The 54,374-nt window shown below is 60.7% G+C and carries 60 protein-coding genes, 1 tRNA gene and 3 pseudogenes (2 of these 64 cut by a window edge); 28 read left to right on the plus strand and 36 right to left on the minus strand.

Translation table 11 applies throughout. The features are described 5' to 3' along the window. Nucleotides 1-1,129 carry the 5' portion of an FAD-dependent oxidoreductase gene (locus NBT81_RS10980; RefSeq protein ID WP_338738458.1) on the minus strand. It extends 95 nt beyond the left edge of the window, so the window shows 1,129 of its 1,224 coding nt (coding positions 1-1,129); it begins with the start codon at nucleotides 1,127-1,129; its stop codon lies off the left edge, out of view. Between the two features lie 130 nt (nucleotides 1,130-1,259). Here NBT81_RS10980 and NBT81_RS10985 point away from each other — a divergent pair, with 130 nt between their 5' ends. Further along, nucleotides 1,260-1,925, plus strand: a complete 666-nt coding sequence (locus NBT81_RS10985) for a phosphoglycolate phosphatase (RefSeq protein ID WP_338738459.1) — start codon at nucleotides 1,260-1,262, stop codon at nucleotides 1,923-1,925. 15 nt (nucleotides 1,926-1,940) lie between these two features. On the opposite strand, the gene cutA is transcribed toward NBT81_RS10985, so the two are convergent. Then, on the minus strand, nucleotides 1,941-2,285 hold the full coding sequence (cutA, locus tag NBT81_RS10990; protein ID WP_338738461.1) for a divalent-cation tolerance protein CutA: 345 nt from the start codon (nucleotides 2,283-2,285) through the stop codon (nucleotides 1,941-1,943). Nucleotides 2,286-2,417: 132 nt separating this feature from the next. Between cutA and NBT81_RS10995 the strand changes: the two genes are divergently transcribed. Both NBT81_RS10995 and NBT81_RS11000 read left to right on the plus strand, forming a co-directional pair. Then, on the plus strand, nucleotides 2,418-2,714 hold the full coding sequence (locus NBT81_RS10995; RefSeq protein WP_338738463.1) for an AbrB/MazE/SpoVT family DNA-binding domain-containing protein: 297 nt from the start codon (nucleotides 2,418-2,420) through the stop codon (nucleotides 2,712-2,714). Continuing rightward, complete coding sequence (locus NBT81_RS11000) at nucleotides 2,711-3,148, plus strand: PIN domain-containing protein (RefSeq protein ID WP_338738465.1); 438 nt, start codon at nucleotides 2,711-2,713, stop codon at nucleotides 3,146-3,148. Before NBT81_RS10995 ends, NBT81_RS11000 begins: the two co-directional genes overlap by 4 nt. 36 nt (nucleotides 3,149-3,184) lie before the next feature. On the opposite strand, the gene NBT81_RS11005 is transcribed toward NBT81_RS11000, so the two are convergent. After that, the gene (locus tag NBT81_RS11005; protein WP_338738467.1) at nucleotides 3,185-3,388 is read right to left on the minus strand and encodes an HEWD family protein; all 204 of its coding nucleotides are present in this window, start codon (nucleotides 3,386-3,388) and stop codon (nucleotides 3,185-3,187) included. An 81-nt stretch (nucleotides 3,389-3,469) separates the two neighbouring features. Here NBT81_RS11005 and NBT81_RS11010 point away from each other — a divergent pair, with 81 nt between their 5' ends. Continuing rightward, nucleotides 3,470-4,030 (plus strand): class I SAM-dependent methyltransferase, encoded by a 561-nt coding sequence (locus NBT81_RS11010; RefSeq protein ID WP_338738469.1) that lies wholly within the window; start codon nucleotides 3,470-3,472, stop codon nucleotides 4,028-4,030. Here NBT81_RS11010 and NBT81_RS11015 read toward each other — a convergent pair. After that, nucleotides 4,027-4,983 (minus strand): DUF368 domain-containing protein, encoded by a 957-nt coding sequence (locus tag NBT81_RS11015; RefSeq protein WP_338738472.1) that lies wholly within the window; start codon nucleotides 4,981-4,983, stop codon nucleotides 4,027-4,029. The genes NBT81_RS11010 and NBT81_RS11015 overlap by 4 nt on opposite strands. 6 nt (nucleotides 4,984-4,989) lie before the next feature. Beyond that, a complete protein-coding gene (locus NBT81_RS11020; protein WP_338738474.1) occupies nucleotides 4,990-8,205 on the minus strand; it encodes an oligosaccharyl transferase, archaeosortase A system-associated in 3,216 nt (1,071 codons plus the stop codon). Nucleotides 8,206-8,346: 141 nt separating this feature from the next. On the opposite strand from NBT81_RS11020, the gene aglG reads away from it, so the two are divergent. Beyond that, entirely contained in the window at nucleotides 8,347-9,285 is a 939-nt protein-coding gene (gene aglG, locus NBT81_RS11025; protein ID WP_338738476.1) for a glucosyl-dolichyl phosphate glucuronosyltransferase, read from the plus strand. Here aglG and aglF read toward each other — a convergent pair. From aglF to NBT81_RS11040, 3 genes are all read right to left on the minus strand, one after another. Beyond that, a complete protein-coding gene (gene aglF, locus NBT81_RS11030; protein ID WP_338738478.1) occupies nucleotides 9,282-10,028 on the minus strand; it encodes a UTP--glucose-1-phosphate uridylyltransferase AglF in 747 nt (248 codons plus the stop codon). The two genes, aglG and aglF, sit on opposite strands and share 4 nt — an antisense overlap. A 69-nt stretch (nucleotides 10,029-10,097) precedes the next feature. Beyond that, nucleotides 10,098-10,745 (minus strand): hypothetical protein, encoded by a 648-nt coding sequence (locus NBT81_RS11035; protein WP_338738480.1) that lies wholly within the window; start codon nucleotides 10,743-10,745, stop codon nucleotides 10,098-10,100. Between the two features lie 82 nt (nucleotides 10,746-10,827). Continuing rightward, nucleotides 10,828-11,880: a glycosyltransferase gene (locus tag NBT81_RS11040; RefSeq protein WP_338738482.1), complete on the minus strand. Its 1,053-nt coding sequence runs from the start codon at nucleotides 11,878-11,880 to the stop codon at nucleotides 10,828-10,830. Nucleotides 11,881-11,970: 90 nt separating this feature from the next. On the opposite strand from NBT81_RS11040, the gene NBT81_RS11045 reads away from it, so the two are divergent. Next, nucleotides 11,971-12,819, plus strand: coding sequence for a glycosyltransferase domain-containing protein (locus tag NBT81_RS11045; protein WP_338738484.1), 849 nt, complete (start codon nucleotides 11,971-11,973; stop codon nucleotides 12,817-12,819). Here the strand turns inward: NBT81_RS11045 and NBT81_RS11050 are convergent. Then, nucleotides 12,785-13,783, minus strand: a complete 999-nt coding sequence (locus tag NBT81_RS11050; RefSeq protein WP_338738486.1) for a glycosyltransferase — start codon at nucleotides 13,781-13,783, stop codon at nucleotides 12,785-12,787. The two genes, NBT81_RS11045 and NBT81_RS11050, sit on opposite strands and share 35 nt — an antisense overlap. 179 nt (nucleotides 13,784-13,962) lie before the next feature. Here NBT81_RS11050 and NBT81_RS11055 point away from each other — a divergent pair, with 179 nt between their 5' ends. The 4 genes from NBT81_RS11055 to NBT81_RS11070 all read left to right on the plus strand — a co-directional run bounded on the left by NBT81_RS11055 (nucleotide 13,963) and on the right by NBT81_RS11070 (nucleotide 16,816). After that, a complete protein-coding gene (locus NBT81_RS11055) occupies nucleotides 13,963-14,946 on the plus strand; it encodes a GDP-mannose 4,6-dehydratase (protein ID WP_338738488.1) in 984 nt (327 codons plus the stop codon). A 140-nt stretch (nucleotides 14,947-15,086) separates the two neighbouring features. Beyond that, entirely contained in the window at nucleotides 15,087-15,557 is a 471-nt protein-coding gene (locus NBT81_RS11060) for a dTDP-4-dehydrorhamnose 3,5-epimerase family protein (RefSeq protein WP_338738490.1), read from the plus strand. A gap of 3 nt (nucleotides 15,558-15,560) precedes the next feature. After that, the gene (locus tag NBT81_RS11065; RefSeq protein ID WP_338738492.1) at nucleotides 15,561-16,634 is read left to right on the plus strand and encodes a glucose-1-phosphate thymidylyltransferase; all 1,074 of its coding nucleotides are present in this window, start codon (nucleotides 15,561-15,563) and stop codon (nucleotides 16,632-16,634) included. A gap of 2 nt (nucleotides 16,635-16,636) precedes the next feature. After that, nucleotides 16,637-16,816, plus strand: a complete 180-nt coding sequence (locus NBT81_RS11070; protein WP_338738494.1) for a hypothetical protein — start codon at nucleotides 16,637-16,639, stop codon at nucleotides 16,814-16,816. On the opposite strand, the gene rfbD is transcribed toward NBT81_RS11070, so the two are convergent. Then, entirely contained in the window at nucleotides 16,813-17,703 is an 891-nt protein-coding gene (gene rfbD / locus NBT81_RS11075) for a dTDP-4-dehydrorhamnose reductase (RefSeq protein ID WP_338738496.1), read from the minus strand. The two genes, NBT81_RS11070 and rfbD, sit on opposite strands and share 4 nt — an antisense overlap. Before the next feature lie 52 nt (nucleotides 17,704-17,755). On the opposite strand from rfbD, the gene rfbB reads away from it, so the two are divergent. Continuing rightward, complete coding sequence (rfbB, locus tag NBT81_RS11080; protein ID WP_338738498.1) at nucleotides 17,756-18,682, plus strand: dTDP-glucose 4,6-dehydratase; 927 nt, start codon at nucleotides 17,756-17,758, stop codon at nucleotides 18,680-18,682. A gap of 35 nt (nucleotides 18,683-18,717) precedes the next feature. Here rfbB and NBT81_RS11085 read toward each other — a convergent pair whose 3' ends face one another. After that, nucleotides 18,718-20,100 carry a polysaccharide biosynthesis C-terminal domain-containing protein gene (locus tag NBT81_RS11085; protein WP_425498787.1) on the minus strand — a complete coding sequence of 461 codons (1,383 nt, stop codon included), beginning with the start codon at nucleotides 20,098-20,100 and terminating at the stop codon, nucleotides 18,718-18,720. Nucleotides 20,101-20,217: 117 nt separating this feature from the next. Between NBT81_RS11085 and NBT81_RS11090 the strand changes: the two are divergent. Next, nucleotides 20,218-20,749, plus strand: a pseudogene (locus tag NBT81_RS11090) (sugar phosphate nucleotidyltransferase); the annotation flags it as partial. An 881-nt stretch (nucleotides 20,750-21,630) separates the two neighbouring features. Next, nucleotides 21,631-22,827 carry a Cdc6/Cdc18 family protein gene (locus NBT81_RS11095; protein ID WP_338738502.1) on the plus strand — a complete coding sequence of 399 codons (1,197 nt, stop codon included), beginning with the start codon at nucleotides 21,631-21,633 and terminating at the stop codon, nucleotides 22,825-22,827. A 424-nt stretch (nucleotides 22,828-23,251) separates the two neighbouring features. Here NBT81_RS11095 and NBT81_RS11100 read toward each other — a convergent pair. Continuing rightward, nucleotides 23,252-23,395 (minus strand): annotated as a pseudogene (locus tag NBT81_RS11100) (archaellin/type IV pilin N-terminal domain-containing protein); the annotation flags it as partial. A 122-nt stretch (nucleotides 23,396-23,517) separates the two neighbouring features. Next, a complete protein-coding gene (locus NBT81_RS11105; protein ID WP_338738506.1) occupies nucleotides 23,518-23,835 on the minus strand; it encodes a hypothetical protein in 318 nt (105 codons plus the stop codon). A gap of 95 nt (nucleotides 23,836-23,930) precedes the next feature. Between NBT81_RS11105 and NBT81_RS11110 the strand changes: the two genes are divergently transcribed. After that, complete coding sequence (locus NBT81_RS11110) at nucleotides 23,931-24,290, plus strand: helix-turn-helix domain-containing protein (protein ID WP_338738508.1); 360 nt, start codon at nucleotides 23,931-23,933, stop codon at nucleotides 24,288-24,290. Nucleotides 24,291-24,371: 81 nt separating this feature from the next. Here NBT81_RS11110 and NBT81_RS11115 read toward each other — a convergent pair. Further along, nucleotides 24,372-24,617, minus strand: a pseudogene (locus NBT81_RS11115) (zinc ribbon domain-containing protein); the annotation flags it as partial. A 20-nt stretch (nucleotides 24,618-24,637) separates the two neighbouring features. Here NBT81_RS11115 and NBT81_RS11120 point away from each other — a divergent pair. After that, nucleotides 24,638-25,252 carry a PGF-CTERM sorting domain-containing protein gene (locus NBT81_RS11120; RefSeq protein ID WP_338738510.1) on the plus strand — a complete coding sequence of 205 codons (615 nt, stop codon included), beginning with the start codon at nucleotides 24,638-24,640 and terminating at the stop codon, nucleotides 25,250-25,252. Between the two features lie 223 nt (nucleotides 25,253-25,475). Beyond that, nucleotides 25,476-26,384 (plus strand): S-layer glycoprotein N-glycosyltransferase AglJ, encoded by a 909-nt coding sequence (aglJ, locus tag NBT81_RS11125; RefSeq protein WP_338738512.1) that lies wholly within the window; start codon nucleotides 25,476-25,478, stop codon nucleotides 26,382-26,384. A 7-nt stretch (nucleotides 26,385-26,391) separates the two neighbouring features. Here aglJ and NBT81_RS11130 read toward each other — a convergent pair whose 3' ends face one another. Together NBT81_RS11130 and NBT81_RS11135 are read right to left on the minus strand one after the other, a co-directional pair. Further along, on the minus strand, nucleotides 26,392-26,904 hold the full coding sequence (locus NBT81_RS11130; RefSeq protein ID WP_338738514.1) for a hypothetical protein: 513 nt from the start codon (nucleotides 26,902-26,904) through the stop codon (nucleotides 26,392-26,394). Next, complete coding sequence (locus NBT81_RS11135; protein WP_338738516.1) at nucleotides 26,905-27,207, minus strand: hypothetical protein; 303 nt, start codon at nucleotides 27,205-27,207, stop codon at nucleotides 26,905-26,907. A gap of 193 nt (nucleotides 27,208-27,400) precedes the next feature. Between NBT81_RS11135 and NBT81_RS11140 the strand changes: the two genes are divergently transcribed. From NBT81_RS11140 to NBT81_RS11155, 4 genes are all read left to right on the plus strand, one after another. Beyond that, a complete protein-coding gene (locus NBT81_RS11140; RefSeq protein WP_338738518.1) occupies nucleotides 27,401-28,027 on the plus strand; it encodes an AsnC family transcriptional regulator in 627 nt (208 codons plus the stop codon). A 51-nt stretch (nucleotides 28,028-28,078) separates the two neighbouring features. Further along, a complete protein-coding gene (purD, locus tag NBT81_RS11145) occupies nucleotides 28,079-29,386 on the plus strand; it encodes a phosphoribosylamine--glycine ligase (protein ID WP_338738520.1) in 1,308 nt (435 codons plus the stop codon). Between the two features lie 76 nt (nucleotides 29,387-29,462). Further along, nucleotides 29,463-30,272 (plus strand): diadenylate cyclase DacZ, encoded by an 810-nt coding sequence (dacZ, locus tag NBT81_RS11150; RefSeq protein ID WP_338738522.1) that lies wholly within the window; start codon nucleotides 29,463-29,465, stop codon nucleotides 30,270-30,272. 1 nt (nucleotide 30,273) lies between these two features. Continuing rightward, nucleotides 30,274-31,056 (plus strand): mechanosensitive ion channel domain-containing protein, encoded by a 783-nt coding sequence (locus NBT81_RS11155; RefSeq protein ID WP_338738524.1) that lies wholly within the window; start codon nucleotides 30,274-30,276, stop codon nucleotides 31,054-31,056. Here NBT81_RS11155 and NBT81_RS11160 read toward each other — a convergent pair. From NBT81_RS11160 to fabG, 5 genes are all read right to left on the minus strand, one after another. Then, entirely contained in the window at nucleotides 31,047-31,589 is a 543-nt protein-coding gene (locus tag NBT81_RS11160) for an acyltransferase (protein WP_338738526.1), read from the minus strand. The genes NBT81_RS11155 and NBT81_RS11160 overlap by 10 nt on opposite strands. A gap of 31 nt (nucleotides 31,590-31,620) precedes the next feature. Beyond that, complete coding sequence (locus NBT81_RS11165; protein ID WP_338738528.1) at nucleotides 31,621-33,321, minus strand: tRNA uridine(34) 5-carboxymethylaminomethyl modification radical SAM/GNAT enzyme Elp3; 1,701 nt, start codon at nucleotides 33,319-33,321, stop codon at nucleotides 31,621-31,623. Nucleotides 33,322-33,396: 75 nt separating this feature from the next. Further along, entirely contained in the window at nucleotides 33,397-35,466 is a 2,070-nt protein-coding gene (locus NBT81_RS11170; protein ID WP_338738530.1) for a DHH family phosphoesterase, read from the minus strand. A gap of 64 nt (nucleotides 35,467-35,530) precedes the next feature. Continuing rightward, the gene (locus tag NBT81_RS11175; RefSeq protein WP_338738532.1) at nucleotides 35,531-36,124 is read right to left on the minus strand and encodes a YIP1 family protein; all 594 of its coding nucleotides are present in this window, start codon (nucleotides 36,122-36,124) and stop codon (nucleotides 35,531-35,533) included. A 168-nt stretch (nucleotides 36,125-36,292) separates the two neighbouring features. Beyond that, entirely contained in the window at nucleotides 36,293-37,075 is a 783-nt protein-coding gene (gene fabG, locus NBT81_RS11180; protein WP_338738534.1) for a 3-oxoacyl-[acyl-carrier-protein] reductase, read from the minus strand. A 166-nt stretch (nucleotides 37,076-37,241) separates the two neighbouring features. On the opposite strand from fabG, the gene NBT81_RS11185 reads away from it, so the two are divergent. Beyond that, nucleotides 37,242-37,688: a TIGR00725 family protein gene (locus NBT81_RS11185; RefSeq protein WP_338738536.1), complete on the plus strand. Its 447-nt coding sequence runs from the start codon at nucleotides 37,242-37,244 to the stop codon at nucleotides 37,686-37,688. Here NBT81_RS11185 and NBT81_RS11190 read toward each other — a convergent pair. From NBT81_RS11190 to dph2, 3 genes are all read right to left on the minus strand, one after another. Next, complete coding sequence (locus tag NBT81_RS11190) at nucleotides 37,661-38,059, minus strand: TrmO family methyltransferase domain-containing protein (RefSeq protein ID WP_338738538.1); 399 nt, start codon at nucleotides 38,057-38,059, stop codon at nucleotides 37,661-37,663. The two genes, NBT81_RS11185 and NBT81_RS11190, sit on opposite strands and share 28 nt — an antisense overlap. Nucleotides 38,060-38,107: 48 nt before the next feature. Next, the gene (locus NBT81_RS11195; RefSeq protein WP_338738540.1) at nucleotides 38,108-38,383 is read right to left on the minus strand and encodes a DUF7322 domain-containing protein; all 276 of its coding nucleotides are present in this window, start codon (nucleotides 38,381-38,383) and stop codon (nucleotides 38,108-38,110) included. 97 nt (nucleotides 38,384-38,480) lie between these two features. Beyond that, complete coding sequence (gene dph2 / locus NBT81_RS11200) at nucleotides 38,481-39,515, minus strand: diphthamide biosynthesis enzyme Dph2 (protein WP_338738541.1); 1,035 nt, start codon at nucleotides 39,513-39,515, stop codon at nucleotides 38,481-38,483. Between the two features lie 141 nt (nucleotides 39,516-39,656). On the opposite strand from dph2, the gene NBT81_RS11205 reads away from it, so the two are divergent. Further along, nucleotides 39,657-40,691 carry a DUF7504 family protein gene (locus NBT81_RS11205; RefSeq protein WP_338738543.1) on the plus strand — a complete coding sequence of 345 codons (1,035 nt, stop codon included), beginning with the start codon at nucleotides 39,657-39,659 and terminating at the stop codon, nucleotides 40,689-40,691. 17 nt (nucleotides 40,692-40,708) lie between these two features. Here NBT81_RS11205 and NBT81_RS11210 read toward each other — a convergent pair whose 3' ends face one another. The 6 genes from NBT81_RS11210 to NBT81_RS11235 form a co-directional block, all read right to left on the minus strand. Then, a complete protein-coding gene (locus NBT81_RS11210; protein ID WP_338738545.1) occupies nucleotides 40,709-41,374 on the minus strand; it encodes a helix-turn-helix domain-containing protein in 666 nt (221 codons plus the stop codon). 252 nt (nucleotides 41,375-41,626) lie between these two features. Next, on the minus strand, nucleotides 41,627-41,764 hold the full coding sequence (locus tag NBT81_RS11215; protein ID WP_338738546.1) for a hypothetical protein: 138 nt from the start codon (nucleotides 41,762-41,764) through the stop codon (nucleotides 41,627-41,629). 316 nt (nucleotides 41,765-42,080) lie between these two features. Continuing rightward, a tRNA-Leu gene (locus tag NBT81_RS11220) sits at nucleotides 42,081-42,164 on the minus strand. A gap of 319 nt (nucleotides 42,165-42,483) precedes the next feature. Continuing rightward, entirely contained in the window at nucleotides 42,484-42,978 is a 495-nt protein-coding gene (locus NBT81_RS11225) for a hypothetical protein (protein WP_338738548.1), read from the minus strand. Nucleotides 42,979-43,198: 220 nt separating this feature from the next. Beyond that, entirely contained in the window at nucleotides 43,199-43,537 is a 339-nt protein-coding gene (locus NBT81_RS11230) for a hypothetical protein (protein ID WP_338738550.1), read from the minus strand. Nucleotides 43,538-43,542: 5 nt separating this feature from the next. Further along, nucleotides 43,543-44,097, minus strand: coding sequence for a hypothetical protein (locus tag NBT81_RS11235; protein ID WP_338738552.1), 555 nt, complete (start codon nucleotides 44,095-44,097; stop codon nucleotides 43,543-43,545). Between the two features lie 108 nt (nucleotides 44,098-44,205). On the opposite strand from NBT81_RS11235, the gene NBT81_RS11240 reads away from it, so the two are divergent. Continuing rightward, the gene (locus NBT81_RS11240; RefSeq protein ID WP_338738554.1) at nucleotides 44,206-44,631 is read left to right on the plus strand and encodes a DUF6884 domain-containing protein; all 426 of its coding nucleotides are present in this window, start codon (nucleotides 44,206-44,208) and stop codon (nucleotides 44,629-44,631) included. On the opposite strand, the gene NBT81_RS11245 is transcribed toward NBT81_RS11240, so the two are convergent. Together NBT81_RS11245 and NBT81_RS11250 are read right to left on the minus strand one after the other, a co-directional pair. Continuing rightward, nucleotides 44,628-45,341: a hypothetical protein gene (locus NBT81_RS11245; protein WP_338738557.1), complete on the minus strand. Its 714-nt coding sequence runs from the start codon at nucleotides 45,339-45,341 to the stop codon at nucleotides 44,628-44,630. The two genes, NBT81_RS11240 and NBT81_RS11245, sit on opposite strands and share 4 nt — an antisense overlap. Before the next feature lie 345 nt (nucleotides 45,342-45,686). After that, nucleotides 45,687-46,340, minus strand: coding sequence for a hypothetical protein (locus NBT81_RS11250; RefSeq protein ID WP_338738559.1), 654 nt, complete (start codon nucleotides 46,338-46,340; stop codon nucleotides 45,687-45,689). A gap of 9 nt (nucleotides 46,341-46,349) precedes the next feature. Between NBT81_RS11250 and NBT81_RS11255 the strand changes: the two genes are divergently transcribed. Together NBT81_RS11255 and NBT81_RS11260 are read left to right on the plus strand one after the other, a co-directional pair. Next, the gene (locus NBT81_RS11255) at nucleotides 46,350-46,664 is read left to right on the plus strand and encodes a hypothetical protein (RefSeq protein WP_338738560.1); all 315 of its coding nucleotides are present in this window, start codon (nucleotides 46,350-46,352) and stop codon (nucleotides 46,662-46,664) included. A 371-nt stretch (nucleotides 46,665-47,035) separates the two neighbouring features. After that, nucleotides 47,036-47,605, plus strand: a complete 570-nt coding sequence (locus NBT81_RS11260) for a hypothetical protein (protein ID WP_338738561.1) — start codon at nucleotides 47,036-47,038, stop codon at nucleotides 47,603-47,605. Nucleotides 47,606-47,740: 135 nt separating this feature from the next. Here NBT81_RS11260 and NBT81_RS11265 read toward each other — a convergent pair whose 3' ends face one another. The 4 genes from NBT81_RS11265 to NBT81_RS11280 all read right to left on the minus strand — a co-directional run bounded on the left by NBT81_RS11265 (nucleotide 47,741) and on the right by NBT81_RS11280 (nucleotide 51,720). Then, on the minus strand, nucleotides 47,741-47,941 hold the full coding sequence (locus tag NBT81_RS11265; RefSeq protein ID WP_338738562.1) for a hypothetical protein: 201 nt from the start codon (nucleotides 47,939-47,941) through the stop codon (nucleotides 47,741-47,743). A gap of 558 nt (nucleotides 47,942-48,499) precedes the next feature. Continuing rightward, complete coding sequence (locus NBT81_RS11270) at nucleotides 48,500-49,345, minus strand: hypothetical protein (RefSeq protein WP_338738564.1); 846 nt, start codon at nucleotides 49,343-49,345, stop codon at nucleotides 48,500-48,502. A 93-nt stretch (nucleotides 49,346-49,438) separates the two neighbouring features. After that, nucleotides 49,439-50,590: a site-specific integrase gene (locus tag NBT81_RS11275; protein ID WP_338738566.1), complete on the minus strand. Its 1,152-nt coding sequence runs from the start codon at nucleotides 50,588-50,590 to the stop codon at nucleotides 49,439-49,441. Nucleotides 50,591-50,796: 206 nt separating this feature from the next. After that, nucleotides 50,797-51,720: a hypothetical protein gene (locus tag NBT81_RS11280; protein WP_338738568.1), complete on the minus strand. Its 924-nt coding sequence runs from the start codon at nucleotides 51,718-51,720 to the stop codon at nucleotides 50,797-50,799. A gap of 221 nt (nucleotides 51,721-51,941) precedes the next feature. Here NBT81_RS11280 and NBT81_RS11285 point away from each other — a divergent pair, with 221 nt between their 5' ends. The 3 genes from NBT81_RS11285 to NBT81_RS11295 all read left to right on the plus strand — a co-directional run. Next, nucleotides 51,942-53,666: a peroxidase family protein gene (locus NBT81_RS11285; protein WP_338738570.1), complete on the plus strand. Its 1,725-nt coding sequence runs from the start codon at nucleotides 51,942-51,944 to the stop codon at nucleotides 53,664-53,666. A 71-nt stretch (nucleotides 53,667-53,737) separates the two neighbouring features. Then, complete coding sequence (locus NBT81_RS11290) at nucleotides 53,738-53,944, plus strand: hypothetical protein (protein ID WP_338738571.1); 207 nt, start codon at nucleotides 53,738-53,740, stop codon at nucleotides 53,942-53,944. 43 nt (nucleotides 53,945-53,987) lie between these two features. Then, on the plus strand, nucleotides 53,988-54,374 hold the 5' portion of the coding sequence (locus tag NBT81_RS11295) for an IS630 family transposase (protein ID WP_338738573.1). Its footprint extends 123 nt past the window's final position; the window shows 387 of its 510 coding nt (coding positions 1-387); it begins with the start codon at nucleotides 53,988-53,990; its stop codon lies off the right edge, out of view.

Raw genomic sequence — 54,374 nt, forward strand, 5'->3', positions numbered from 1 at the left:
CGGGGAGCGGCCGCTCCGCCGTTCGGCACGGGGCAGAGACGCCGAGGCGGTCACAGACCAGATCCGCCGTCGCCTCGGCCATCTTCCGGTAGGTGGTGAGTTTGCCGCCGACGGCGGTGACGAACCCCTCGACGCCGTCCGCAGCGTGGTCGAGGACGGCGAAGCCACGCGAGATGCTCCGCCCGTCGCCCCGCTTTTCGGGCGCGTACAGGGGTCGGACGCCCCAGTAGGTCCGCCACACCGCCGCCTCGGCGCCCCCCGGCCACATCGCCGCACACTCGGCGACGACCCGGTCGACCTCCGCGGCCGACGCCTCGACGTCGTCGGGGTCGTCGACGGCGACGCTCGTGGTGCCGAGCACCGCCTCACCGGCCCGCGGGACGACGATGTCGCCGTCCGCGGGCGGCCGACACCGGTTCAGTACGGCGTCCGGGCCGTCCCCGCCGTCGACGGCGACCATCACCCCACTGGTGGGCGCCATCGGCACGTCGACGCCGGCGAGGGCGGCACACGCCCCCGCCCACGCTCCCGTCGCGTTCACCACTAGGTCGGCCTCGACGGTGGCGTCGAGGCGGCCGCCGACGGCGACGCGGCCGACTCCGCCGTCCTCGACCGCTATCGACTCGACCGGCGCGTGGGTGTGGACCGTCGCCCCGGCCGCACGGGCGGCGGCGGCGTTCGCCACGACCAAGCGCGCCGGCGACACCACCCCGTCGGGGACCGCGAGGGCGCGCTCGACGGCCGGGTTCGCCTCGGGAACCCGGTCCCGGAGTTCGTCGCCGTCGAGCGTCTCGACCGCCATGCCGAGGTCTTCACACGCCGCCCGCTTTCGATCGAAGTACGCGGGGTCGTCGCCGTCGAGGCCGAGGAAGTAGCCGCCCGTCTCCTCGATACACCCGGACGCTATCTCGCGTAGAATCCGGTTCTCGGCCAGACACTCGGCGGCGTCGTCGGGGTCGGACTCGGCGTACCGCGCGCCGCTGTGGAGGACGCCGTGTGAGCGCCCGGTCGTCCCGGCGGCGAGCGCCCCCCGCTCGACGAGCGTGGTGTCGACGCCCCGGAGCGCCAGGTCGCGGGCGACGCCGACGCCGGTCGCACCACCGCCGACGACGAGGACCGTCGTATCCATGCCTCCGCGTGTGTGACCCCGCCACTTCACGGCGTCGGTGCCCCCGTCGTTCGCGGGCGACGCTCGCGCCTCGCCCCACCCCGGCGTGCCGTGGCGCGTCGTTTATCACCGCCCCGATGCTGAATCGGGTATGGTTCCACCGCTCGTCCTCGACATCGACGGGACGCTCACGACGCCGACCGGCGGGATCGACCCGCGCGCCTTCGAGGCCGTGCCGGCGTGGGACGCGCCGGTCGTCTTAGCGACGGGCAAGGCCTTCCCCTACCCGGTCGCGCTCTGTCACTTCCTCGCGATTCCGGAACGCGTGGTCGCGGAGAACGGCGGCGTCGTCTACGCCGACGACGAGGTGACGGTGACGGCGGACGGCGACCGGGTCCGCGAGGCCGCGCGGGCCTTCGTCGACCGCGGCGGCGACTTGGGGTGGGGCGCGGCCGATACGGTCAACCGCTGGCGCGAGACGGAGGTGGCGATCAGCCTCGACGCCGACGAAGCGCTCCTCCGTGACGTCGCAGCCGACTTCGACCTCGAGGTGGTCGATACGGGCTACGCCTACCACCTCAAGACCCCCGCCGTCGAGAAGGGAGCGGGCCTCCGGTCGGTCGCCGAGACGCTCGGCCTCGACCCCGAGGCGTTCGTCGCCGTCGGCGACAGCGAGAACGACGTGTCGACGTTCGAGGCCGCGGGGCGTTCCTTCGCCGTCGCGAACGCCGACGACCGGGCGCGCGCCGCCGCCGACCACGTCACCCAGGGAACACACATGGACGGGACGCTGGAGGCCCTCGCGGCGTGTCGGTAGGTCGCCACACGAGCGTCACGTGCTCCCGGTTTCGGCGTCGCCACCCGCCTCGACCGCCGACACGCACCACGCCGCGAACGGGTCGTGAGCGTCCGCCGCGTCGAACCGCTCGATACAGGGCACGTCGTGTGGGTGCCACTCGACGACCGCCGCCCGCAGGTCGTCGTACCGCTTCTCTACCGTCTTGGCCAGCAGGATCGACTCCTCGTCCTCGTGGACCGCGTCGTCCCAGCGGTAGACGGACTCGCAGGGCACGACGTTGACGCAGGCCGCCAGTCGCTCGTCGACCAGTCGCCGGGCGAGGGTCGCAGCGTCCTCCTGTGGTGCGGTGACGTAGGCGGTTACCGGGTCGGTGGCCATGGTCGCCGTCGGCGGCGCGTTCTGATAACGGTTGTCGGTGTGTCTCTCGCGCCCGTCGACCTCCGGTACCGACTCGGATTCGTCGTTACCCGACAGATTAAGTAATATCGTATTTTATAATTTTTACAAGGAATGGTTAGTAGCACCTACGATCCCAAAGTAGTACGCGTTTCCCGGAAGGGTCAGGCCACGATCCCGAAGCGGTTACGGGAGAAGTTCGGTATCGAGACGCCGGGCGAGGTGTTCGTCTACGAGGAGCGGGGGCGAATCCTCATCGAACCGGTGCCGTCCCCCGACGAACTGCACGGAATCCACGCCGCCGAACACGAACGCGGCGACGTGTTGGAGCGGGTTCGCGATCTGAAAGAGGCCGAAAAACGACGGGAAGCGGAGCGTGTCGACCGGTTCCGTCCGTCCGAGGACGAATGAGCGGGGGGTACGTCTTCGACACGGAGGCGATCATCGCATTTCTCTACAACGAACCGGGGCATGAAACCGTGGCCTCCCTCCTCGATGACGTCTTCGTCGGTGCGTGTGAGGGGGTTCTCACCGAAACGAATGCGAGCGAGGTGTTCTATCTCGTCGCCCGGTTCGAGGGAGTAGACGATACGCCGACGGACACTTCGTTTCGGGAAGCCGACCGAGATATCCGGGCACTCGAACGGCAGGGGTTGCGTATCGAATCGGCCGATTGGCGACTAGCGGCCGAGGTCAAGAGCGACGGCAGCATCTCTCTCGCCGATGCGTACGCTGTGGCGCTCGCTCACGAGCGTGAGGCGACCCTCGTCGCCGGCGCGGACGACGACTTCGACGAACTACCGCTCGATGTCGACCTGCGGCGGTTTCGGGCGGACGGCGCGTGACCGCGCCCGAAACTGCCGCGTCATCACGCACGGCCGTCACGCGTCGGCGTCGACGCCGTCGGACTCGATGGGGACGAACGTGCCGTTGATATCCCACTCGTGGATGCAGTACACGTTCCCGACGCGCCGGTCGTCGTTTGCGACGGCGACGCGCCACGTCCCAGTCGCGTCGTTCCACACCTCCCGTCGGCCACACGCCTCGCACTCCCGCTCGGTCGGTTTCCGGATGGTGATGTCCATATCCGTGCTACCGCACGACGGGGATTTAATCCTAACTCACCCGGCGCGCGGTCTTTACATCGCCCGCCCGATAGCTCCTGCATGGGCTTTCACACGTTCGAAACCGACCGGGCCGACGAACTCGAGGACGCGGCCGAGCGGTATCGCTTCTGCTCGCGCGAGGAACTCCACGCCCTCGTCGGCCCCCACGACGGCATGACGCTCGCGGACGTCGGGAGCGGGACCGGCTTCTACACCGACGCCCTCGCCCCCCACGCCGGGGCGGTGTACGCCGTCGACGTCCAGTCGGCGATGCACGACCGCTACCGCGAGAAGGGCGTCCCCGACTCGGTCGAACTCGTCGAGGCCGGGGCCGGCGACCTCCCGTTCGACGCCGGCGCCCTCGACGCCGTCGTCTCCACGATGACGTTCCACGAGTTCGCCGACCCCGACGCGCTGACCGAGGTGGCGCGGGTTCTCCGCCCCGGCGGCCGCCTCGTCACGGTCGACTGGGACCGCGACGGCGCGGGCGCCGCCGGACCGCCGCGGGCGGAGACCTACTCTCTCGGCGACGCCGTCTCGCTCCAGACCGACGCCGGCTTCGCGGTCGAACGCGCCGAGACGCGCCCCGAGACGTACGTCACGGTCGCCCGCCTCGACTAGGCGTCCGTGTCGGTGTCCGTTGCCAACCCGCCGGTGTACCGCTCCAATCCGAGGACGGCGACGGCCCCGACGACAGCCGCGAGCGCGAAGGCGAGCGCCGCGTCGGCGGTCCACCCGACCGACAGGTCCCGCCCGGCCTCGACGACCGGCGCGCGCAACCCGCCGACGACGAGGCTCACGAGGAAGGAGAGCGTCGCGGCGCGGTACCGCTCCAGCGCCCAGCGGACGGCGTGGGCGACGGTGAACAGGCCGACGACCGCCCCGGCGACGAACGCGACGACGGTCCGACCGGGGTCGACCACCGCCGTCACGCTCCCGCCCACCGCGAGACCGAGAAGCGCGTCGACGAAGGCCGTCAGTCGGTCGACGAGGAACTCGTACTGCCCGAGGATGACGAGGATGAGCGACCCCGAGATGCCGGGCAGGACCATGGCGCTGATGGCGACGGCACCGACGGCGACGACGACGGGCGTCGTCGAGGGGAGCGCCGCGGCGGCCTGTCCGCCGGCGACGAAGGCGAGGAGGAACCCGCCGACCGCCGCACCAACCCGGCCCGGCGTATCGAGGCTGACCTCCGAGGAGAGGACGACCGCAGACGCGGCGATCAATCCGAAAAAGAAGCCGAAGGTTGCGACAGGGTCGGACCCGAGGGCGATGTGGAGGACCCGCGTCGCCACGACGACGGCGGTGACGATGCCGCCGCCGAGTGCGCCGAGAAAGAGGCCGTCGACCTCGCGGAACGCCTCGCGGGCGTCGGCCCACCGGCCCGGTAGGGGCGCGGCGAGGACGCGTCGGATCCGCCCCGGCGTGACCGCGGTGATCGCACCGATCAGTCGCTCGTAGACGCCGACGACGAGCGCGATGGTGCCGCCCGAGACGCCCGGCACCGCGTCGGCTGCCCCCATGCAGATCCCCTTCAGGTAGACGACGACGATGGGGTGGAGGCGTCGCATCCGGCGTCAGTTCTCCGATCGGGCGACGGCCGCCGCGGTCGGGGCATCGTGCGACGACGCGGTCGGGCCGGCCGTGGTGTCGTCGCCGGTGTCACCCGAAGCGCCCGTCGCTCCGGTGGGTCGCGTCTCGGTCGGTTCGATCGGTTCGATCGACTCCGACGACTCGTTCCCGCCGCCGAGGGAGATGTTCTGGAGCGGGTTGGTCTCTTCGAGCGTCACCTCACGCTCGCCGGAGACGTCGCCGTTGACCCGCCCCTCCTCGATCTGGATCTCGGACTGGTACTGGACGATCGACCCGTTGTCGTTGGCGAGCGACGACTGGATCATGTACGGCCCGGCGGCCCGGACGCTCACGTTGGTGTAGCCGTTCTCGGGCCCGTACTCGTCGTAGCCGGTCGTGGCGTACGGGAGCGTCATCGAGAGCTCCCCGTCCTCGTTCGTCCTCGTCTCTTGGGTGTAGCTGAACGTCTCGTTCGTCGCCGGAACGCGCATCGGCACCGTCGCCCGGACCGAGATGTTCGCGGGGAGTCCGTCGGCCGTGACCGTCGCACCGGGCACCTTCTCGAAGGTCTTCACCCACGACGGCTCGTAGAGCGTCTGGCTGGACGGCGGGACACCCGTCACCGCGAACTCTTGGCGTTGGAGACGCTGGTACCGTCCGGACTGGTTGACGGCCGAGGACTCGCTCACTTTCACCAGCCGGTAGTGCTCCAGTGCGGGCACGCGCTCCGACGGATAGTGGCCGACGCCGCCCACTTGGGCGGTTCCGTCCTCCTCGACGTAGGTTCGTGCGGCCGACAGGTTACCGAACTGCCGAACCATCGACTGATCCTCGCCTTGCGGTCCGGTTCGGACGGTGAGTTCCTCACCGCTCTGTGTCTGGACCCGTCGCTCCTCCCAGTCGACGACGATAGGTTCGGGATCCATGCTACTCCCGTGGTAGGCGTATAGCCGAACCATCTGACTCTCGTAGTAGCGCTGGGTGCGCAACTGGAACGCCCCACGGAGGTTGCTGGTGTACACCGGTCCGTAGAAGTCCGACGACGAGACGTCCGACTCGTCGTAGAACGTCACCGGCGCGCCGAACTTGGACTGGGGGTGGACCATCTGCCAGTCGACCATCACGTATCGCGTCCCGGCGGCCTCCTCGTCGCGTTCACCGAGGGCGTCCTGTGCGGCCGACTCGTTGGGGGCGAGCAGGTAGTTCGCCGCGTCGGTCGCGCCCTGCTGGAACGGGTTGGCGTTCGGAATGCGCTCGCTCTGTAGGGTGATCCAGTGCCCGTAGTCCCACCACGACTGCACGCCGTAGGCCCCGGCCGGGTAGTCGTAGTCGTCGGTTCGGTCGTAGGTGCCGTAGTACTCCATCCCGTTGCTCGCTCCGCCGAACGTCCCGGGGGCAGGGGTGTTCGACTCCATCCACTCGAGCGAGCCCTCCCACTCCGTGACCGCGCCGATGCCGGCCTGTTGGCCCGCCTGCCACGCGGTGTCGCTCCGGTCTATCTGCGGGTTGCCGGTGCCGCGAACGCTCATCGGGACGAGCAACACCGGCGTGATGATCAGCATCGCGGCCGCGAGCACCGCGATGACTTGGTATCCCTTCAAGTCGCGGACCGTATCGAGCGTGCCGGAGCGCAAGTCGAGATACGAGAGGATCTGGCCGATCAGGTAGGCGTTCGCGACGGCGACGATGGGCGCGAGGTAGTAGTTGAACCGCACCTGCGTGAACGCCGCCGACGTGATGAAGGCCGCCCAGATCACGAACAGGAGTTTCTCCGCGTCGTAGTTCGTCTGGAGGGTCGCCCCGAACAGGATCAGCGCCACCAGCGCGACGCCGATGAGTTCGGAGACGATACCCAGGCTGTCGGCCAGCGCCCGGAAGGGGCCGGGGACGAGGAAGAGTAAGCCCAGAACGAAGAGGCTCCCGACCGCGTAGCCGACCCGTTCGGTCTCGCCGTCGCGCACCAGCGGTTTCGCGATCAGCCAGATGATGGCTACGACGCCGGTGAAGAGGGCAAAGCCGTAGTCTGCCATGATGCGCCCGGTGGCGGTCATGCGGTTCCGTTCGAGGATGTCCGGGGCGAGGTAGGGTTGGGCCTCGGAGATGGTCCGGAGTCCCGCGGTGGCGCTGAAGCCAATGAATCGGAGGGCATTGTTCTGGATCGTCCCGAACAGCGACGGGAGGACGACGGCCACGACGGCGGCGGCGGCGGCGAGGATTCCCACGACGGCCGCGGGGTAGTACGAGCGGTCGATATCGCGGTCGTCGAACACCCGCGCCAACCCGGCCATGAACGCCGCGCCGCCGGCGACGCCGGTCGCGACGGCGGGCTGGAGGAGGCCGAAGTCCGTCGGACTGAAGCTCATCTCCTCGAACTTGAGAAGCATCAGGATCGCCGCGACCACCATCGAGACGACGCCGACGAACGCGACCGGTTCGGGGGTCCCGCCGGTGGTGTAGTCGCTGACGAGTTGGTAGATGAGATACGTCCCGAAGATGCCGACCAGCAGGACGCCCGGCGGCCACACCCACATGTAGAGGGCGACGGCGACGCCCGCGAGCGCGCTCCACAGGAAGGGTTCGCGGAGCGCCTCCACGTCGCGGTCGAGGACGAGTTCCCAGATGGGTTTCTCCCGGACTGCGACCCCGACCGCGACCATCAGCGCCAGCACCGCGATCGTCTGGAAGAGCGGTTCGGCGATGTTGTGGTCGGCGAAGCCGACGAGGCTCCGCTGGAGGAACTGTCCCGGGAGGAGGAGGAGGACGACGGCCCCGAAGAGGCCGGCGACCCGTCCCGCGAGGCGCTTCCCGACGGCGTACGTCGGGAGTGCGACCAGCGCCCCGAACACCGCAGGGGCGACCAGCAGCGTCTTGGCGATCAGCTCTCCCGAGGGACTCCCGAGGCCGACGACCAGCGCCGCGGTGGCGATCAACTGGTCGTACAGCGTCCCGAACTGTGCCGCGTGGGTCCCGTACGGGAAGTTCGTCCACGGGTCGAACGGCATCGTGAACGGCCAGTTCTGCACCGCGTACTCGACCTGACGGAGGTGGTACCAGGCGTCGTTGCCGGAGAAGTACACCTCGCCGTCCCGGACGAACGTGTCGTACTCTTGGAGGCGAATGGCGAGCATCCCCGCGACGACGGCGACGAGCGCGGGGACGTGATACCAGTCGAAAAAGAGGTCTGCGACGGAGGAGGACCCCTGACTCTGATCGTCGCTCATTGGCCGAACGGACTGGGATTACGGGCATAAACCTTGTTATCTGTCGGTGGTCGGAACGGATTTGCGTCCCGAACTGCCGCCGTCTCACGGCGTCGGAGTCAACGAAAACGCTTATTCGCGGCTCGGCGGTACGTCGGGTCGATGCAGGTGTCGGTCGTCGTCTGTACGTACGCGATGGATCGGTACGACGCGTTCACCGAGGCCGTCGAGAGCGTCCTCGCACAGACGTACGACCCCATCGAGGTCGTCCTCGTCGTCGACGGGAACCCCGAAGTCTACGAGCGCGTACGCGAAGACTTCTGTGAACGCGAGCATGTCGTCTGCCACAACAACGACGAGAACCGGGGAATCTCCTACTCGCGGACGAAGGGGGCTGAGCTTGCGAGCGGCGACATCGTTGCGTTCATCGACGACGACGCGGCGGCGGAGCCGGACTGGGTGTCGAATCTGGTCGACATCTACGAGAACACCGACGCGATTGCAGTTGGCGGGGACGTGAAGCCGGACTGGCAGACTGAGAAACCGGACTTCTTCCCGGAGGAGTTCTACTGGCTGGTTGGCTGCGTGGAGCCCGGATTCGCTGAGGATGGCGAGGAAGTCCGGAACACGTATGGGTCGAACATCTCCTACCGGCGGGAGCAGTTTCTGGAAGTCGGTGGCTACGACCCGAATACCGGGCGAAAGGGCGACAAGCACCTACAGGCGCATGAGGCGCCCGTTGGGATTCGGCTATTGAAGGAGTACGGGAAAGGGATGGTGTTCACCGAGGACGCCGTGGTTCATCACAAGCTCTTCGACTACCGCGGGGAGTTCGGGTGGTTGGTATCGCGGTCGTTCTGGCAGGGGTACTCCAAGCGCGTGATGGACTTGTTGTATCCAGATGCGCCCGACGACAAGAGCGCGTATCTTAAGCAGCTGTTGACGCACTTCGTCCCGAAACGCGTGAAGGAGCTAGTTCGGTCGCCATCGAGAGCTGAAGTGAAGCAGCTGCTCTCGATTTTCGTGTTCACGGGGGCTGTCGGGCTCGGGTACCTGTACGCGATTCTGACCCCGAACGTCGTGGAGAAGGCTAACGCTTAGGATTCCGCTTCAAGCGAATCTTCAGTGTCCCGTTTCTCTTGAAGGCGTTTCTCAGCTTCGTCACGGTCCTCCGGGTAACCAATATCAATACGCCATCCCTCCAAACCAATAGCGTCGATCGTCCGGCCCGAATGAATGAGTAGATCGATAGCGTCGCTAATCTCGTACTCATCCCGACCGGATGGTTGTACGAGCTTGCAAGCGTGGAAAATTGCTGGTGTAAACGTATAGAATCCGGTCATCACGAGATTCGAGGGTGGGTCGTCCGGTTTTTCGATGACTTCTTCGATTTCACCATACTTGTTCGTGTCACAGACACCGTATCGTGATGCCTCCTCGTAGGGAACCTCCTCAACTAGGAACGCTGCGTCTGCACGGTCTTCCTTCTGGCGCCGGACGACATCGTCAAGATTCGCGGAGAAGACGTTGTCCCCGAGCATTAGCATGAAGTCGTGGTCAATATGTTCCTCCGCACAGAGAAGGGCGTGAGCGAGCCCCTTCTGTTCGCGCTGATGTGTATACGTAATTGGGATTCCTTCGAACTCATCGCCGTAGTGGCTGATAATATCCTGTTTTCGATAGCCGACGACGACGACGAGTTTTTCGGCGCCGAGCTCGACGAGCTGTTCAAAACAGTGTGTAAGAATCGGTTTCCCCGCGACTTCGACCATCCCTTTCGGTTTATTTTCCGTGAGTGGACGAAGTCGTGTGCCCTCTCCAGCGGCAAGAACTACTGCTTGCATACTCTCGGATAGAGAAGCCGGAGGTAAATAGGTTTCAGTAGAATCCAACTGATATCCTATATAAGTCAATTATCTTGTTTCATCGTCTGTAACTGCAGTCAACACCTCCACACCGGTTTCTTCATCCTCAAATTCGGAATTAATAATATTATATCCTCGTTCAGTCAACAATCCACTAACTCGATCACGCGTCGCGTTAAATTGTGGATGGACTTCAACGATAATAGCTCTCGGTTGGTAGGATAGTTCTTCGAGTATCTCTATCTCTGCGCCTTCACAATCCAATTCAAGAACATCAGATTCAGGAAGGTCAGATGGACTTATTGTGGCCGCATCCTTTGCCCCGTCTCGGTAGACATGCTTTGCTGGGCCAACAAGAGCGTGATGAATGTCAGTGATACTGCTTACCTTTGAAAGGGAAAGAGTAAACTCGATCTCGGCGACCTGAGCTGCATTCGCCTCATAGACATCAACAGATGTTCCCCTTCGAGCGGCGTGAACAGCCGTTACGCCCCAACCACCGCCAACCACAGTAACGTCATCTGTTGGTTTAACTATGTTAGTCACCGCATTAACTAGTGAATCCTCATAGTTGGGAAAATTCACTTGTTGATCAAATAGACGAGGGGCTCTACGTGGGACAGAATTATAAACACCTAATTTTCTCGGAAGTATATCTCGAATTGTGTTGTCGTAAATCTGTGATATCACGCTCATATAGGAGTTAAGAGGGGTGAGGTATAAAAAACATCTAAGTGATAGTCTGAGAGGTATTTGACTGGGCAAATACCACTCAGACCTATTCCTTTTTTATTTCCTCATTTATAATGTTGATGAGGCCTTTAGCTGTATCTTCTGTCCAAAACCGCCAGCTTGAGACAGTCTTAATAGCTTCCTGAGACATCTGGTAAATCTCACTTGGATTTTCCGCAATATTCGAAAGGATTATTCCCCATTCATTTGGTGACCCCGCTAAAAACCCATTATCCCGGTTCCGAATAAGATATTTGACTAAACTGACAGGAGTGGCGACTACAGGTACCCCAAGCGCGAGACATTCGACAATAGATGTAAATCCGCCCTTAGACCGAGTCCACTCATCGTCTCGAAGCGGTCTCAAACCGATATCAACCTCTGCAAGGTCTGCTAATGCCGAGTCAAGAGTCCACTCAACATATTCTACGTCTTCGCCTTCTCTGTCTTTGAACGGACGAATCGGAAGCGTACCTGCGGTAATAATCCGAAGAGACAAGTTATCGTGACGTTCTAATACCTCGGATATTTCCCTCTCAACATCAGATAGGTAGTGAAGATTTTCCGGATTCCCGACCCACCCTAGTAATATCGAGTCTTCGTCTAAATCGCTGATATTTTGATGCTGCTCGTACTTCTTGCGCGGGATTCCAGTATGCAGGCACTTCACTTCGTCAGTATACTGCCGAGCATACTCTACCAGTTCCCGGCTTCCGGCGATGGTCAAGTCGCTTTTCTCAATCAGAGTGTTGTGCTGGCGAATATCATCCTGGCCTACGTCTTTACCAGGTGGTGCGAGATGAATCGCATCATCAAAGTCATAAATTAGAGTCGAAGATATTTTAGACAAAATCTGAGTAAACCATGTTGGAAACCTAATCTTTTGTACGAATACAATATCGTTCCGCAGCACCTTCCACAAGATGTTTGACGCAAAGGTAGACCGCATCCATAAGCCATCTAATCCACTCTTGAACTGTGGAACTGCTATTGATTCAGTCGAAATCCCGGCCTCCTCGAGATGGGGGAGAAGTTCGTAGACGCGTAAACGAGAACTGGCTTGCGTTCGATCCCCAGCTGTAATAAATAGAGCGTCCATATTACATGAGAAGTGGCTCCTTTATATAAACGCTATGTGGATTCCGCATTTATTTAATCGAGCACCTGCTGAGTAGAGTATAACAATCCGATGGGTTCCGAAATCCAGAAAGAAAAGTTGGTAGTCTATACTGCTATCTTCGGCGATTATGATATTCTCATGGAACCAAAAGGAGTGCCTGATGAAGTCGATCTAGTCTGTTTCACGGATAACCCAAACCTTCAGACCAACAAGTGGGAAATCCGCGTCGTCAGCGAGGAACTGACACCCGCGATGAGCAATCGTAAAATCAAGATTCTCCCGCATCGGTATCTCTCAGACTACGACTACAGCATCTACATTGATGGAAACGTTCATATTGTCGACGACGTGAGCGAGCTTGCGTCAAAATACCTATCAAAATACCCGCTCGTTGTACCACCCCATCCCAAACGAGACTGTGTATACGACGAAGCGGAGGTATGTATTCAATCGGGGAAAGCTGACGAGAAGCCGATGCGAGAGATGATGAATCGGTACTCCGCGGACGGATTCCCTCAAAATTTCGGCCTGTCCGAAAACAACGTTATTCTGCGTGAACACCACGATGATGACGTACAGAGCTTGATGAATGAATGGTGGGAGGAAGTTCGCAACGGACCAGGTCGTGACCAGCTTTCACTTCCCTACGTGCTCTGGAGGAATGAGCACAAACTCCACAAATTGGACTTCATCCCTCGAACCCATGGCCAATATTTTATATTCTACCCACACAGAGAGTCAGGAACCAAACTATTCTGGATTCCGTATATTCGGATAACAACTAGGTTTAGCAAGCCTGTTGAGCGACGAGTTGCGGGACTCATCGGCGACGCCGTACATGCTCAACGAAGTGGTGGAATTAGCGAACTGGCAAACAAAACTGTTAGGATTCTTTTGGAGAAGGTCTCTCCGCAATAGAAATTCCGTGCTGTGACAGAACATCCTTGTAAATATTCATAATTCTGGCACCGATATTCTCCCAGCTAATTTCTCGGACCGTCTCACGGCCATTTGAGCGACCGCCATCCCGAATTACCTCAATCAGGCCTTCCACAAGCTCTTCTTCATTTGAACCTACTGCAGAAGGAAAAACGTCAACGAGGCGTTCTTCAACGTCACCAACATTCGTAGACACAACCGGGATATTGCATGCTAGCGCTTCCTTGACGGTGTTGGGTGACCCTTCGTGCCGAGAGGTTAGTAGCAAGGCATCTGCAGCATTCATGTAGTAAACCATCTTCTCATGAGGAACTCCTGATAAAGAGTGTAGTGTGATTTCTTGGCCTAACCTCTCACTTGCGGCCTCGACGATGGATTCTGCGAGGGGAAACCGTTTACGCTCGTACTCTGGTGAATACGGAAATAGAACGTGGTAACCTTCTTGATCCCAGCCTGCTTCTTCTCGCGCTTCATCTCTATCAATCGGATAGAATTTATCCATATCTATCCCACTGGGGAGAATATAGGCGTCCGAATGCCCGAGCAGCCCTTTCATCTCTTCACTGCGAACTGTAACTGCGTCACATCTCCAGGCGAATAATTTCGTGATAGCTCCATCTAGCCCAACGACGTCCGATCCCCAGAGAGTCAAAACAACCGGAATATCGGACAACATCACCGCGTGTGGTGCTGTCAGGCCATAGTTTGCGTGTACAATATCGTAGTCTCCCTGTTTGAGTTCTGAGCGCACCTGAAATAGGAAGCGGATATATTCACTTGGCCCACGCTGGTTTCCCATATTTCCATCAATTTGTTCCTGACCGGGAACAACAAGAACTGTACAATTGACGCCACGTTCTCTCAGAGACTCGATCTGCTGATCGAAGAAAACTTCCTCAGATGTCGTCAGATGAAGAACGCTGAGCTCGTCTCGTACACTCATTCTCTGTTGTCGATTTCGACGCTGGTTGAGGTATGTTCTTCGATTTGAAAACCCGTGGTCGGATGATAGAGGAATTCACACCGGCTGGTGAGGGAAATATATACCGTACGGAGAGGGTCTAAACCATTCTGTCCAGCTAATCGAAATATAGAAGTTTTACTACTACGTTAGTCTTTTTTATGGATGTTCTAGTAACTGGAGGTGCCGGCTTCATCGGCTCCCATCTCGCAGCTCGCCTTCTTCAAGAGAACCATCATGTAGTTATTTTAGATAATCTTGACCCATATTATGACTTGGATTTGAAAAAAAGAAACCTGGGCCGATGCCGCCAAATATCGGAAAAGAATTTGGATTTCGTTGAGGGTTCTATCACTGACTCGACGCTTGTTTCAGATGTGCTCTCCGAACATAATATTGATGTTATATACCATGAGGCCGCGAAGGCTGGCGTCCGGTCAAGCGTAGAGAACCCGATCGCCTATGAAACGAATAATGTTGAAGGGACACTGAAGATCCTTCAGGCCGCTGAGAAACACGACGTAAACCGTCTAATCCACGCATCCTCGTCCTCTGTATATGGGGTCCCGGACTACCTTCCATACGACGAAGAACACCCAAACCGACCTAAAAGCCCCTACGCAGTTACTAAACTTTCAAGCGAGCACTATTGCAACGTATTTAATGATTTGCATAATATATCAACAATAAATCTCCGCCACTTTACTGTTTATGGCCCGCGTATGCGGCCCAATATGGCCATTTCGAATTTTGTGTCCCGCTGTCTCAACGGCCAACCCCCAATTATCTATGGCGACGGCAAACAAACACGTGATTTCACATACATTAGTGATATCGTCGATGCTAATCTATCCCTTCTTAATTCGGATACTGCCGATGGAGAGACGATGAATATTGGCTCAAATGACAACATCTCGATTTGGGAACTTGCTGAGTACGTTGTAGAAGAAACAGGAGCGGACGTAGAGATTGTCCACAAACCAGCGAAGGAAGCGGATTCTCGCCATACACACGCAGATATTTCAAAAGCACAAGATAACATCGGATACGAACCAAGTTACGATATCAGGGAAGGCGTTCGGCAGTTCATTAACTGGTACGAATCAAATCGTGAGTGGTACGAACCCCTCGTGATGAAATCCTGACGAACCCCCATTATGCTCGTTAATTTCTCCTCTAAAATACCCTTTTGTACATCGTATTCAGATATAGTTTCTCACGCTATCAAAATCCAATCTCAACACCCGTAACCATATGAGATCTGAGTACGTGATTCCGAATTGTAATGGCTCAAATTAACGGTGTGAGAGTTCGCGATCTACAAGTGAACGCTGACGAACGCGGTCATCTTGTCGAAGTATTTCGTGAGGACTGGGACGAGTACGATCCCGAGCCCGCGATGTCCTACTATTCAATGACGTATCCGGGTATAACGCGCGCCTGGCACCGCCATCACCGTGGCCAAATTGATCACTTTGTCTGTCCAAAGGGACGCATCAAGGTCGGCGTCTACGACGACCGTGAAGATTCACAAACTCAGGGCGAACTAAATACCTTCGTTATTGGTGAGCACAATCAGAAAGTGATTCGCATTCCGGGAGAGTGCTGGCATGGATTCAAAGCAATTGGTGAGGACCCTGCGTTCCTTATTAACTTCCCGTCGAACCTCTACGACTACGAGGACCCCGATGAGGAACGCCTCCCATACGATACAGACAAAATACCTTTGGACTGGGACAAGGAACCGAGCGGGTAGGTAATGAAAGGAGTACTTCTCTCGGGGGGAACCGGCTCGCGGCTTCGCCCAATCACGCACACTGGCCCGAAGCAGCTCGTACCGGTCGCGAACAAACCCGTCCTCGAGTACGCTATTGAGGACCTCAAGGCAGCCGGCATCACCGAGATTGGCGTCATTCTCGGGAACAAGGGCCGCGAGGAAATCCAAGAGCTTCTGGGTGACGGCTCGCAGTACGGCGTCGATATCACGTACATCGTCCAGGGGAACCCGCTCGGGCTCGCGCACGCAGCGGGCTGTGCGCGGGACTTCGTCGGTGACGATGACTTCGTAATGTACCTCGGTGATAACATCCTCAAGTCCGGCGTTACCGAACTCGTCGAGAGCTTCGAAGCCGGTGACTATGGTGCGGGCATCGCGCTCCAGGAAGTCGAGAATCCGCAGGCGTTCGGAATCGCGGACATCGACGATGAGGGCAACGTCACCCAGCTCATCGAGAAGCCGGACCACCCACCAACGAATCTCGCGCTCATTGGCATGTACGTGTTCTCGCCGGCGGTCTTCGATGCGATTGACGACCTCGAACCGTCCTGGCGGGGCGAACTCGAGATTACGGATGCGATTCAGGACTTGCTCGAGGACGGCTACGAGATCGACTCGCACGTCGTGACGGGCTGGTGGAAGGATACCGGGAAACCCGAGGACATCCTCGAAGCCAACCGCCTAGTCCTTGAGGACAAGGAGCTGACAACCGCGGGCGTTATCGAGGATGGCGCGACGACCGACGGCCGCATTGAGCTCGCCGAGTCCGCAGTTATTGAGGATGGCGCGGTTGTCCGTGGGCCGGTTTCGATTGCGGAGAACACGACTATCAAAAGCGGGACGTACATCGGGCCATACACGTCAGTTGGCGCGAACTCTACGCTGGAGAACATTCACCTTGAGAATAGCGTGGTTATCGGCGATTCGACGATTACTGCTTCCGGCCGCATCGTTGACAGTCTCCTCGGCCGGAATGCGGACGTCGAGAGTGCCGACAACCTCCTTCCTGAAGGCCGGCGACTCGTCGTCGGTGAGAACTCCCAACTCAAACTCTAAGAATGCGTATCATCACTCACACCTGTCCGGCCTGTGGGACCGTCGTCGCGGCGAACGAACTTGAGGACAACCGCGTCATGAAGTGTCCAGGACTGGGCTGCCAGGAAGTTCTGGAGTTCGCGGACCTCCCCGAGGATGCCCGCAAGCACTTTCTCGAACACCGCGAGCGCTACCAGCTCTAACCCAGAGCGTTCCAGACAGCGTCGACGTCCTCGCGCAACGTCGGCTGCTCGCGTCCAAGTTCCTCCGCTACCTTCCCGACGTCCAGACAGCTGTACGTCGGGCGTGCCGCAGCCCGATCGATGTCCTCAGTCGAGCCGGCTTGCAGCAAGTTCGAATTGGCACCGACGTGTGCAGACAGCACTTCGCCGAACTCGTAGGGTGTGACACACGAACTGCACGCGACGTGGTACAACCCACTCGACGCCTGTTCAACGAGGGTGAGAACCGTCTGTGCGGCCTGTCCGGCGCGTGTTGGTGTCACCAACTGATCCGTAAACAAGGGAACGGCTTCGCTCGCCTGCAATTGCTCACGCACCCACGCGGGAAAGCCACTGAGAGTGCCAGTGCTGCGGTGAATCCCCCAGACGAACGACAGTCGCGGTAGCAGCGCCGTCTCCATCGCGTCCTGTACTGCTCGTTCGCCCGCGAGCTTCGATTCGCCGTACACCTGTACTGGATTCGGGTCCGCCGTCTCGCTATACGGGTCTCGTGCTGTCCCGTCGAAGACGTAGTCCGTTGAAACGTGGACAAAGTCAATCCCGGCCTGCTCACAGCGAGCAGCCATTCCGGCCGGCGCCTCACTGTTGATGACGTGAGCCGCCTCGGGATTCCGCTCGCAGCCGTCCACGTCCGTCATGGCCGCACAGTTGACGACAACGTCCGGACCGTGCTCGTTGATGACGTCGTCGAACGTGCTGTATTCTTGGAGGTTAAATTGTGTCAGTGGGACGTCGAAGTTGGGGCGTGTCGAGTGGTAGGTACCGCTGACCGCCCAGCCGCGTTGCTGGCCCGCGCGAACCACGTTACTGCCAAGGAGACCGTTTGCGCCGACGACGAGCAGCCGCATACCATAAACTTCCATCAGTAAGGTAAATAGGTGCCGCCACCGAGACCGTAGTATGCAAATTCTCGTCACTGGCGGCGCCGGATTTATCGGCTCAAATTTCGTGCACTATCTTCTCGACGAGCACAAAGACGATGACATCGTCACGCTCGACGCCCTAACGTACGCAGGCTCTCGAGACAACTTGGATGGCGTGCTCGATCATCCGCGCCACGAGTTTATTGAGGGCGACATTCGAGACCGTGATCTCGTTACCGAACTCGTCGCTGATGCCGATGCCGTTGTCAACTTCGCTGCCGAGTCCCACGTCGACCGTTCCATCGAAGGGGCGGAACCGTTCGTTTCGACGAACGTTCAAGGGACACAGACGCTGCTTGATGCAGCCAACGACGAAGGCGTCGAACGGTTCCTCCAGATTTCGACCGACGAAGTATACGGCCAAGTGCTCGATGGCAAATTCTCCGAAGAGGACCCGCTCAACCCGCGGAATCCCTATGCGGCAACGAAAGCTGGCGCGGATTTACTCGCGCAAAGTTATGAGACGACTCACGATCTCCCTGTGGTTATTACGCGGACCTGCAACAACTTCGGCCCTCGCCAGCACCCGGAGAAGCTCATCCCGAAGTTCATTCAGAATGCCGCCAACGGTGACCCTCTTCCTGTCTACGGTGACGGCTCGAACGTCCGCGAATGGATCTACGTCGAGGACAACTGCCGCGCACTTGACCTCGTACTCCGCGAGGGCGACGTTGGCGAAGTCTACAATATCGGTAGCCACGCCGAGAAAACGAATCTCGAAGTCACCGAAGCCATCCTCGATGCAGTCGGCGCGTCCGAAGACCTCATCGAATTCGTTGAAGACCGCGCTGGCCACGACCAACGGTATGCACTTGACACCAGCAAGATCGAAGCACTCGGCTGGGAACCCACCTACACCTTCCAGGAAGCACTTGACCGTACCGTCGATTACTACCGTGAATAAATATTCAGCAGAATATAGGAGTGTCAAACATATGTTTAGAGAGGGATGTTATGCTTAACTGTCGTTCGGAATTCTTTCGATATGGACAGTAAAGACCCGAAATAGATTGCCGCGCCGATACCAACGAGGAATATTATAACAGAGAGAGAGGACCCAAAGAGAGCACGCCCAACAAATACGGCGACAGCCATAATCATCGCTGATAGACACTGCTTAGAAATTTCTTTGATAGGTATATCTATACTGATTACTTTATTAGCGTAATAATATGAGAGTAGAAGCCCTAAACCCGCGGAGACCGTCGTTGCTACTGCTGCACCGTACCAACCGAACTGCCACGTAAGGACGACATTTAATCCAATATTTACTGCGGCGAATGCGGCATTAATGTGGAACGTCAGGTTGGGGTAATCAAGAGCGTTAATTGTATTCAGAAATTGACCCATATATCCGTACAGCAGACGCGCAAAGGTAAGGACGAGCAAGATATAGTAACCAGCGTCAAAGCCAGAACCGTAGATAGTTAATACGACATCACCAACAAGCGCTGCTCCGACCATCCCAGGAATGATAAATAGCCCCGAATATGCGAGACTTACTTCCAGAAGGTCCGATATCTCGTTCTCTGAACCTCCTGCTGAAGATATCTTACTCATCTCAGGGAATAGGGTTCGAGAAATAGACGCGCCAAATGTAGCGAATAAAGATGCAAGATTCCACGCAATTTCATAGACTGCGACGAGGCTATGAGAGACGAAGACAGCTAGAATTAGCGTATCCATCGACAAAAACGTCCGCCCTTTGATTGACCCGAGCCAAGAAAACTGGGCGTATTCTTTCAACCGAGAGAATTCCTGACGCGATGGGCGCGTCCGTGGAATTGTGATGAAATACGCGCCAATAATAGTTGCTACTATTGTACCAACAACGTAACCAGCGAATGCGCCAGCAAGTCCGAACCCAGAAAGGACAAGCGTGACCTGAACGATGCTTCGGCTCGTCCACTGAACGGGGGACAAAATACTAGATACATGTACAAGATGTTGACCATCTAGAACGGTCCGAACGAATCCGTATGCAAGTCGACCGGCTAGCATTATAATAATGACCCACGTCGCCATGACCTCCATAAAGTCGTTGAGGTATGGTTGGGCCACCAAAAGGCAAACAGCAACAAAACTGTACATCCCAAACTGTACAATTGCTCCAGAAAGTACGTAATTCCCCTCTCCGGACTCACTAACGCGTTTCTTGACTGCTTGTGGCAACCCAAACTCTCCTGCTAAGGACACCCATGAGAGTACTGATAACACGACAACGTACGTCCCGTACCTGCTCTGGCCGAGCGTCCGTGTTAGGACGATTGTCGCAATAAAACCCGCGAGAGAAACCGCTAGTTGCGACAAAAAATTCACCATCGAAGTACGGCCGTATTTCATGAGAGGTCACGCGGGGATACGCGGATACAGGGGGTTTCAACTGCCACCGTATCAATACCGCGCTTCTCAACGATGGAGTGCTTAGAGACGGGTCCTTACGCCCACCAGCGCGAACAGTTGGGCCTCGCTCACACCCTAGACGGCCGAGCCCCATTCGAGATGACTTTATACTCATGCTCGGAGACAACGTCTTTCAGGCGAACCTTGGCGACGTCACCAACCGGCAAGCCGAGGACCGAGCCGACGCCGCGTTCCTCGTCGAGGAGGTGCCATGGGAGGAGGCGAGCCGGTACGGCGTCTGTGACACCAACGAGTACGGCGATATCATACGCGTCGTCGAGAAGCCCGACGACCGCGCTTGAACCTGGTGATGACCGGCTTCTACACGTTCACGCCGGCCATCTTCCATACCTGTCACCTGGTCCAGCCGTCGGATCGCGGCGAGTACGAACTTCCTGATGCCATCGACCTGTTGATCCAGAGTGGGCGGACCATCGACGCGATCCGGATGGATGGCTGGCGGATCGACGTGGGGTATCCGGAGGACCGTGATGAAGCCGAGCGGCGACTCACCGAGACTGCGAAATCCTCTGGGAAGACGGATGACACGACCGCTGAAATCGACTAACTAATTTATAAAAGAGTGGGAGTCTGCGCTGTGACCCGGCGGGCTACGCACCGCTGTGGTATCTGGTCCGTGAACGCGGCATTTGTCGTTAGTTTGAAATTATTCTGTCGGTGTAACCTGAAGTGACTTCACCCTCTCCAGCATTTCCCAGCCGGTAGTTACTGGAAATCTGGTTCCGACGAGTTCCAAGTGCTGCCTGTCGAATTCCGGTCTGATAAGTCCAACACCAGAAGTTATTGGATGTATTAACTCGTTTAACCTGGTGTAATTGCAACGAAAAGAATCGTTATAGACTAAACCACCTTACGGACAGACACACCCCTCATACCGAGTGACATTCACGACAGGTACCGTCTCTATCAAAGGGATTCGGCGAGTAATGTAATCCCGAGCAGCCCGCTGTCTTTTTATAAATAGAGAAGCTCGCCGTTCACCGTGGGAACGACGTCATCTTGGGGGTAAACTTGTGGTATTATGAGATATGTGGTTGCTAGCGTGTGGGGATCTTCCCACCACACATCGTGTCGAGTGTTCTCCACAGAGAGTTATCCTGTTTGACCAGCTTTCTTCGGTGCTCTGAATGTTGACCAGAGAATTAGGGTCCAAGCACACCCCGCGTACCGAGTGAAATCGAAGGTGTGGCATACGCAGGTCAATGAGAGCCTCGACTATCGTTCAATATTATTGATGAAGTCTTCAACACTGATCGAACCGGTTTATTCGGGACGCGGAGACTCACTCGGTTTGCCCCGTGTCTAAGACTCTCAATTTATATTTAAAACAAGTCTATTCGGCGCTTTGATTGTCTCTAACTCCATTATTAACACTCTCACTTGGTACTTAGTCGGTACATTTTTGTTGTTCCTCGCAGATGCATGTGTATGACAAGACGCGACGATATCTTCGAGACAGGAGAGATATTCCAAGACCGGAAGCTCGTCCGCGTCGGCCACGTTCCGAATCTTGACCGTGTTGTCGGCCGGGATAGTGAGATCGAGTTGATGGGGAGTGCCCTTGCCCCAGCGATACGTGGAGGCCCACCCGAAACGACGATTATCTATGGCAAAACCGGAACCGGAAAATCACTCGTTACGAGGTGTGTGACTCGCGAAGCGAGGGACCGAGCAGCGGAGAACGGTCAACGGTTCACGTACGCCTATGTTGATTGCTCTGATTATGGGACCGAAGCACAAGCAAGCCGCCAGATGGCTCGAGAGTTGCAGGCCAATCTTGGTGACGCTGTTGGCAATCAGTCGATTCCACGGCGTGGAATCGGCGCTGCAGACTATCGTGACGTCACGTGGGAACTACTTTCGGAGGGCGATGTCGATGCCTTCGTAGTTATTCTTGATGAAATAGATAAACTTGACGGGGATGCACTGTTGCGCAGCCTATCTCGGGCCCGCGAAAGTGGCAAAGCAGAGGCCTTCGTTAGTGCAGTGTGCATCAGTAATAAGATCGAATATCGAGAGCAGCTTAGTGAGCGGGTTGACTCTTCGCTTCAGGATAATGAGGTTGTTTTCGATCCGTACGACGCCACTCAACTGGAAGCGATCTTGACTCGACGGAAGGATGCCTTTTCTGAGGGTGTTTTGGAAGAGGGAGTCATTTCGAAGACTGCAGCGTTAGCTGCCCGTGAGCACGGTGATGCACGGAAAGCAATCGATATGTTGTATGAGGCAGGCCGGATCGCTGAAAAAAATCAAGCCACCCAAGTTACTGTGGATCACGTTGATGCTGCGCTGAAACGGGCCGAAATCAATCGATTCCAAAAACTCGTTAGCGGCCAGACTCCGCATGTCAAGCATATTCTCCGAGCATTAGCACTACTTACTGAAAAGGCCGATTGTCAGCGCTTCCGCACAGCAGAGGTGTATGACACCTATCAACAGGTCGCAGAGCATGCCGGTGCAAGTCCCCTAAGCTATGATCGAGTTCAGCGACTGCTCAAAGAACAGGCCTTTCTTGGCGTCACAGAAAGTGAGCACACCGGAGGTGGACACGGGGAAGGGAGCTATCGGGTCCATCGCCTACTCCGTTCACCGGAGATTGTCTCTGAAGGGCTAAATGGTGCATAGTTTTCCGTGTCTGTATCGTCTATTCTTCACTCGGTATCGGGTGTGTCCATACTCGTACCGGTTGAGGGTCACGAGGCTGGTCTAAGATCTTGGATTTCACTCGGTATCGGGTGTGTCTCTGAGACTCAGGTTATAATACTCTTTTCGGCGAGTTATTGATGACTGTCTGGTTAGTGAACGGGAACCGGTCGGTGCCGTTTGGCCCCACCACTTCGAAGGTGGTCGCGCTCATGTTGATGTCGCTGGCGCCCGGTGTCTTCTGAACAACCATCGATACTTCGTTCACAGCCATGTACGTGTCACTCTAAAATAGGTCTTGTTGAGAATCGTCCAGTATCACGTCATCGCTCTCGTTGCACACCGAGACGTTCCCTGTCTTCGAAACGGGTTCGAGTCGATCCGAAACCTGTGTGCTGCTCTGTTATCCGGTCTGTTCTGATTGGGTCTGGAGGAAGCCAGCCGTGTTGATCAGGACACCGGCCGCAATCGCTGCAACCAAGACCAGCGCGATGAACATGATGAGCGTCCCGATACCGACTTGGCCTCGGTCAGTTCGTTCTTTGAGCATTGTTGTCTCGTATGCAGGCGTCTGGGAAATCGTCTTAACTCTCTGGAGCAAATGACCACATCGAAAAATCGGGTGTACGACCAGAAGCACAGAATTACGGAACTGAGGACAACGTGTAACGGTCACGTCCAGTTGTGGTTCTCCCAGCCCTCATAGTGTTTCAGCCGGCTCTTGATCTCGAATGGTTCCCACTCACATTCGTAGTAGAGGACATCGGCCAGCTGGCCGAACTCCCCGTTGTTGAGTTCGATTCCCTTGTTCCCTCGATTCGTGATGTAGGGCGCGGAACGCAGATCGTCGAAGATGTCGATGGCGGTGGGGTAGTCGCTCGTATCGATAGCCGAGATAGAAAGAAGATTTTCCTCAACGATAGGTGACCCCCAGCGATGTTCGGCTATCATCGCTGCGAGGAGCGCACATTTTACTGACGGCTTTCGCATACCCCTCTGTTTTTCATCTGTCTCTAATAAGAATATGTTAATACGTGTTTACGCTCAGGCGAACAGTTATGTATGTCAGCGGGTAAACTGACCGTATGAGCGAGCCACCGCAGACCCACTCGGCGGCGGAGAAAGACACCAAGGAGGCCCGTCTAGAGAATCCGAGCGGCGTCCTCTACCTCTTCCAGCACGAGAGCGTCCCGATTCTCATCGACGCTATCCTCACGCTTCCACCTGGACGGGAGTTCAACAAGACCGAATTCGCCGATCACGCCGGCGTCACCCGGCAAACCGTGAGCAACTACATCAACGTTCTCTTGCAGACCGATGTGGTTGAGGAGGTTCCGAACACGTCCCCGCGCCGGTATCGTGTCGCGAAGAGCGACGTCGTCCAGGAGCTTTTCGAACTGAACAGTGCCCTGAACGCCGCCGGCGAGTCAGCTACCAACGGCTGAAACTGTGGGCTTCCGCCTTGCTACCGCTGTGATTGACATCTTCCCGCGCCTAAAGACGCGGGAATCCCAAGCGTTGGGATATTAGGGTTTGCAGTCTCCCTGTTCTCTCGGTGTAAACCGTCCGCTCTCGCGGTCGAACAGGAAGACTCCGAGCTGTGCCAACCAGCCGTTACTCATATCGCCCATCGGGGGACTCTGAGTTATCCGTCTACGAATGTTCACCGCGCCGTTCACGTCTGCGTTCATCGTCGCCGCGCACGACGAACAGACGTATAGACCGCGCTCCACACGGTTGCTATCCCGAATCTGCCTACAACACGAACACGAGCACGCAGCAGTCGTTCCGCGTGGTCGACACGAGCCTCGAAGCGAACGTTGGCACGATCGGCGGCCAGGTCGCGATCGAGGACTCGGAGGCCAACGTGACGGGGACCGCACTCGGTGCCCAGTCGGTCACGGTGATCTTCGTGGGTGAGCGTGGCAACACGGTCTACCAGACGATCTCCGTCGACGACACGATGGTCGTCGCCGGCACGACGAACCTCCAGCCCGACGACAACTCGATCACCGTCGAGCTGCTGACCGAGGAGGGCGACTCGGTCGCCCTGTCGACGACCCAAGAGTGGTCGACTGACGGTTCCTGCATGGTCAGCCTCGAGCTCGAGGACGTCGAGACGGGGACCTACGACGTTGAAGCTGACGACAGCTACAACGAGGACCTCGCGTCGGTAGAGATCGTCCAGAACCGACAGACTGCGACGCCGGAACCGACGGACACGCCGGAGCCGACGGACACGCCGGAGCCGACCGACACGGTGACGGACACGCCGGAACCGACGGACATGCCGACGGACACGGCGACTGCGACGCCGACGTTGGAAGGCGGACCGGGCTTCGGTGCGATCATCGCGGTCATCGCGCTCTTGGCGGCTGCGCTGCTGGCCACCCGGCGCGACACCTAACGACGACTGATCGCCGGTAGCGATCACGCGACGCCGTTCGCGGTTTTTTGATGTAACATACGTCAGTACCCTGTACTTGGTCAGCTACGGCTGTTGGTGATCGAACTGCCAGTCACACAGATGATGAAAATATCCACGGCTCTAGCCAGAGCGGTGTCGATTTGAACGGTAATTCGAGGGCGATTTCGGAACGATTTTTATTGATCCGAGTTAAGTCTAAGTGATGGATTCCCGGCCCGGTGATGTCTGTATCCTCATTCCAACCTTGGATGAGGCCGAGACCATCGGCGACGTCGTCGAGGACTTCCGCGAGGCGGGATTCTCCGACGTCCTCGTCGTCGACGGCGGGTCGACCGACGGCACCCGCGACGTCGCCCGCGAGGCGGGCGCGCGCGTCGTCCAGCAGTCGGGGACGGGAAAGGGACAGGCGGTTCGCGAAGCCATCTCGAACCACGTCGACGCCGACTACGTCCTCATGCTCGACGGCGACGGCACGTACCGCGCCGCCGACGCGAACGAGATGCTCGCCCCCCTCCGCTCGGGCGAGGCCGCCCACGTCATCGGGAACCGCTTCGCAGACATGCGTTCGGGCGCGATGACGTTCCTCAACCGGGTCGGCAACCGCCTCATCAACGCCGCCTTCCGGACGATCCACCGCGACGACTTCGGCGACATCCTCTCGGGCTACCGCGCCTTTACTCGCGAGTCCTTCGAGGCGATGCACCTCACCGCCGACGGCTTCGGCATCGAGACGGAGATGGCCGTCGAGTGTGCCAAACACGGGATCCCGACGACGGTGGTCCCGATAACCTACCGCCCTCGCCCTTCGGGGTCGAACACGAACCTCCACCCGGTCCGGGACGGCGGGATCATCTTCCTCGAACTGTACCGCCGGGCGAAGACCAACAATCCCCTCTTCTACTTCGGAAGCATCGGCACGGTGTCGACACTGTTCGGGGGTCTCGTCGCCGCCTACGTCGGCGTCGAGTGGGTCACCCAGCGCGTCTCCCACGAGGTGCTCGCGATCGTCGCCGCCTTCGCCATCCTCGTCGGCGTCCAACTGCTGATGTTCGGGGTGCTCGCGGATCTGATCCTCTCGTTGCACCGCGAGCAACTCCGCGAACAGGAGTGAGCGACGGTCAGGGCTCTTCGAGCACCGAACGAACTCGCTCCACGTAACTGTTCCCGCCCCAACTGCGGGCGTCACTGATCTCGTCGAGGAGTGATCGAGCATCAGTAGCTGACAGTTGCCCGGTTCGAACGAGAACCGAGAGCAGCGTCGGCGTCGTGACGAGCCGGGTATCGGCGAGTGAGGCGTGGATCAACCCGAGTTGGGTGAACTCGTCACAGAGAAAGAGCGCAGCATCGAGCTCGTTCGCGAGGGTGACGGCCGCGTTTTCACCGTCGTCGAGCGGAAACTCGGCGTCGAGGGCGACTGGCCGTATGGTAAACGAGTCCGCTCGGTCGAGTACTGCCGATGCGGCTTGCCTGTGGACGTCATCGTACGAAGCGATCTCTCGGAGTTCCTCGACGACCGCCGTCGGGACGACGACCTCGTACCGGGTGAGACAGAGCGCGAGTGGATCGGGGTCGTCGGGGGTAACGATCCCGAGGCTCACGAGGGCGGAGGCGTCCGCGACGAGTCGCGACATCTATGCGTCGGCGACTTCGTCGACGAAATCCTCGTCCAGTTGCTGTTTCAGCACCCGGAGGTTCGCCGCTTCTTCGGCACCGACGAGTGCGTTGAGTTGCTCGAAGGTGATCTCGCCGTCGTAGTAGGCGGCTGCGATCTCCTGGATCAGCGCATCGTCGTGAGTGGCCTCCTGGAGATACTCCCGCAGCGCAGTCACGAGGATATCCGTCCGATCTTCCCCGAGGACGTCGGCGAGCGCGTCGGTCCGGTCGATGAGCCGGTGTGGTGCCCGGAACTGGACACGCTTCTTATCGCTCCCCATCGTGTGCACGTTGTGAGCCAGCCCATTAGCTCTTTTCGTGTGTACAATGTGAGCCAACTTCGGCCGAGTGCACTCGGACACGAGTTGCGAAACGGTCGGTCAGCCGAAATACGACGGGCTTGTCGGGGCACCTACTCGAACGCACGTACCCCGCAGCCGAAGGTACATCTACGTTCCGTCCGTTCACAGGGGCATGCGCGACCTCGACGAGACGGACCTCGAGATCTTGGGGCTACTGATGGAGGACGCCCGCCGCCCGTGGGCCGACATCGCGGACGCGGTCGACCTCTCGCCGCCCGCGGTGTCCGACCGGGTCGACCGCCTCCGGGAGACGGGTGTCATCCGCGGGTTCACCCTCGACGTCGACCGCTCGAAACTCCGTGACGGCGTGCCGGTTCTCGTCCGTGTCGACCCCACGTCCGGGGTGTTCGACGACGTCCGCGGGGCTTTCCGCGACGCCGACGCGGTCGAACACGTCTTCTCGACGGCCGAGCGCGACCTGGTCTGTCACGCCCGCGTCGTCGACGGCGACGTGCCGGCGTGGCTCCCGACCGTCGTCGACGAACCCGGGGCGGCGATAGACGACTACACCGTGACGCTCCTGACCGGCGGCGAGTGGACGCCGACGGTCGACGGCGTCGGCTTCGCGCTGACCTGCGCACAGTGTGGCAACACGGTGACCAGCGAGGGGACGAGCGCCGACATCGGCGGCGACGTCTACCAGTTCTGCTGTCCCTCCTGCGAGCGTGAGTTTCGGTCCCGGTACGACCGCTTCGATGCCGAGGCCGAGTCCGGCACCGGGACCGGGCCGTCGGACTAACCTCGCCACGCGAACGGTAACGTTTAGGCCGCTCCCCGGGCATCGACGCGTATGCCCGAGAGAGTGCTCCTCGTCGGCGGTGGCGGGCGCGAACACGCCATCGCCCGCGCCGTCGCGCCGGACTGTTCGCTGTACGCCTGTGCGAGCAACCGCAACCCCGGCATCGCCGATCTGGCGGCCGAAACCCGGTCGATCGACGAAACCGACGCGGATGAAATCGTCGCGTTCGCCGAGGACGTCGACGCCACGCTCGCGGTGATCGGCCCCGAGTCGGCGCTGGCCGCGGGCGTCGCCGACGCCCTCGAGGATGCGGGCGTCTACGCCTTCGGTCCCGGAGCCGATGCCGCACGCATCGAGACGGACAAGGCCTACCAGCGGCGGTTCATGCGCGAGGAGGGTATTCCGGGCTGTCCGGACTTCGAGACGTTCGACGACATGGACGCCGCCTGTGCCTACATCGACGACTACGACGGTGACCTGGCGGTGAAGCCGGCGGGACTGACCGGCGGCAAGGGCGTCCGCGTCATCGGCGACCAGGTGACCGAGGCGGAGGCCAAGGCGTACCTCCGGGACTCCGACTACGACCGCGTCGTCCTGGAGGAACGCCTCGTGGGCGAGGAGTTCACCGTACAGGCGTTCGTCTCGGACGGCGAGGTTCGGGTCACGCCGGCCGTCCAAGACCACAAGCGCGCCTACGAGGGCGACGAGGGGCCGAACACCGGCGGGATGGGGAGTTACAGCGACGCCGGCCCCGCACTCCCGTTCATGGACGAGGTCGACTACGACGCGGCCGTCGAGGTTCTGGAGGCGACGGTCGACGCCCTCCCCGACTACGAGGGCGTCCTCTACGGTCAGTTCATGCTCACCGCCGACGGCGTCCGCGTCGTCGAGTTCAACGCCCGCTTCGGCGACCCCGAGGCGATGAACACCCTGCCGGTCATGGAGACGCCGTTCCTCGACGTACTGACTGCGGCCCGGGACGGCGACACACTCCCGGATCTCTCCTTTGCGCCGCGGGCGACCGTCTGCAAGTACGCCGTGCCCGCGGGCTACCCCACCGACCCCGAGGCCGGATCGCGCATCGAGGTGGACGAGGAGAGCGTCGCGCGGGCCGCCGAAGGGAGCGGGGGCGACGCCCTCCTCTTCTACGCGAGCGTCGACGCCCGCGACGACGGTCTCTACACCACCACCTCGCGGGCCTTCGCCGTCGTCGGTATCGCGGACACCATCGCCGCCGCCGAGGACATCGCCGAAGACGCGCTGTCGGCCGCGGGGGACGGCCTGCGGGTCAGACACGACGTCGGGACGCAGTCGCTCGTACAGCGACGGATCGACCACGTCGAGGACCTGCGCGACTGAGACGGTCACCCGCCGCGCATGACGGACGTGCGACGCGCCACAAACCTTTATTTCGGCGCATCTCGTCGTTCTGTCAATGGCAACGATACGGGAATCTCTCGGCGATCTCGTCGACGACGTCGACCGTCTGTTCCTGTTCTCCCCGCCGGCGTCGTTCTACGAGCGGTTCGCGGACGGCGACGTCGGACTGGTGGTCGTCGCCGCCGAGAACGCGGTCGGCGCGGACGCCTTCGTCGAACTCCCTCTGGGGTTCGACAACGTCCGCGACCGGGTCAAGTTCGGTATCGAAGGGGCGATGGACCAGGGCTTCGTCGCCGAGGGCGACACCGTCGCCTGCTCGGTCTCGGTGTTCGGCGACGACCCCGACAGCCTGCTTCGCGTCCGAGTCGACGAGTCCGTTCGGTCGGGAGTCTACGACCTGTTCACCGACTCCAGAGCCGACTCCGGAGTGATTCGTGACGTGTTCGAGGTGGCGATCGACCTCGGGAAGAAAGGACAGAAGGGCAAACCCGTCGGTGCGCTGTTCGTCGTCGGCGACGCGGGCAAGGTGATGAGCAAGTCCCGGCCGCTCTCGTACAACCCCTTCGAGAAGTCCCACGTCCACGTGGGCGACCCCATCGTGAACGTGATGCTCAAGGAGTTCTCGCGGCTGGACGGCGCGTTCGTCGTCTCCGACTCGGGGAAGATCGTCTCGGCGTACCGCTACCTCGAACCGTCCGCCGAGGGCGTCGACATCCCGAAAGGACTGGGCGCACGCCACATGGCCGGGGGCGCGATCACCCGCGACACCAACGCCATCGCCATCGTCCTCTCGGAGTCCGACGGGATGGTCCGGGCGTTCAAGCGCGGGGACCTCGTTCTGGAGATCGATCCGGAGGAGTACTGAGATGCAGGGCGGTTCGATAGAGCGCGTCGTCGCGGCCGTGCCGCTCCGTCTCTGGCTCGCGTTCGCGACGGCCCTCGCCGGCCTCGTCTTGGGGTGGCTGGTCCGCGTGCTCACCGGCCGGCTGCTCCGGCGGGCGGGCGTCCCGGGCGTCATCGAGGGCACCACGTTCGAGCGGACGGCCCGCGAGTTCGGCACGTCGACCGTCGCCATCCTCGGGGCCATCGCCGGCTACTTCGTCTTCGGCATCGCGCTGTTCGCCGCCGTCGCAGTCGCCGAGATCCAGTACGTCGCCCAGTTCTGGAACGCCGTCGCCGGCTTCCTCCCGCAGCTCTTTTTCGCCGTGATAGTCCTCATCGTCGGGGTGGTCCTCGGCGACAAGGTGGAACTGCTCGTGTCCGAGCGGTTCCGCGGGGTGAAACTCCCACAGATCGGCGTCCTCCCACTGATGGCCAAGTACAGCATCTTCTATCTGGCCGCGCTGATCGCCCTCGGACAGGTGGGCGTCGCCACCGCCGCGCTCATCGTCCTGCTCGGGGCCTACGTCTTCGCGCTGGTCTTCCTCGGCGGTCTCGCCTTCCGACACCTGCTCTCGGCCGGCGCCGTCGGCACCTACCTCCTCCTCCACCAACCCTACACCATCGGCGACGAGATTCGGATCGGCGACGTTCGCGGTGTCGTCCAGGAGATGGACCTGTTCGTCACACACGTCGAGACCGACGGCGAGGAGCACGTCCTTCCGAACAGCAAGGTGTTCGCCGACGGCTTCGTCCGAATTCACTCCTGACCGCGACGCTCGCCGACGCCACCGTCGACCGGTCGTGCCGGCACGCCCGCGACGGTGGTCTCCGGGGGGACATCGTCCGCGACCAGCGAGTTGGCCGCCACCGTCGCGTCCGCACCCACTTCGACGCCCGGGAGGACCACCGCACCCGCACCGACCATCGCCCGTTCGCCGATCACCACCTCGCCGGTGCGGTACTCGTCCTGCAGGAACTCGTGACAGAGGAGCGTCGCGTCGTACCCGACGATGGCGTCGGTTTCGAGCGTCACGAGGTCCGGCCAGAACACGTCCGGCGTCGCCTCCAGTCCGATCGCCACCCCCGACTCGACGGTCGCACCGAGCCGCCGGAGGAGCCAGTTTTTGACCCGGAGACTCGGCGAGACGCGGATCAGCCAGACGGCGAGGTAGTTAATCGCCACCCTGAGTGGGTGGCGTGCCCGCGTCCATCCCCACAGCGAGTTGTGTGGTCCGCCGGTCGGGGTTCGGTCCAAGCGGTCGTGTCGCCGGTCGGCCGCCGAGTCGTCCGGATCGGTCACGGTCCCCGTTCGCGGCCCGCCGTCTTCAACCTCACTCCGACCGCGTCGGCGACCGGCGCCCGAGGTGTTTCGAGACGTACGGGCCGTCCTGGTGGTAGCCCAACTTCTCGCGGTAGTAGCGCCGGACACCGATCCCGCTGATGACGCTCACCTTGTCGTAACCGGCCTCGACGGTCAGTTCCTCGGCGCGTTCGAGGAGGCGGCGGCCGTACCCGCGGTGTTGCCAGTCGCCCCCGCTTTCGCCGTCGCCCTCCTCCCGGATACCCGCCTCGCTCCCGTAGACGTGGAGTTCGCGAACCAGCGCTGCGTCGTCGAGTTCGCGCCGGACGGGGTCGTTCGGGAACCGCAGCCGACAGAAGCCGATCAGCAGGTCCGCTTCGGGGTCCTCGAAACTGAGGAAGTGTTCGGTGCCGCCGCCGGCCTCGTAGGTCGTGACGTCGAGTTCCACCCGGTCGGGGTCCGGGTCGGCGTCGTTGTGCCCCACCTCGCGGGCGCGGATGTCGCGGGGGGTGATCCCCTTCTCTTCGGCCCGCTGGGTCGCCAACTGCCGGAGGTTCGACTTCCAGACGCCGGCGTCGATGTGGTCTGCGGGGATGTCCCGCTGGACCCGCTGCAAGCGGGTGTACTCCGGGATGAGGTCCATCACCTCGGCGACGAGGTCGGTCGCCTGCTCGTTGTCCAGCGGGTCGAACTCCTCGCGCCGCCACCGGTCGTAGATGCGCGTTCCCCGGACGACGAGGGTGGGGTAGATCTTCAGGTAGTCCGGCCGCCACCGGGGGTCCTCGAACAGCTGCCGGAAGTCCTCCAGACACATCGCCTCGGTCATCCCCGGTTGCCCGGGCATCATGTGGAAGCCGACCTTGAACGCGGCGTCGCGCAGGCGGCGGTTGGCGTCGATCGACGCCTGGACGCCGTGCCCGCGGTGCATCTCGCGGTTGATCCGCTCGTAGGTCGTCTGGACGCCCACCTCCACCTTCGTCCCGCCGAGCCGGAGCATCCGGTCGATCTGTTCGGGGCCACACCAGTCGGGCTTGGTCTCGAACGTCGTGCCGACGTTCCTGACGTCCGCCGTCTCGTTGTCGGCGATCACGTCCTCCAGATACCGAAACTCGGGATCCGACTCGGCGAAGCTCCGCCCCTCAGCCGGATCGGGCGTCGAGTCGGTGTCGTACTCGTTGAGCGCCTGGAGCGCCCGCTTGACGAACCACTCCTGGTAGTCGTGGCTCCGGGCGGTCATCGTCCCGCCCATGAGGATGAGTTCGACCTTGTCGATTGGGTGGCCGATGTGTCTGAGCTGTTCGAGCCGCAGGGTCACCTGCCCGTAGGGGTCGTAGTCGTTCTGTTCGCCCCGCGCCGCGGCGGGTTCGTGGCCCGTGTAACTCTGGGCGCTGTCGAACTCCGAGGCCGGGCCGCCGGGACAGTAGAGGCACTTCCCGTGGGGGCACATGTGCGGTGCGGTCATGATCGCCACGGGCGAGACACCCGAGGCGGTTCGGACCGGCTTGCGCCGGACGACCGCCTGTACCTCCTCTCGGCGGTCGTCGGGGGCGTGCTGGAGGATGTGTGCGTTCTTGGGCACCTTCGCCGCCGAGTGGGTCGAACACGCGTCGAGTTTCGCGGCCTCGAGGTCGTCGCGTCCCACTTCACCGTCGAGGATGCGCTCGACGAGGTCCTCACACACCCGTTCGAACGCCTCGCTGCCCTCGGTCTCGGGGTCGGCGTCCGTGCTCACGAGTCGGTCCTCCCGGTAGCCGTCATTCGGTCCACTCTCGTCGAGTCGCGGGGTTAAGGGTGTCGTTCCGCCCGATCAGGCCAGCCGATCGGTCGCGGCGTCGATCACCGCGTCGACGGCGTCGTCGCGGCGACCGGAGAGGAACTCGATGCGGCCGTCGCGGACGCTCGCGGCGGTGATGCCGGCGTCCGTGACACGCTCCGCGGCGTCGGCGGCGACGCCCCGCACGTCGAGGTCGCGGTCGTCGCGGAGGTAGAGTTCGTCCGTGCCGATACCGACCGTCAGGTGGTCGTCGTCGTCGCTCCGGCGGCGGTGGAGCGCGTCGATCAGGAGTTCCGTCGGCGGGAAGTCGAAGCGGTGGGTGTAGGCGTCGGTGTCGAGGACGTCGACGGTCACGTCGCCCACCCGACGGTCGAGGTTGGCGGTCGCGGTGTCGACCTCGTCGTCGAGTTTCCGGCGGAACTGCTCGCTGATGTGACCGGCTAGGCCGCCCGCGTCGTCGAACAGGAGGTCGGTGATGAGTTCGCGCTTGTCCTCGTATGACTGGTAGTACGCCTCCAGCGCGATGGCCTCGCGGAGTTCGCGCGTCCGGTCGGCGTCGTAGCCCGCGTCGGCGGCGAGGTCGACGAACGCCTCGGGGGTGTCGCCCCAGTAGGAGATGGCCGGCAGGTGTGCGAGGTCGGCGCCGGCGTCCGGGGTGACCGTCGCCGCGAGCGTCGCCGCGAGCGCACCCGTCGAGAGGTCGGCTGCGTCCGCACCCGCCAGTCCGGGGTTGACGATGGCGTCGCAGTCCTCGGCCACGGCCGCGTCTGCCACCTCGGCGTCGACGACGACCCGTTGGGCGCCGTAGATACCGAGCAGCCCCAGCCCGTCGCTGGACTCGACCGTGCTGCCCGTGCCGACGAGCAGAACCAGCGGGAGTTTCTCGTCGTGTCGGTCGCGGTCCTGCAACATCCGGGTCACGTCGTTGGTGGCGTCGTCCATGTCGTAGACGGCGCCCTCCAGCGGTCGTCGCGTGAAGTAGTGGTACTCCGCGTCGGCGGCGGCGTGTTCGTCGCGGATCAGCGGCAGGACGGCGCGCTCAACGGCGGCGCCGGCGACGTAGCCGTCGGCTGTCGCGGCGTGTCGGACCACCAGCGGACGGGATTCGAGCACCGCGCGCCGGATGGTCTCCGCGGCGTCGAGCAGGTCGTCGGCGACGGCGTCGATGGCGTCGTGGTTGCCCAGTTCGGTCACCGACTCGGGGCGGGCCTCCGCCGTCAGCGCGTCGGCGAGTCGCTCCTCGACGGCCGCCGCGTCCTCGCCGTCCAGCACGGAGAGCGCCTCGGTCTCGACCTGCAGTTCCTCGTAGCGTCGCTCCACCTCGCCGTCGAGGCGGACGACGTTGCCGACCTCGACCTCGGGGTAGGCGCGGACGCCGGCCTCGACGAACGCCGCGCAGTCGATGACCCCCGTGTCGTCTCGGAGTTCGAACACGGTCGGCCCGCTGGTCTGTCGGACGCTGACGATTTCGCCTTCGAGACCGATCGTCTCGCCGACGTGGCCGTCGAGCGACGCGACCGCGACGCGTTCGTGCGTTCCGGCTACGTCCTCCTCCTCGTCTTCGCGCGTCTCGGTCGCCACCGCCGCGGTCGAGCCGTTGCCACGGTCGCCGCTGGCGATGTCCCCGTCGTCGCCGTCGTCGTTCGTCGTCTCCGTACTCGTGTTCGCGCTCGTGCGCTCGCTCCCGCGGTCGCTCTCGTCGTCCGGGGCCGTCGGCGTCTTTCGGACGGGGCCGTCGTCGTCATCGTCGTCGGACTCGATCGGGTCGCCGTCTTCGTCGCCGTCCGGGTCGTGGACCTTCGCACCGCGGAACTCGCCGTCGGACTGTCGCTTCGACCACGCCAGGTCGACGTTGCCGTTGTCGCGGACGTTCTTCACTTGGACGAACACCGTGTCGCCGGCGTCCCAGTCGAGGCTCTCGAGGCGACGGTCGAGTTCGCTCCGGTGGAGCAGCCCGGTCACGCCCGGCGAGAGGTCGACGAACACGCCGAAGTCGGCGAAGCCGTCGACCGTGCCTTTGTAGTACCGTCCCGATACCAGTTGGTCCGGACTGGAGCCGCGGAAATCGAACCAGACGTCTTCTTCGTGGGTGATCCAATCCATTGATGGAGCAGAGTGGCCACACCCTAAAACGATTGTCGAAACCGTTCGGCCGCCGACACCCGCGTCAGATGATGTACCACGCTCGCAACAGGGCGATCAGGGCGTCGACGCCGCCGAACCCGTAGCCAAAGAGCAGGGTGGCCGGGAGCGCACCGGCGAGGGCCGCCCGTCCGCGGGTCGTGTCGTGGACGGCCGCGAGTCCGATCACCAACAGGGCGGCCCCGTACAGGCAGCACGCCACCCGCAGTCCGGTGACGGGGAGGGCGGCGAGCGGACAGGGTGCGGTCGCGTAGCCCAGCACTTGCACCGTCTCGCTCACCCCCGCTCGGTCGCGGACGACGACCATCAGCGCGAGGGTCTGGAGCGCCGCCAACAGGTGGAGGGTCGCCGGTGCGATCAGAACACCGACCAGTAGGACGGTCACACCCGTCCGGAGCGGGCCGCGTACCGGGAACCGAGCCGGATCGACGGACGCGAGGAGGACGGCGTACCCGACCGCCATCACGACGGCGAAGACGAGTCCCGGTGCCTGGTCCCCGGGGGCGACTCCGTTGTCGAAGAAGCGCCGGGGGCGCGTCAGCACCTCGACCCACGCACGGGCGACGCCGCGCGGCCCGCGGTCCCGTCCACCGCGGGGATTCTCGACCCACGTCGTCACGGTTGGACGTGAGTGGGCGGTCGGCAAATGGGTTCTGGTCCGGCCGTTGTCGACCGTCACCGGTCTGTTCGACCGTCGCGTCCTCGACGACCCGGTCGACTCGGCGTCGGCGGTGTCGAGGGATCGCTCTCGGGCCGTCGACGGGGATGGCTCTCCCGTGTCCCCGACTCACCACTCCAGTCCGCCGTTGACGCCGAGGACCTGCCCGGTCATGTAGTTGGCGTGGTCGCTCGCCAGGAACCTGACCATGCCCACGATGTCCTCGGGGTCGGCGAACCGGTCCAGCGGAATCTTCTTTCGGATGTTGTCCTGGACGCGTTCGGGCACCTTCTCCAGCATGTCGGTCTTGACGAACCCCGGCGCGACGCAGTTGGCCGTCGCCCCGTCCGAGGCGAGTTCGAGCGCGAGCGTTCGCGTGAACGCGAACAGTCCCCCCTTCGAGGCGGCGTAGTTCGCCTGCCCGTAGTTGCCTTGCTGTCCGACGACGCTGGAGATGTTGATCAGGCGGCCGTGCTCGGCAGTCCGGATGTCGTCGAAGAAGGCCTTCGTACAGTTGAACGTCCCCCCCAGGTTCACGTCGATCACCTGTTCCCAGTCTTCGTGGGTCATGTCCTCGAACTTCCGGTCGATGGTGATGCCGGCGTTGTTGACGAGGACGTCCACCGACCCCAACTCCTCGCGGACCTCGGCGGCCATCCGCTCAACGTCCGCCGGATCCGAGACGTCGGCCTGTGCACAGATGGCGTTCTCACCGCTCTCCTCGATCGTCTCCTTGACACGCCGGGCCGACTCCTCGGAACTCCGGTAGTTCACGGCTACGTCCGCGCCACACCGGGCGAGTTCGAACGCGATCGAGCGCCCGATTCCCCGTGACGATCCCGTGACGACGCAGGTTCGGTCGGCCAACGGTCGAGGGTTGAGTGGTTCCAGTCGGGTGGTAGTTTCGGACATACACATGTCATTGTGTGGTAATGGGTGTTAACTATTAGCGACGAGACGGACCCCGTTCGACCGCCACGGCGGGTCGCCCCCTTCGAGGTGTCCTCAGCGGACCCACCCTTCTCCGAACGGTATCGACCCCACGAACGTATATGTCCGCTCCCGACGACTCCCGACCATGCGCGTCAGCGTCGTCGGCGGCAGTACCGTCGGATCGACCGAGACCGAGCGAGCGGGGACCGTGGGTCGTCTGCTCGCCCGCCGGGGACACGTCGTCGTGTGTGGTGGCCTCGGCGGCGTCATGGAGGCGGCGTGTCGGGGGGCGAACGAGGCGGGCGGCGAAACCGTGGGCATCCTTCCGACGGCCGACCCGAGCGACGCCAACGACTACGTCGACACCGCCGTCGCGACGGGGATGGGCCACGCCCGCAACGCGATGGTCGTGATGAACGGCGACGCCGTCGTCGCCGTCGACGGCGGCGCGGGGACGCTCTCCGAACTCGGGTTCGCTGGCGTGTTCGACCGGCCAGTCGCGGGCCTGGGCACCCACGATGCCCCCGGCGTCACCCCCGTCGACACGCCCGAGGCGGCGGTCGACTACGTCGAGTCCGCCGCCCAGCACTGATCGTCGAGCGTCGCCTTCAGGTCGACCACCGGGCTGCCGTCGGCCATGTCGACACCGCCGAGACGGACTCGACCGGCCGTGGGATCGACGCTCCGGACCGAACACTCGGTGACACAGATCGGGTTGGGACGGGCGGGGGAGCGCGACGTGAACACGCCACGATCGGGGTCGCGATCCAGCGTCAGGATGTCGTCCGCGCGGTCGGCCCACCAGACGACCACGACGCGGTCGGCGTCGAACCCCGATAGCCCCTCGCGGTAGGCGGGGTCGATCTCGACGACGCCCTCGGCGTCGTCGTGGAAGCCCTGTCGCGGCGCGTCGCTCGTCGTCTCGAACGGCGTGTGGACGGTGCCGATGGGGTCACACTGCATGGCGATACGGCGTATCCGGTGGCAGAAAAACCTGTGTCGCGTCCGGCCTCACCGATCCGCCGTCACCGCCCGCTGCCACTCCCGGACGGCGATGGCGGCGAGGAGGGCGACCGTCCCCGCGGCGGCGAGGAGCCCACCGATCGCCCACTGTCCACGGAACCCGACGAGCATCAGACCGAGGCTCACGCCGAACAGACCCGCCTGCGCGAACGCGGCGGTGAGGACGAACGCCCACAGCGTCGCCGCGGGAAGCGTCCGTATCGACTCACTCAGGTCTCCCGTCGGCTCGGTCTCTTCCTCCAACAGGGAGTCGGGGTCGAACACTACGACTCGCGGCGGAGTGAGAGCAGCAAGACCGTACCACCGCGTGGGGGAGTGGGGCGAGGCCGGTACGGGAACCGCCACCGGAAGGCGGTGGCGTTCACCAGGTCCCGTGGAACGTGTCGAACGAGAGGGAATCGAGCGGTTCGTCGCCGACGGCGATGCGGTACTCGCCCGGCGTGAGCATCGGCTTGTGGAACTGCGGCCCGTCGTCGGTCGTGATCCGGGGACAGCCGGTGTTGACGAACGCGTCCATGTCGAAGTTGCGCAGGCGGTCCGGCGTCACCTCGTCCATCGTGATGAGGTAGGCGTCGTCGTTGTCCTCGACGATCTTCTCGGCCACGTCCCAGCGACCCTGGCCGATCTTCGTACAGAAGATGACGCCCCACTTCTCGGCGTCCATCGCCTTGTGGACCGATGCGTAGCGCTGTTTCATGAACTGCTCCGTGTCCGCGACGGTGACGACGTTGTTGACGGGATCGGCGATCACGACCGTCTTGTCGGGGTGTTCCATCGCGAGGCCCAGCGGGTGGAACTTCCCGCCACCCACGTACAGCACCTGATCGGCGTCGATGTCGGCGGAGGCGTAGTTGCAGCCGAGTACCTGCCCCTCGTGGGTGAGGCGGTCGTCGCCCTTGCGGGTGTGGACGGTGAAACCCTCGTCCTCGAGCCACTCCCGCATCTCGTCGAAGCGGTTCATGTGCTGTGCCGTCGTCACGAGTCCCACGTCGCCGATCTCGAGTTCGTCGAGCGAGTCCTCCATGATCGGGAAGGGGTCGACGTTCGAGAACAGCGGGACGTAGATGATCTTCTCGGACTCCTTCATCGGCGAGTGGCCGAAGTGGACGAACACGTCCGTCCGCCGCATCAGGTAGGTGTCGAGGTCACAGGCACCGTAGCAGGGCTGGCCCGAGAGCATGTACGTCACGTCGTCGTCGGTCAGCGCCCGGAGGTCGTCGGCGACGGCCGGGCCGCGCCGTTTCAGGCCTTCGGGAAACTGGAGGCCGACTTTCGTGGCGTCGCGCTCCTCGACGGCCTCGACGATCCGGTCGAGTTCGTAGTCCCACTCCCGGTCGTGTTTCAGCGACATCCCCGTGTTCCGGAGGTCACCCTCGGTGGACGCGTCCTGACTCATTATCGTCTCGTTGCCGGCGAGGCGGTTTAACGTCCGCGCTTCTGCCGGGTGACACACCGGGTATCCAGTCGCGGGCGGCACACCCGAGCGACCGGCCCGCCGGCTGATACGTTTTTATTCACCCGTACCGTACGGCCGGTGATGGCAACGCCTCCGGACCGTATCGACGACACTCTCGCGGGCTGTTCGTCCGTTCTGCTCCTCGCATCGTCGTCGGACACCGAGGCGGACGCCTGTGTCACGCTGTTGACCCGATACGCACCGGAACGGACGAACGTCCTCGGAGCGACCGTCTCCCGGAGTCCGGGGGATCGGTTCGCACTCTGGCGACGCGAGGTTCCGGAGGGGGTCCCCAAGCGCGCGGCCATGATCGACGCCGGCCGTGGCGTTCGGACGCGGACGGAGCGCGACGTCGGTGACCTCCCGCCGGAGTTCACGCTTGATCGCCTCCCCGAACACGCCGAACCCGTCGACCTCGGCATGGCTCTCTCGCGACGCCTCGGCAGTTGGGAGTCGACACCGGAGTCGACGGCGCTCTGTCTGCACTCCCTGACGGCGCTCGTCGGGGCCTTCGACCGCGAGTCGGTCATCTCGCTGGTCGACAGCCTGAACCGACTGTGCGAGACGGTCGACGCGGTCGGCCACCACCACATGGACCCCACGGCACACGACGACGAAACCGTCGCGATGTTTCGCCCACTGTACGACGCGGTGATCGACGTCAACGCCGAGGACGGGTGGACCGTGACGCTGGCCGACACCGAAGCCGACGCCCCCTCCTTTCGGCGTTCCACGGCACCACCCGGCGGGGCGGCGAGCACCGACCCGGACCGGCCCGAAACCGTTCCGATTCCCTACTCCTTCGATCAGACGCTCGACCTCATCTCCGACGCACGGCGGCGGACGCTCCTCTACTGGCTGAAAGACAGGGGAAGCGGGACGGTAGCGTTCGACGATATCGTCGAGGCGGTGGTGACACGCGAGACGTCGATTCCGGCCCGGGAGGCTCCCGAATCGCGGGATTCGGTCCGCGTGTCGCTCGCCCACGCCCACCTGCCGAAACTCGCCGACCTCGGCATCGTGGAGTACGACCCCGACGGCGCCACCGTCCAGTACCACGGCAACCCCGCGCTCGAATCCTTCCTCAGATACGTCGAGACGATAGAACTGGGCTGATCGGACCCGGCAGTCGCTCAGTCTAGCGTCTCACTCTCGTCCATCAGGGATGCGATGATGAGTCGCTTGATGCCACGCCGAAGGAGACCACTGGCTGCAGGTTGAGAGATGCCCAGATCAGCGGCGACCTCGCTGAGAGTTACGTTCCGTGGTTCCTCGAAATATCCCGTCTCGAGTGCGACGAGGAGTGCTTCCCGTTGGCTATCGGTCAATCCAGCGGCGGTGTTGCCGATACTGGCGTATTCGTTTACGCGCAGTAGCTCGATATCGATCCGGTTCTCTCGCGCATAGTCCCAAAGCGGAACCAGATCCGTTCGATCGGGCATCCACACCGTCAGGACCCACGCGCTTCCGTCGTTCTCCATGTCGAGGATGACCCCGTTCGCGGCCGAGATCACCGGCGAGAGGATCTTCGCTTCGTCCGTGTACTCGAAGCTATAGATCGCCTCCTCGTCTCTGGTTTCGATGACTCGTTCGAACCCGCCGACGGTCCGATCGGTCCGTAACCCCTCTTCGAACCGGTGGAAATCCGCCGACTCGATGTGATAGAAGAACTTCCCCGACGTCGGGTCGGTCCCCGCCTCCGACACCGATTTGACCTTCGAACTTCGGTCGTGAGTGACCGTCTCCGTGAGCACTATGTCGGGATGCTCGACTCGGACGACCGCTGTAATATCGGACATTGTGTTGTAGTGTGGAATCGTCGGTAGCGTGGGTGTTCCAATCGATTCCGGTCGCTCGACGAACGCCACGTCGCGATGTTTGCTATCGGGGACGTGGTGGCTTAACCGAGTCGGTTAGCGGCGAGTGCCGAATCCGAGTTCGCCGGTCGGTTCTCTCCGTCCCGGTCGGATCGGGCGACCGACTCGGAACCGACCGTGACTCGTCCCCGAGTGGACTACTTCGACGCATTCGGCCCCGGCTGTATCGATCCGTTAGATGCGGTGGCTGAACAGCCTCGTCCGGACGTACTCGAGTAGACCGGCTTCGGACGGCGGGGTGATCCCGGCGGGGAGGTAGAACTTCGGTTCTGTGTCCCTGTCTCGCTCGTCCGCGTGGGTTCTCCGTGTCATACGAACGAACGGACGGTCCGTACCCACATCCGTCTGTAGCTTATGCGTATAACCCGCTTATATCCCCCCGCTGGCACGGTACCACGGACACACCGTCCGACCGCCGGACACGTTCCCCGGCTCCCGGACGAAGTCCCTACCGGACCTCGGAGGAACGGAGTCCCCCAGTCCGTGTGTGATCTGTCCTGAACGGGAGGTTATATCTCGGAAGAACTGGCCCTCGCCGTCGCTATCCGTTGATCGACGTCGAGTGGAGTTTTGCGAGGGAAGAGCGCTCCGCGAGCGTCTTCCGCATCTTCCGGCGAAGCCGGAGCGATGCGAGGGAAGGGATTTGAACCCTTGGACCTCTACAGGAGCGGATCTTGAGTCCGCCGCCGTTTCCAGGCTTGGCTACCCTCGCACGCGTGTTTGCTTGTAGGCTGTCTGTGTAAGCCCTTTCGAATTGAATCGCCATACGTCGGCGATGTGTCCTCGTTCCACCGTCAGATTTTGGCGGACCCGCGACCGACGTTTTGGGTCATGCCGTAATAAAGATTCCATGTCCACGGACCAAATGAGACTGACGTTTTGGGGTCTCAACAGGGTCCTAACCCAGTGTCGTCGGGGACGGATTCCGACCGGACGTTTTGGGGCTTGAACGGGGTCGAATGAGAATGACGGACCTACAAAATCGACATTTTGAGGGGTGAGTCAGAACAGCATCGGATAGTCTTAGGTGACTACTCTATCGGTTGAACCTCACTGGGCAAGGGCAAATTCAGGAGATACTGCGGAGCGACGTGGTAGTTGTAGTGTCCGTAATTGAGCGACTTCCGAGGCTCTCGGTTGAGTAGCATCTCTTTGGTCGCTCCGCCCATCATCTCGACAGTGGTTTGCTTGTTGTTCTCGGGAGGTCCATTCGGAAGGTGGCACTGTACGTAATATTCGGCATCGACGCTCTCTGTCTCCACAATCAGGTCGGGATTCTCAGCTGGGGAACACTTGACATCGACTTCTACCGTTTCATCGGAGGTCTCCCGCTCAGTAAACCGAACACGAAAGTCTACACCCCCGTCTGTCCGAGAGAACGTTTCTGTATCGACTTGAAGGTCGTAGTAGGTGGCAAATGCCATCTCCCCCAGAACACCGATGAAGTGGCGGTTGTGAGCTTCATGCCCCCATCCCTGCTCGCCCGCATCTCTGTACCAGTCCTCATTATCTTCGAACGACTCCATTCGCTCTTGTGTGATTTGTCGCCCCCGGCGGACATAGCGCGGCGTCACTTCAACGCGGACCGGCATTGGATGCAGCCAGGGCCTCAGCAGCCACAACGGTTTCGACGGAGCTGATAGCAGATTCGGTTCGTGTGAATCCCATCGCAGTCAGGGAACTACCGGGGGCGGAGCGAGAAACCGGTTTGTGTATCTCGTTTGACGCTCGCTCTGCAGTAGCCTATCACGATTTCCAGTCTGGAAGTTCCCTGATAGGCACCCACTCGCCGTCTTCGTTCTGATACTCCCACCAGTCCCATCCACTGTAGCCGTATGGGTCTTCACGGGCGTCTGCTCCTCTGTGGAATCTGTCAGCCTCGCGGGCGGCACCAGATGGTGTTCGGGTCGTCAATTCTGAGTCATCTGGGCCGGAATCACCAGGGACAGCAATCCGTTCATCCTTGATGTGAGCAGTCACTTCCTCGTCGCTGTACTCCCCGCGCTTGTAGACGTGCCGGAGCGTCGTGCCGTTGTCTAATTGTCCGAGTTTCGAGTTGAGGTGCTGGGGCATTTTTTCTCTCATCGTAATCACTCCGCGAGGTCGTTGATTGGTTCCCAGTCGCCGTCCTCGGTTTCGTACTCCCACCACGTCCAGCCGTTGTAGCCTTCGCCTCGTGCATCATCTCCACGAAGTTTTTTGTCGGCGACCCGTGCGGCTCCAGTGGGACTTCGTGTCTCCTGCGTATCACCCTCAACCGAGAGCCGTCCTCCACGGACTGTTGCTTCAACCTTCTTGCCGCTGTAGTCGCCGCGCTGGTATCGGTGGCGGACAACAGTCCCATCAGGCAACTGACTCAGCGCGGAATTTTCTGATTCTGGCTCCGAAGTGTTGTGTGTTGTCGCTCGGTTGTCACGGTCCTCAAGGGCCGCATTTTTGTCTACGTGCGCGATTACGCGAGCGAGCACGTCATTCCACGATTCGTCTCGATTGCCGAAGCGGCCAAGTTCCTGGTACAGGTCGTCGGCCACCTTGATGCTTCGCGCCATACCTACCACTATACACCCATAGACATTAAAACTTATCCTGTACTTAGTCACTATCATGATTTTAAGATTTAGGAGAAGTATTTTCCCTGGGCTCACGTTCGCTGTTTAGATAATCGCCGGATAACGAGCCGACGGGGTTGATAGCAGGGTTCTCTCAGAAGAAACAAGATTAATTATTTCAAGTGAACTATGCCTAATTCGCATATGGATGTTGGTCTCGTAAGTTGTACCAAGAGCAAGCGTGAGCAGGCCGCGACGCCCGCCGACCTCTATATGGAATCTGCGTTCTTCAGGAAAGCCCGGGAGTACGTCGAAGCAGACCACGACTCGTGGTACATCCTCTCCGCGAAACACCACCTGCTCGACCCAGACGGACCACCTATCGAACCCTACGATAAAACGCTGAGCGGGGCTCCGGTCGGCAAGAAACGAGAGTGGTCACGAACAATCTACGACCAGTTACAGCAGCAGGGGCTGCTCGCTGACGGCAACAGACTGGTGTTCCACGCTGGCCGCGACTACTACGACGAACTACTCCCTCTCCTCGATGATGCGCCCGTCGATACGGAGACGCCGACTGATGGACTCCAGTTCGGGGAAACGCTCGCGTGGTACAACGACCGGATTTAGGCGAATCCAGGCATCCTGGTGATGTACCCCTCCAACGTATCCAGAAACTCTGGCTGATACTCTTCGCCGACGTGGTTGATGTTCCACAGGCCGGACTGCATGATGTCTGTGACCGGACTGTGGTGGCCGAGCCATTCCTGATTACGGGGGTCGATAGATTCCTTGTCGAAATTGCTCACCAGTGCAATCGCGTTCTGCTCAACGTAGGCGCGGTCACTCTCTGGGCTCGGCTCGTCATCTATATCGACCCAGAGAAACGGTAAGTCGCGGATGTAGTCGCTCACTTGTCGCTCCATCTCCAATTCCTCTAACCTCAACTCCCGTCCAGCACTTGACCCGACACCCCACTCGGGATATCTGTCTTCGAGGCCCTCCCGCTCAACAATGGCTTCCCCGACACGCTTCCGGAACACCGACCCTCGGTGGTTGCCTCCGCCCTCATAGGTGCCGCGTTGTGCCCCTCGATGCGTTCGCAGCCGGTCCCACAGCGAGGTGCTGCTCCCTTCTGAGACCGCGTGGGTCCCGACACGCGTCAGCCGTAACTGGTCTACGGCCGCCCGAGATTCGTCGGGATGGAAAAAGAAGTAGACACCTCGGTCGGGCCAGCGCATCCGACCGTCGCAGTTCCCGAGCCGTCTCTTGCCTCCAACCGTCGCCTCCAGGTCGTCGAGAAGCGAATAGAACCGGTCGAGGTCCTCGGGTCTGGCCATACCGTCACTCCGGAAGCACGCGGATTATTCGTTTCCCTCACCAGACGAGTCATCAAATCGCCAACTCTCACGTATAGGGGTACAATACGTCGGAGTTGGTGGTTTCTCAGATGTGAAGTTCGCTCACCACGTCGAGTAGGCCTGCGTCGACGTGCTACCAGCATCGGAAGCCACAGTCTCGGATTGTGGGTTACTCGTCTATCCCCGCTGTGTGTTGCGGTTCTGATAGCAGGAGGCTTCTTGGGCACCAAAATGAATCACCCGGCGGAACGGGAGGGCCAGTCAGATGTTGTGACCACCTACAAATCTGATTGACTTCACGGTCTAATGGCCAGCTTGAGTTGTTTAGTTTGATTTCATGTGATTCCAGATAATGTAGAGTAGACAACCAGTAGCACCAATAACAATAATCAAGATGGAAATTTGAATGAAAAATATCTCTTTTGGTGAGAACAGAATAGGGTTTGGAGCTGCGAGAAGGAATAACGACGGAGTGAAAACACCAACAAGGAGTAAAACTCCGGTAGCAATTAGTGTGGGTTTGAGAGGGGAATTATAATCGACTAACGTTTCTTGTCTCCCCTTTTGAATATCGGATATCGCACGAGAAGCGAAGTTTCTGCAAAGAATAAAACAGGACTCCAAATCATCTCCAGGCTTGTCTACATTGTTGTCATTTAACCAGTCTTCGAGATTCGATGACGAAGGAAGAATAGAATTATACATGTACCCTGTACCAGCTGAGTGCCCCGTGATTTCTTGATACAGTTTTTCCGTTGCATCCGAATGACTCATATTGGTCATAAGCCATTCTGCACTGTCGGTTATCGCATCCAATTGGTCCCCAGAAAGCGTATGGTAATCGCGGAGATTACTTGAAGAAAGCTGACACTCCAAACGATAAACGTGTGCTTGGATAACTTTTTGCCATTCATAATTGTCTGAGCTATTTATTATTTTTTTCAGGTCCCCGGCGTCAAACTCTACTGGGAGAAGCAACGCGCCATCATGGAGTATCTACAGGAGAATCCCGGTGCGACCAGTCGGGAGATTGCAGAGGGTGTGGTCGAGGAGAACGACAGTATCGAGTCCTGTTCGAAAGAGCACGTTCGGACTACTCTCCAAGACCAACGGGACCGAGCGAATGTCATCATTCGAGAGGGCGAGGGCCCCTATGGAGCCGACGTTCATCGGTGGACAGGAGAGGACACGCGTACCGCTGTGGACCTGACTCCAGAAGAAATCACCAACTCTGACGTACAGGATACCAATACGTGGGAGTTGGCGATTCGGGAAGCAAGTGTCCCCAGCGAGAAGGGATAAGGCCCTACTTGGGAGGTGAGCTTCGCACGGGTGGTGCTCGATACAGATGGTTGGAGATTCAGTCTCTGATGTCGCTGGTTCGGGCTCCGAGACCTGTTGTGGGTTCGATGTGTCAGACCGTCTTCCGGACAGAAATCCGTCGTCTAATACAGTGTTCAATACCGGAATCCAATAACCCAAAATAATATAAATGACTGGTAGACCTGGATGTGGTAGTATATTTAAACCTCTTCTGAAAGACCGCTGACAATCAGCTCTGACATGTTACCGTTACGAGAGGGACTGGAGACAAAGCACTCTGGACCCTGGATGAAATGGCCTTGGTCCCCGTCGACGTAGCTACTTTTACGAAGCCCCTCAAGCGACGAACTATGTCTCAACCAAGACTCGGTGAACAGATGGTCGGAGCGTATCTCCGGCTTATCAACGGCTGCGACCTCATTTCGTATAACCAGCGGTCGAGAGAGGAAGGACAGCAGGTAGAACTTGACGTTCTTGGTGTCAAATCGACCCACAGAAGACAGTCAATCTACGCATGTGAGGTCGTGACGCATCTGAACGGCTCACTCTACTCAGGCACACCCGATGAGGAAAGCTGGTGGAGCGAGTTCGGCAACGACAGCTACCAACATTCTCTCGAACGACTCTGGCACAAATTCAACGCAGACTACGACTTGCTCACCGAGGGGTTCGACGAAGATGATGAGTTCCATCTCCAATTTTGGTCTCCATATGTGTCACAGGGCTATCTCACGGACGGACTCGCAGAGCTACAGCAACAGTTCGACCAAGAACACGACGAACAAATTGAATTGGTCATAAACGGTGATTATGCAGACTGTATAGACGAACTACGCCAGAAAGCCTCAGAAACAACCAAACGATATAACGACACAGCATTTCGGTTCCTCCAGATACTCGAACACCTTCGAGACGACTGACTGGGTGCTGTGGTACAAGTTGAAGTAACAGAGCGTGTCATAGAACTCTTCACACACTATAGTCAGTTTGATTACTATTATAGTGGGTTATTAGCTTAGAAGTACGTGCACTCAGTGCACGGAGTTCAAAACCAGTCAGAGATTTCCCTTTCGTCTCCGAATAATGATTTCTCGCACCCGTTCAGCGTGGTTCGTCTCGGAGTGAACGAACGCTGTGAGGATGGCTTCGACGGTCTCGGAGCGGCTGGCTCCGAGGTCGTCACACTCAGCGACCAGTTCATCCACTTCTCGCACGATTTCCTCGTCAACAGCGACTCCGAACTTTTCTTTTGCCATAGCTAAAACATCTAAGAACAGCGTGCACCAAGTGCACGACGGTTTCAATTTGTCTAAGCTGATTCAGCGAGCCATGTGAACTCTTCTATGACACGCTCGTAACAGTCAATAAATAAGCAAACATGGGCGTTACAGCGACTGGTTCAGACTTCGATGAGGCGCTTGAGAGCTGTATCAGCAAAAAATACGGAGACAAGTACCGGCCAGCCAGTGCCTCACGACTCAATCCAAGTGGTTCTCAAGACGACGAGGGAAGATATCGTGTGAAACTTATCGGCGGAATGAACGAGGATAACAAGTACGTAATAGTTGAAGCCTTTCGAATCTCTGCGGGATGGGAGATAGAATTTCTTAGAACGATGAATTAGTTATTAGTTTCAAGCCTCACGGAGTCGTAATCGAAAGAAGTGCGGCCTGCTATCAGCAACGGTTTCCCGGTCGACGACGCATCTCAGCACCATCTGGCTGAAACAGGCCCCGGTGTGAAAGAGGCCAAGAGGGGGGAGGGGGAAGGTCATCGACACCTGAAGAGGGGCGAAATATCGGGGGTAGCCTTCTTCACTCCTCAAACTCGTCGAGTTCAGTGTCCTCGTCGAACTCGCATCGCCACGGGTCATCCTCGGTTGTCGGTTCTACGGCGTGGTCTATCTCTTGGTCGGAGAACGCTTCTTCCGGCTCACGGTAGGCGTAGTCAGGGTGGTCGTACTCAAGCACTCGTCGCCACCACTTCTCGCCGAGAGCCGTTTCTCTCTGCGGCCCTATTCGCGCACCGTGGAGTCTGAAGTGTGGCCAGCCCCTTCCCCGACCGGCCCCCGGATAGCTGTGTTTGTCGGCGACGATTGAGCCGATTTTACCATCTGGGTCGAGTTCCTCGTCACTGACCGGAGGGTCGTACAGCGGCTCGTGGTCGTCGTCCTGTTTCGCTCGCGCTCGGTCCTCCATCGTGTTGCTGAAGTAGCCGTTGGCGTGTGTGGTGGCACGGCTTGACTGGGCTCTCGCAGCTACCAGGGCAGCCGCAATAGCACAGAGTCGCCGAACCCAGGGGTCGTCTGCGTATCTGTTCTTAGCCAGTTTTTCGTAGCGAAGGACGTGCTCAGTCGCTTCGTTGCCCGCTACCAGGTCTTCGATGCAGGCGAGAACAACGCGGTTCCAGTAATGGGTCTCGTAACCCTCCCCGGAGCGGACGAGTTCCCACGCCGCAAACGCAGCCGTCTCATCATCTGACCGACGCACCGCCTTCTGAAACAGGCTCGAAACCACATCGCGCCGGTAGCCTCCTTTCGTCTCATACCATGGCATCTCTTCACCGAAGTCGTTGGTCTGTTCCTCGTTGCTCTCGTCGTCGTCCGGCTCTTCGAGTTCGCCGTCATCGTTGAACCGGAACTGGTCGTGGTTGTCACTCACGGTCCTGAACCCGTGTGTAAATAGGGGTTCCCAGATAATAGTTACTTTGTTGACAGCAAATGGTGGGAATAAATCCAGAGAGCGACTTCGAGCCTAACCCATTCTATCGAGGGCGTCTCGTCTGTCGCTTACTGGAGCCGCGTCGTACTTCATCGTGGTCTCGGGTCGGAGATGGCGAAGTTGTGCCTGCGTTGCCGCGAGGTCCTCTTCCCGAGTCATGTACGTTCCAACGGAGTGTCGAATGGAGTACCAGCTAACATCACGACGGGTGGTATCAATCCCAGCGATATCACAGAGTTTTCGAAGAAGCCGCCCGAGTTGCTTAGAGTCGTAAGGCTTCTTCTTTTGCGTGAGCCAGAGTGCGTCGGTATCATCGTATTCAGGATAGTGTTCCCGTTCCTGAATCCAGCGGGTGAGAGCCTTCGCTGTCTTCCGTCGGAGGGACACCTCCCAATTGGCCTCGTTCTTTGCGGACTCATCCTTCGGAATACGGAGTACGGCGTTGTCGCTATCCACCCACTCAGTTCGTGCGTTCCCTACTTCGACTGGGCGTAGGCCAGCATCAAGGCTGGTCCAGACCAGCGACGTGACTTTCCACGAGGGGATATCTGCCCAGTCATCTGTGCCAACATCGTCGACATTCTTCTCGTGGTACTCTGCTACCAGTGGTTTGAGACGCTCCCGCCGCTCTTCGTCGGTCTGGACAGTCTTATACGAGGGAATCGTTCCGTACTCAAGCGCAGTTTGGCGTAACTTCCGCCTTTCGTCTTCCTTGAAAAAGTCCTGGGGCTTCTGCGAGTTCGAGACGGTGAAAGCCCTGTCTGGCTCCCACTCCGGCTCTCCGAACTCGTGGTGTCGCCACTTGAAGTAGCGTTTCAGCGCGTGGAGTGTGTGGTGCTTGTGCGACTGACTCTTGTCGGAGTACGCAAGTCCCTCGATGTACTGGTTAGCGTGCTCGATAGTCATCACGGGCACGTACTCGTCTGCTTTCTCCCAGACCGCGCGTTCGAAGTAGCTGACGCGGTACATCGTTCGCTTGGCCGTCGCCTGCGAATATCCCTCGATGTCCCGCGTGTCTTTACCTTCGAGCAGGAGCCATTTGGCGAACTCCTCTCGACGCTCACGGTAGTCGAACTCCTGCTTGGAGTCGAGCATCCGGGAAGCGGCCTTGGGGACGAGCGGGAAGGTTATTTCTACGGTTCGTTGCTCGAATGGACTCAAATCGTCGTCGGATTCGTTCAACATCGTTGGTAGGTCACGAATCCATCAAAACCGAGGGACGGAACGGGGTTTTGCGAGAGTGAATTACTGGCTTAGCGGCGTTTAGAGCGACTCTTCTTGAGTCCGCCGCCGTTTCCGAGCTTGGCTACCCTCGCACGCGATAGGCGGTTGTACGGGGTGCTATTTCGGTCCTGTGGTTTCTCCCTGGGCCGACGACCGGACCCGTTCGCTCAGACGTCGTCGAACTCCTCGAGAACGACCGCGACGGTGTCGTCTGCCGGCACGTCTCGGACGCTGTACGCGGTGGGGTGCCGGTCGTCGTGTGGGTACGTCTCGGGTTGGGGCACGTCGAACGCCTCCCTGCCGTCGAACTCGCGCAGATACTCCCGGGTGATCATCGGTTCGACGAAGGCGAGTCGCGGGTCGCCGTCGACGCCGACGAACCCTTGGATGAGGGTGTTGGTGAACGCGTCCGGGTTGCCGGGAATCTCGGGTGCGTCGTTCGGGGCGGTGTGTTCGCCCATGTCCGTGATGTAGCGTTCGCCGACGACGGGGCCTCTGGAGTACCCCTCCGGGATCCGCTCTTCGGGGATGTCGTCGTACGGTGGGGCCTGTGGACCGGTTATCGCGTCGATCGTCCCGGTGTCCAGCATGTTGAAGTGGATGTCGAAGTGTGGCACCCGCCACGCACCCCCCGCACCCGGGTGACCTTCGGGGTTCCAGTTGAGTCCGAGGAAGGTGAACGGCGTGTGCTCCGCGTCCGGGAACGGGACGAAGTACTCCAGCGACCACTCGAAGTGGACTTTCAGCGCCTGCCCGTCCGATCCGTACTTGTCCGCCTCGGCCGTGTTGTCGGCGTCACGCAGGTCGTCCGCCGTGGGTAGGCCCTCCAGTGCGTCGCGGTCGAACTCGACGCCGTGGTACTTCGGGTTGCCCGACGGCGTCTCGGTGGTGAACGGTCGCACGTCGCCGTCGCCGACCGACACCGCATCGCCGTACTCGGTGATCCCGTCCGGTGGGAACCCCTTGCCACCCCTGCCGTTCCCCGTGGCGCCGGTCGCCGACACCGTCCCCGCCAACCCAGCTACCGTGCTCCCGGCGACGACCGATCGCAGGACCGTCCGTCGGTTCGGTGTGATGTTCGTGTCGTCCATGGTCGTGGGTCGTCGTCCGCGGCCGGCCACCGACCGCGTCGTCTCCCAGAGGCGACTACGGCACAATAAAGATTGTGTGAGTGACACGATTGGTTGGGGAATCGAATCCCGGGTGTTCGGCTCGATCGGGCTTCACACCACCACACGGACTGCCCGTCCGAAGCACTATCGAACTGTGAACAAATTTATTGCTTCCGGTTGAGATGTACGCCTGGGAAATAATGTCAACCGAATATACTTTCGAGGGGGTAATCCGGGAACCGAACGGTCGGCCAGCGTCGGGAGTCGTCGTCCTCGTAATCGACGCCGATTCGGGGCCTGACGACCCGCTGGGTGTGACGACGACCGGTGTCGACGGGGGGTTCTCGATCAGCGCCGACGCGGAGGCGGTCGGTGGGCCGGAGGAGGGCGGCCCGGAGCCCCGTATCCACGTGTTCGACGGCGGGGAGCGACTGGCGGAAGAACCGGTTCCGGCCGGCGACGACTCGGTCGAGGTGACGGTCGATCGATCGGACGCCACGATGCCGTCGATGGGAGAAGCGATGGAGATGATGGAAGAGGCACGACACGGGGCGGGACTCCGTGGGATGACGAACACGCCGCGCGCGCCGACACAGCCCGGGCGAGGGCGGTTCGGACGGATGTTTCCGTACCTCGAGGCCGCGGATCACGACGTGTCCTTTCTCCGGGAGTTGGGTCTTCCGGGGAACGAACTCGACGAAAGCGTGATGGGATCGGTGGCCGACTCTGGAACCCCGTCGGGGTTCGTCTTCGTCGGCCAGTTCATCGACCACGACATCACGCTCGACCCGCTGTCGAGTCTGAGCCGACAGGTCGACCCGGATGCCATCCGGAACTTCCGGACGCCGCGACTGGATCTCGACTCGGTCTACGGAAGCGGGCCGGAGGTGAGCCGACACCTCTACGAGTCGCCGTTCGCCGGGGGGACGCGCGACCGGCTTCTGCTGGCGAAAGACCGCCCGGATCTGCCGCGGAACCGCGAGGGGACGGCGCTGGTCGGCGATCCGCGGAACGACGAGAACCACATCCTCTCGCAGTTCCAGTACGCGATGCTGAACTTCCACAACCGTATCTTCGAGTGGCTCCCCCACGACACGAAACACCACTTCGAACGCGCCCAGCAACTCGCACGCTGGCACTACCAGTGGCTCGTCCTCGAGGAGTACCTGCCGACGGTGTGTGATCCGGACGTCGTCGACGCGGTCCGCGAGGAGCGTCGCCACTACACCGTCGGCCACGACGAGCAGACGTACATGCCCCTGGAGTTCGCGGGGGCGGCCTACCGCTTCGGTCACAGCCAGACCCGGCTCCGCTACCGCGTCAACGACGAGGTCGAAGGACGGCTGTTCGGTCACGGCCCCGACGCCCTCGGCATGGGGTTCGAACCCGTCTCGGAACGGGCCGCCGTCGACTGGGGCCACCTCTTCGAGATGGGCCGTGACATCGACACCCAGCCCGCACGCAAGATCGACCCGCTGCTCGCGCCGGACCTCCTCGACCTGCCGTTCGTACACAGCGACGACGACTGGCGGCGCTCGCTCGCCTCGCGAAACCTCGTCCGCGGCTACAATCTGGGACTCCCGTCCGGACAGGCGGTGGCGCGGGCGATGGGCGTCGATCCGATCTCGAACGCGACGATGGGCTTCGACGAGATACTCGAGGCACACGGACAACCCGCCGACACCGAGGCACCGCTCTGGTACTACGTCCTCGCGGAGGCCCGCGAACTGGGTCACGGCGAACACCTCGGACCGGTCGGGAGTCGCATCGTCGCGGAAGTGGTCGTCGGGCTGGTCGAGTCCGATCCGCGGTCGTTCCTGACCGTCCAGCCCAACTGGACGCCGACGCTCCCCACGCCGTGTTCGGGGGCGAGCGACGACTTCTCCGTCGCGGACCTCCTCGCGTTCGCCCTCGACGGGGAGTGAGTGAGGGGTCCGGACACCGCTCGCGGCGGGAGGGGAGGCCTTATGTCGGTCCTACCCCAACCGTATCGGGAATGTTCGAAGACACGGACCGACGTCGATTCCTCCAGCTCGCCGGGACGGGAACGGCGCTCTCGATGGCAGGGTGCAGCGCGATTTCCGAGCAGATCGACGGCGGGGACGGTGGCGACGGCGGTGCCGCCGAACCGGCGACGGTCACGCTCGGCGTCCAACCCGACGAGCAGTCCATGCAGGAGCTCCAATCCGAGATCCAGTCATAGTGATTAAGGAAGTTATTTACTGTTAGACGTAGTGGGGTCGATAATGGGGCAGTTCGACGAGATCACGCTTGAGGAACTCTACGACCTCAAAGAGCAGATAGACGAGGGTAAGCCGCGAGAACGTGTTCTCGCGGCGATCGGGCGCAAGCAGGGCGATCAAATCGATACCTTGGCTGACCGCCATGGAGTCGTCGAAAAAACGATCCGCAACTGGCTCGATCGGTTCGAGGAAACACCGATCGAGCAAGCTCCCTACGATGCTCCTCGACCAGGAGGCCCAGCAAAGATCGAGGGAGAAGAGCGGGAACAGCTGTTCGAACAGTTGCAACAGCCGCCAACCGAACTCGGCTACGACCAGCAAGCGTGGTCAGCGAAGCTCCTTCTTCACCACGTCAAACAGGAGTACGACGTCGAATACCACGAGAACTAC

Origin of the sequence: Haloplanus sp. CK5-1, from assembly GCF_037201915.1 — an archaeon.
Classification (GTDB): domain Archaea; phylum Halobacteriota; class Halobacteria; order Halobacteriales; family Haloferacaceae; genus Haloplanus; species Haloplanus salilacus.

Coding starts and splice junctions, on each gene's coding strand:
- NBT81_RS11045 (WP_338738484.1), top strand. CDS start 11,971: ATGGGTTCCGAAATCCAGAAAGAAAAGTTGGTAGTCTATACTGCTATC.
- NBT81_RS11015 (WP_338738472.1), bottom strand. CDS start 4,983: ATGCGACGCCTCCACCCCATCGTCGTCGTCTACCTGAAGGGGATCTGC.
- NBT81_RS11040 (WP_338738482.1), bottom strand. CDS start 11,880: ATGGACGCTCTATTTATTACAGCTGGGGATCGAACGCAAGCCAGTTCT.
- NBT81_RS11055 (WP_338738488.1), top strand. CDS start 13,963: ATGGATGTTCTAGTAACTGGAGGTGCCGGCTTCATCGGCTCCCATCTC.
- NBT81_RS11020 (WP_338738474.1), bottom strand. CDS start 8,205: ATGAGCGACGATCAGAGTCAGGGGTCCTCCTCCGTCGCAGACCTCTTT.
- dacZ (WP_338738522.1), top strand. CDS start 29,463: ATGGCAACGATACGGGAATCTCTCGGCGATCTCGTCGACGACGTCGAC.
- NBT81_RS11240 (WP_338738554.1), top strand. CDS start 44,206: ATGGATGTTGGTCTCGTAAGTTGTACCAAGAGCAAGCGTGAGCAGGCC.
- NBT81_RS11230 (WP_338738550.1), bottom strand. CDS start 43,537: ATGAGAGAAAAAATGCCCCAGCACCTCAACTCGAAACTCGGACAATTA.
- NBT81_RS11130 (WP_338738514.1), bottom strand. CDS start 26,904: ATGTCGCGACTCGTCGCGGACGCCTCCGCCCTCGTGAGCCTCGGGATC.
- NBT81_RS10985 (WP_338738459.1), top strand. CDS start 1,260: ATGGTTCCACCGCTCGTCCTCGACATCGACGGGACGCTCACGACGCCG.
- NBT81_RS11255 (WP_338738560.1), top strand. CDS start 46,350: ATGGAGTATCTACAGGAGAATCCCGGTGCGACCAGTCGGGAGATTGCA.
- NBT81_RS11245 (WP_338738557.1), bottom strand. CDS start 45,341: ATGGCCAGACCCGAGGACCTCGACCGGTTCTATTCGCTTCTCGACGAC.
- NBT81_RS11140 (WP_338738518.1), top strand. CDS start 27,401: ATGCGCGACCTCGACGAGACGGACCTCGAGATCTTGGGGCTACTGATG.
- NBT81_RS10995 (WP_338738463.1), top strand. CDS start 2,418: ATGGTTAGTAGCACCTACGATCCCAAAGTAGTACGCGTTTCCCGGAAG.
- NBT81_RS11005 (WP_338738467.1), bottom strand. CDS start 3,388: ATGGACATCACCATCCGGAAACCGACCGAGCGGGAGTGCGAGGCGTGT.
- purD (WP_338738520.1), top strand. CDS start 28,079: ATGCCCGAGAGAGTGCTCCTCGTCGGCGGTGGCGGGCGCGAACACGCC.
- NBT81_RS11190 (WP_338738538.1), bottom strand. CDS start 38,059: ATGCAGTGTGACCCCATCGGCACCGTCCACACGCCGTTCGAGACGACG.
- dph2 (WP_338738541.1), bottom strand. CDS start 39,515: ATGAGTCAGGACGCGTCCACCGAGGGTGACCTCCGGAACACGGGGATG.
- NBT81_RS11085 (WP_425498787.1), bottom strand. CDS start 20,100: ATGGTGAATTTTTTGTCGCAACTAGCGGTTTCTCTCGCGGGTTTTATT.
- aglJ (WP_338738512.1), top strand. CDS start 25,476: ATGGATTCCCGGCCCGGTGATGTCTGTATCCTCATTCCAACCTTGGAT.
- NBT81_RS11135 (WP_338738516.1), bottom strand. CDS start 27,207: ATGGGGAGCGATAAGAAGCGTGTCCAGTTCCGGGCACCACACCGGCTC.
- NBT81_RS11060 (WP_338738490.1), top strand. CDS start 15,087: ATGGCTCAAATTAACGGTGTGAGAGTTCGCGATCTACAAGTGAACGCT.
- NBT81_RS11275 (WP_338738566.1), bottom strand. CDS start 50,590: ATGTTGAACGAATCCGACGACGATTTGAGTCCATTCGAGCAACGAACC.
- NBT81_RS11285 (WP_338738570.1), top strand. CDS start 51,942: ATGTCAACCGAATATACTTTCGAGGGGGTAATCCGGGAACCGAACGGT.
- NBT81_RS11210 (WP_338738545.1), bottom strand. CDS start 41,374: ATGTCCGATATTACAGCGGTCGTCCGAGTCGAGCATCCCGACATAGTG.
- NBT81_RS11280 (WP_338738568.1), bottom strand. CDS start 51,720: ATGGACGACACGAACATCACACCGAACCGACGGACGGTCCTGCGATCG.
- NBT81_RS11010 (WP_338738469.1), top strand. CDS start 3,470: ATGGGCTTTCACACGTTCGAAACCGACCGGGCCGACGAACTCGAGGAC.
- fabG (WP_338738534.1), bottom strand. CDS start 37,075: ATGTCCGAAACTACCACCCGACTGGAACCACTCAACCCTCGACCGTTG.
- rfbB (WP_338738498.1), top strand. CDS start 17,756: ATGCAAATTCTCGTCACTGGCGGCGCCGGATTTATCGGCTCAAATTTC.
- NBT81_RS11070 (WP_338738494.1), top strand. CDS start 16,637: ATGCGTATCATCACTCACACCTGTCCGGCCTGTGGGACCGTCGTCGCG.
- aglG (WP_338738476.1), top strand. CDS start 8,347: ATGCAGGTGTCGGTCGTCGTCTGTACGTACGCGATGGATCGGTACGAC.
- NBT81_RS11290 (WP_338738571.1), top strand. CDS start 53,738: ATGTTCGAAGACACGGACCGACGTCGATTCCTCCAGCTCGCCGGGACG.
- NBT81_RS11035 (WP_338738480.1), bottom strand. CDS start 10,745: ATGAGCGTGATATCACAGATTTACGACAACACAATTCGAGATATACTT.
- NBT81_RS11155 (WP_338738524.1), top strand. CDS start 30,274: ATGCAGGGCGGTTCGATAGAGCGCGTCGTCGCGGCCGTGCCGCTCCGT.
- NBT81_RS11225 (WP_338738548.1), bottom strand. CDS start 42,978: ATGGAGTCGTTCGAAGATAATGAGGACTGGTACAGAGATGCGGGCGAG.
- NBT81_RS11260 (WP_338738561.1), top strand. CDS start 47,036: ATGTCTCAACCAAGACTCGGTGAACAGATGGTCGGAGCGTATCTCCGG.
- NBT81_RS11000 (WP_338738465.1), top strand. CDS start 2,711: ATGAGCGGGGGGTACGTCTTCGACACGGAGGCGATCATCGCATTTCTC.
- cutA (WP_338738461.1), bottom strand. CDS start 2,285: ATGGCCACCGACCCGGTAACCGCCTACGTCACCGCACCACAGGAGGAC.
- rfbD (WP_338738496.1), bottom strand. CDS start 17,703: ATGCGGCTGCTCGTCGTCGGCGCAAACGGTCTCCTTGGCAGTAACGTG.
- NBT81_RS11170 (WP_338738530.1), bottom strand. CDS start 35,466: ATGGATTGGATCACCCACGAAGAAGACGTCTGGTTCGATTTCCGCGGC.
- NBT81_RS11105 (WP_338738506.1), bottom strand. CDS start 23,835: ATGCGAAAGCCGTCAGTAAAATGTGCGCTCCTCGCAGCGATGATAGCC.
- NBT81_RS11185 (WP_338738536.1), top strand. CDS start 37,242: ATGCGCGTCAGCGTCGTCGGCGGCAGTACCGTCGGATCGACCGAGACC.
- NBT81_RS11095 (WP_338738502.1), top strand. CDS start 21,631: ATGACAAGACGCGACGATATCTTCGAGACAGGAGAGATATTCCAAGAC.
- NBT81_RS11065 (WP_338738492.1), top strand. CDS start 15,561: ATGAAAGGAGTACTTCTCTCGGGGGGAACCGGCTCGCGGCTTCGCCCA.
- NBT81_RS11050 (WP_338738486.1), bottom strand. CDS start 13,783: ATGAGTGTACGAGACGAGCTCAGCGTTCTTCATCTGACGACATCTGAG.
- NBT81_RS11265 (WP_338738562.1), bottom strand. CDS start 47,941: ATGGCAAAAGAAAAGTTCGGAGTCGCTGTTGACGAGGAAATCGTGCGA.
- aglF (WP_338738478.1), bottom strand. CDS start 10,028: ATGCAAGCAGTAGTTCTTGCCGCTGGAGAGGGCACACGACTTCGTCCA.
- NBT81_RS11110 (WP_338738508.1), top strand. CDS start 23,931: ATGAGCGAGCCACCGCAGACCCACTCGGCGGCGGAGAAAGACACCAAG.
- NBT81_RS11215 (WP_338738546.1), bottom strand. CDS start 41,764: ATGACACGGAGAACCCACGCGGACGAGCGAGACAGGGACACAGAACCG.
- NBT81_RS11205 (WP_338738543.1), top strand. CDS start 39,657: ATGGCAACGCCTCCGGACCGTATCGACGACACTCTCGCGGGCTGTTCG.